This is a genomic window from Pantoea sp. CTOTU46764 (genome assembly GCF_031974595.1).
Taxonomy (GTDB): domain Bacteria; phylum Pseudomonadota; class Gammaproteobacteria; order Enterobacterales; family Enterobacteriaceae; genus Pantoea; species Pantoea trifolii.
The window spans coordinates 9,236-66,906 of sequence record NZ_DALYOQ010000013.1 but is presented as its reverse complement, the minus strand read 5'-3'; the positions used below and the strand labels follow the sequence as shown (position 1 = coordinate 66,906).

Annotated in this window: 45 protein-coding genes, 1 pseudogene and 1 riboswitch (1 of these 47 cut by a window edge); of the genes and pseudogenes, 26 read left to right on the top strand and 20 right to left on the bottom strand. The window is 54.1% G+C overall.

Going from position 1 to position 57,671, the window contains the following annotated elements; translation table 11 throughout:
* The 3 genes from RTM06_RS07165 to RTM06_RS07155 all read left to right on the top strand — a co-directional run.
* On the top strand, positions 1 to 2,238 hold the 3' portion of the coding sequence (locus tag RTM06_RS07165) for an efflux RND transporter permease subunit (RefSeq protein WP_312180978.1). 813 nt of this gene lie to the left of the window's left edge; 2,238 of the gene's 3,051 nt are visible here — the last part of the coding sequence; the start codon falls outside the window, past its left edge; it ends in the stop codon at positions 2,236 to 2,238.
* Between the two features lie 758 nt (positions 2,239 to 2,996).
* On the top strand, positions 2,997 to 3,281 hold the full coding sequence (locus RTM06_RS07160; RefSeq protein WP_312180976.1) for a hypothetical protein: 285 nt from the start codon (positions 2,997 to 2,999) through the stop codon (positions 3,279 to 3,281).
* Positions 3,282 to 3,346: 65 nt separating this feature from the next.
* The gene (locus RTM06_RS07155; protein ID WP_256698970.1) at positions 3,347 to 3,598 is read left to right on the top strand and encodes a biofilm development regulator YmgB/AriR family protein; all 252 of its coding nucleotides are present in this window, start codon (positions 3,347 to 3,349) and stop codon (positions 3,596 to 3,598) included.
* Between the two features lie 115 nt (positions 3,599 to 3,713).
* Here the strand turns inward: RTM06_RS07155 and RTM06_RS07150 are convergent, their stop codons facing one another.
* From RTM06_RS07150 to RTM06_RS07120, 7 genes are all read right to left on the bottom strand, one after another.
* Positions 3,714 to 3,998 (bottom strand): biofilm development regulator YmgB/AriR family protein, encoded by a 285-nt coding sequence (locus RTM06_RS07150; protein ID WP_256698968.1) that lies wholly within the window; start codon positions 3,996 to 3,998, stop codon positions 3,714 to 3,716.
* Between the two features lie 249 nt (positions 3,999 to 4,247).
* Complete coding sequence (ycgZ, locus tag RTM06_RS07145) at positions 4,248 to 4,490, bottom strand: regulatory protein YcgZ (protein WP_179452499.1); 243 nt, start codon at positions 4,488 to 4,490, stop codon at positions 4,248 to 4,250.
* 335 nt (positions 4,491 to 4,825) lie between these two features.
* On the bottom strand, positions 4,826 to 5,095 hold the full coding sequence (locus RTM06_RS07140) for a hypothetical protein (protein ID WP_312180974.1): 270 nt from the start codon (positions 5,093 to 5,095) through the stop codon (positions 4,826 to 4,828).
* A gap of 425 nt (positions 5,096 to 5,520) precedes the next feature.
* Positions 5,521 to 5,781, bottom strand: a complete 261-nt coding sequence (locus tag RTM06_RS07135) for a hypothetical protein (RefSeq protein ID WP_265301777.1) — start codon at positions 5,779 to 5,781, stop codon at positions 5,521 to 5,523.
* Between the two features lie 391 nt (positions 5,782 to 6,172).
* Positions 6,173 to 6,796 carry a dTMP kinase gene (locus RTM06_RS07130; RefSeq protein ID WP_312180972.1) on the bottom strand — a complete coding sequence of 208 codons (624 nt, stop codon included), beginning with the start codon at positions 6,794 to 6,796 and terminating at the stop codon, positions 6,173 to 6,175.
* A gap of 191 nt (positions 6,797 to 6,987) precedes the next feature.
* Entirely contained in the window at positions 6,988 to 7,200 is a 213-nt protein-coding gene (cspA, locus tag RTM06_RS07125; RefSeq protein ID WP_007885867.1) for an RNA chaperone/antiterminator CspA, read from the bottom strand.
* A gap of 261 nt (positions 7,201 to 7,461) precedes the next feature.
* On the bottom strand, positions 7,462 to 9,363 hold the full coding sequence (locus RTM06_RS07120; RefSeq protein WP_312180968.1) for an acyltransferase family protein: 1,902 nt from the start codon (positions 9,361 to 9,363) through the stop codon (positions 7,462 to 7,464).
* Between the two features lie 759 nt (positions 9,364 to 10,122).
* On the opposite strand from RTM06_RS07120, the gene pagP reads away from it, so the two are divergent.
* A complete protein-coding gene (gene pagP / locus RTM06_RS07115; protein ID WP_409455791.1) occupies positions 10,123 to 10,680 on the top strand; it encodes a lipid IV(A) palmitoyltransferase PagP in 558 nt (185 codons plus the stop codon).
* The gene (locus tag RTM06_RS07110) at positions 10,670 to 12,187 is read left to right on the top strand and encodes an alpha/beta hydrolase (RefSeq protein ID WP_312180964.1); all 1,518 of its coding nucleotides are present in this window, start codon (positions 10,670 to 10,672) and stop codon (positions 12,185 to 12,187) included. Before pagP ends, RTM06_RS07110 begins: the two co-directional genes overlap by 11 nt.
* Here RTM06_RS07110 and RTM06_RS07105 read toward each other — a convergent pair.
* The 3 genes and pseudogenes from RTM06_RS07105 to RTM06_RS07095 all read right to left on the bottom strand — a co-directional run bounded on the left by RTM06_RS07105 (position 12,174) and on the right by RTM06_RS07095 (position 17,266).
* Complete coding sequence (locus RTM06_RS07105) at positions 12,174 to 13,139, bottom strand: acyltransferase family protein (RefSeq protein WP_312180962.1); 966 nt, start codon at positions 13,137 to 13,139, stop codon at positions 12,174 to 12,176. The genes RTM06_RS07110 and RTM06_RS07105 overlap by 14 nt on opposite strands.
* Entirely contained in the window at positions 13,136 to 16,198 is a 3,063-nt protein-coding gene (locus tag RTM06_RS07100; RefSeq protein ID WP_312180960.1) for an efflux RND transporter permease subunit, read from the bottom strand. The genes RTM06_RS07105 and RTM06_RS07100 overlap by 4 nt, the downstream gene beginning before the upstream one ends.
* Positions 16,198 to 17,266, bottom strand: a pseudogene (locus RTM06_RS07095) (efflux RND transporter periplasmic adaptor subunit). The gene RTM06_RS07100 and the pseudogene RTM06_RS07095 overlap by 1 nt, the downstream one beginning before the upstream one ends.
* A 760-nt stretch (positions 17,267 to 18,026) precedes the next feature.
* Here RTM06_RS07095 and RTM06_RS07090 point away from each other — a divergent pair.
* The gene (locus RTM06_RS07090) at positions 18,027 to 20,714 is read left to right on the top strand and encodes a cation-transporting P-type ATPase (RefSeq protein WP_256698956.1); all 2,688 of its coding nucleotides are present in this window, start codon (positions 18,027 to 18,029) and stop codon (positions 20,712 to 20,714) included.
* 125 nt (positions 20,715 to 20,839) lie between these two features.
* Positions 20,840 to 21,880 (top strand): AI-2E family transporter, encoded by a 1,041-nt coding sequence (locus tag RTM06_RS07085; protein WP_312180958.1) that lies wholly within the window; start codon positions 20,840 to 20,842, stop codon positions 21,878 to 21,880.
* A gap of 73 nt (positions 21,881 to 21,953) precedes the next feature.
* On the opposite strand, the gene RTM06_RS07080 is transcribed toward RTM06_RS07085, so the two are convergent.
* Positions 21,954 to 24,998, bottom strand: coding sequence for an efflux RND transporter permease subunit (locus RTM06_RS07080; protein ID WP_312181011.1), 3,045 nt, complete (start codon positions 24,996 to 24,998; stop codon positions 21,954 to 21,956).
* Positions 24,998 to 26,086: an efflux RND transporter periplasmic adaptor subunit gene (locus tag RTM06_RS07075; protein ID WP_312180956.1), complete on the bottom strand. Its 1,089-nt coding sequence runs from the start codon at positions 26,084 to 26,086 to the stop codon at positions 24,998 to 25,000. Before RTM06_RS07075 ends, RTM06_RS07080 begins: the two co-directional genes overlap by 1 nt.
* 507 nt (positions 26,087 to 26,593) lie before the next feature.
* Here RTM06_RS07075 and RTM06_RS07070 point away from each other — a divergent pair.
* Positions 26,594 to 29,293, top strand: coding sequence for a cation-transporting P-type ATPase (locus RTM06_RS07070; RefSeq protein ID WP_312180954.1), 2,700 nt, complete (start codon positions 26,594 to 26,596; stop codon positions 29,291 to 29,293).
* A 36-nt stretch (positions 29,294 to 29,329) separates the two neighbouring features.
* Here RTM06_RS07070 and RTM06_RS07065 read toward each other — a convergent pair whose 3' ends face one another.
* The 4 genes from RTM06_RS07065 to RTM06_RS07050 all read right to left on the bottom strand — a co-directional run bounded on the left by RTM06_RS07065 (position 29,330) and on the right by RTM06_RS07050 (position 35,502).
* Positions 29,330 to 32,395 carry an efflux RND transporter permease subunit gene (locus tag RTM06_RS07065; RefSeq protein ID WP_312180952.1) on the bottom strand — a complete coding sequence of 1,022 codons (3,066 nt, stop codon included), beginning with the start codon at positions 32,393 to 32,395 and terminating at the stop codon, positions 29,330 to 29,332.
* Complete coding sequence (locus RTM06_RS07060) at positions 32,392 to 33,537, bottom strand: efflux RND transporter periplasmic adaptor subunit (protein WP_312180950.1); 1,146 nt, start codon at positions 33,535 to 33,537, stop codon at positions 32,392 to 32,394. The genes RTM06_RS07065 and RTM06_RS07060 overlap by 4 nt, the downstream gene beginning before the upstream one ends.
* A 79-nt stretch (positions 33,538 to 33,616) precedes the next feature.
* Positions 33,617 to 34,810, bottom strand: coding sequence for a sensor histidine kinase (locus RTM06_RS07055; protein WP_312180948.1), 1,194 nt, complete (start codon positions 34,808 to 34,810; stop codon positions 33,617 to 33,619).
* Positions 34,807 to 35,502 (bottom strand): response regulator transcription factor, encoded by a 696-nt coding sequence (locus RTM06_RS07050; protein WP_265303448.1) that lies wholly within the window; start codon positions 35,500 to 35,502, stop codon positions 34,807 to 34,809. Before RTM06_RS07050 ends, RTM06_RS07055 begins: the two co-directional genes overlap by 4 nt.
* A gap of 124 nt (positions 35,503 to 35,626) precedes the next feature.
* Between RTM06_RS07050 and RTM06_RS07045 the strand changes: the two genes are divergently transcribed.
* The 4 genes from RTM06_RS07045 to RTM06_RS07030 all read left to right on the top strand — a co-directional run bounded on the left by RTM06_RS07045 (position 35,627) and on the right by RTM06_RS07030 (position 40,151).
* A complete protein-coding gene (locus RTM06_RS07045) occupies positions 35,627 to 36,412 on the top strand; it encodes a MipA/OmpV family protein (protein WP_312180944.1) in 786 nt (261 codons plus the stop codon).
* Between the two features lie 540 nt (positions 36,413 to 36,952).
* Complete coding sequence (locus RTM06_RS07040; protein ID WP_312180942.1) at positions 36,953 to 38,248, top strand: MFS transporter; 1,296 nt, start codon at positions 36,953 to 36,955, stop codon at positions 38,246 to 38,248.
* Between the two features lie 10 nt (positions 38,249 to 38,258).
* A complete protein-coding gene (locus RTM06_RS07035) occupies positions 38,259 to 39,257 on the top strand; it encodes a 4-hydroxythreonine-4-phosphate dehydrogenase PdxA (RefSeq protein WP_312180940.1) in 999 nt (332 codons plus the stop codon).
* 99 nt (positions 39,258 to 39,356) lie between these two features.
* Positions 39,357 to 40,151, top strand: a complete 795-nt coding sequence (locus tag RTM06_RS07030; RefSeq protein WP_312180938.1) for a sugar phosphate isomerase/epimerase family protein — start codon at positions 39,357 to 39,359, stop codon at positions 40,149 to 40,151.
* Between the two features lie 75 nt (positions 40,152 to 40,226).
* Here the strand turns inward: RTM06_RS07030 and RTM06_RS07025 are convergent, their stop codons facing one another.
* The 3 genes from RTM06_RS07025 to RTM06_RS07015 all read right to left on the bottom strand — a co-directional run bounded on the left by RTM06_RS07025 (position 40,227) and on the right by RTM06_RS07015 (position 41,618).
* A complete protein-coding gene (locus tag RTM06_RS07025) occupies positions 40,227 to 40,457 on the bottom strand; it encodes a YgdI/YgdR family lipoprotein (protein ID WP_179452518.1) in 231 nt (76 codons plus the stop codon).
* 27 nt (positions 40,458 to 40,484) lie between these two features.
* Entirely contained in the window at positions 40,485 to 40,718 is a 234-nt protein-coding gene (locus tag RTM06_RS07020; protein WP_155727019.1) for a YgdI/YgdR family lipoprotein, read from the bottom strand.
* Positions 40,719 to 40,847: 129 nt separating this feature from the next.
* Entirely contained in the window at positions 40,848 to 41,618 is a 771-nt protein-coding gene (locus RTM06_RS07015; RefSeq protein ID WP_312180935.1) for a GntR family transcriptional regulator, read from the bottom strand.
* Positions 41,619 to 41,697: 79 nt separating this feature from the next.
* On the opposite strand from RTM06_RS07015, the gene RTM06_RS07010 reads away from it, so the two are divergent.
* The 8 genes from RTM06_RS07010 to ddpX are packed head-to-tail and all read left to right on the top strand — an operon-like array spanning position 41,698 to position 50,937.
* Positions 41,698 to 42,978 (top strand): M20/M25/M40 family metallo-hydrolase, encoded by a 1,281-nt coding sequence (locus RTM06_RS07010; protein WP_312180933.1) that lies wholly within the window; start codon positions 41,698 to 41,700, stop codon positions 42,976 to 42,978.
* A 21-nt stretch (positions 42,979 to 42,999) separates the two neighbouring features.
* On the top strand, positions 43,000 to 44,598 hold the full coding sequence (locus tag RTM06_RS07005) for an ABC transporter substrate-binding protein (protein WP_312180931.1): 1,599 nt from the start codon (positions 43,000 to 43,002) through the stop codon (positions 44,596 to 44,598).
* Between the two features lie 9 nt (positions 44,599 to 44,607).
* Positions 44,608 to 45,555, top strand: coding sequence for an ABC transporter permease (locus tag RTM06_RS07000; RefSeq protein ID WP_312180929.1), 948 nt, complete (start codon positions 44,608 to 44,610; stop codon positions 45,553 to 45,555).
* Complete coding sequence (locus tag RTM06_RS06995; RefSeq protein ID WP_008110632.1) at positions 45,548 to 46,375, top strand: ABC transporter permease; 828 nt, start codon at positions 45,548 to 45,550, stop codon at positions 46,373 to 46,375. The genes RTM06_RS07000 and RTM06_RS06995 overlap by 8 nt, the downstream gene beginning before the upstream one ends.
* Positions 46,375 to 48,012: an ABC transporter ATP-binding protein gene (locus RTM06_RS06990; protein ID WP_312180925.1), complete on the top strand. Its 1,638-nt coding sequence runs from the start codon at positions 46,375 to 46,377 to the stop codon at positions 48,010 to 48,012. The genes RTM06_RS06995 and RTM06_RS06990 overlap by 1 nt, the downstream gene beginning before the upstream one ends.
* Positions 48,013 to 48,022: 10 nt before the next feature.
* Positions 48,023 to 49,249: a M20/M25/M40 family metallo-hydrolase gene (locus tag RTM06_RS06985; protein ID WP_312180923.1), complete on the top strand. Its 1,227-nt coding sequence runs from the start codon at positions 48,023 to 48,025 to the stop codon at positions 49,247 to 49,249.
* Positions 49,249 to 50,361: a Xaa-Pro peptidase family protein gene (locus RTM06_RS06980; protein WP_312180921.1), complete on the top strand. Its 1,113-nt coding sequence runs from the start codon at positions 49,249 to 49,251 to the stop codon at positions 50,359 to 50,361. The genes RTM06_RS06985 and RTM06_RS06980 overlap by 1 nt, the downstream gene beginning before the upstream one ends.
* A 15-nt stretch (positions 50,362 to 50,376) precedes the next feature.
* Positions 50,377 to 50,937 carry a D-alanyl-D-alanine dipeptidase gene (ddpX, locus tag RTM06_RS06975; RefSeq protein ID WP_312180919.1) on the top strand — a complete coding sequence of 187 codons (561 nt, stop codon included), beginning with the start codon at positions 50,377 to 50,379 and terminating at the stop codon, positions 50,935 to 50,937.
* A gap of 196 nt (positions 50,938 to 51,133) precedes the next feature.
* On the opposite strand, the gene RTM06_RS06970 is transcribed toward ddpX, so the two are convergent.
* The gene (locus RTM06_RS06970) at positions 51,134 to 51,400 is read right to left on the bottom strand and encodes a DksA/TraR family C4-type zinc finger protein (protein ID WP_154190633.1); all 267 of its coding nucleotides are present in this window, start codon (positions 51,398 to 51,400) and stop codon (positions 51,134 to 51,136) included.
* Between the two features lie 112 nt (positions 51,401 to 51,512).
* Positions 51,513 to 51,640: riboswitch (TPP riboswitch) on the top strand.
* A 101-nt stretch (positions 51,641 to 51,741) separates the two neighbouring features.
* On the opposite strand from RTM06_RS06970, the gene RTM06_RS06965 reads away from it, so the two are divergent.
* The 6 genes from RTM06_RS06965 to RTM06_RS06940 form a co-directional block, all read left to right on the top strand.
* Positions 51,742 to 52,824, top strand: a complete 1,083-nt coding sequence (locus tag RTM06_RS06965; RefSeq protein WP_312180916.1) for a long-chain fatty acid--CoA ligase — start codon at positions 51,742 to 51,744, stop codon at positions 52,822 to 52,824.
* Positions 52,821 to 54,269, top strand: a complete 1,449-nt coding sequence (locus RTM06_RS06960; RefSeq protein ID WP_312180914.1) for an acyl-CoA reductase — start codon at positions 52,821 to 52,823, stop codon at positions 54,267 to 54,269. Before RTM06_RS06965 ends, RTM06_RS06960 begins: the two co-directional genes overlap by 4 nt.
* A gap of 99 nt (positions 54,270 to 54,368) precedes the next feature.
* Positions 54,369 to 55,136, top strand: a complete 768-nt coding sequence (locus tag RTM06_RS06955) for a 3-oxoacyl-ACP reductase (RefSeq protein WP_312180913.1) — start codon at positions 54,369 to 54,371, stop codon at positions 55,134 to 55,136.
* Positions 55,137 to 55,413: 277 nt separating this feature from the next.
* A complete protein-coding gene (locus RTM06_RS06950; RefSeq protein ID WP_312180911.1) occupies positions 55,414 to 56,109 on the top strand; it encodes a hypothetical protein in 696 nt (231 codons plus the stop codon).
* Between the two features lie 469 nt (positions 56,110 to 56,578).
* Complete coding sequence (locus tag RTM06_RS06945) at positions 56,579 to 57,058, top strand: type VI secretion system tube protein TssD (protein ID WP_312180909.1); 480 nt, start codon at positions 56,579 to 56,581, stop codon at positions 57,056 to 57,058.
* A 312-nt stretch (positions 57,059 to 57,370) separates the two neighbouring features.
* Positions 57,371 to 57,671 (top strand): type VI secretion system tube protein TssD (locus tag RTM06_RS06940; protein ID WP_312180907.1); only part of this gene is annotated, 301 nt, incomplete at its 3' end.

Genomic DNA, 57,671 nt, shown 5'->3' with positions numbered 1-57,671 from the left:
GATCCGCCCGATTTCCTCATCCGTAATGAGGGTGAACCCGCGCTGATGCTAAGTGTGGTGATGAGAGAAGGCTGGAACGGACTTGAGCTGGGTAAGGCGCTGGAAAAAGAGGTCCGTGACATAAATAGCGACATGCCGCTGGGCATGACGCTTACCAACGTTTCCGATCAGGCGGTTAACATCCGTTCGGCTGTCGATGAGTTCATGGTGAAGTTCTTCGTGGCTCTGCTGGTGGTGATGGTGGTGTGTTTTGTGAGCATGGGCTGGCGCGTGGGTATCGTGGTTGCTGCCGCGGTTCCGCTGACGCTTGCCGTGGTGTTTGTGGTGATGGCCGCCACGGGAAAAAACTTTGACCGCATCACGCTGGGTTCACTCATCCTCGCACTGGGCTTACTGGTTGATGACGCCATCATTGCGATAGAGATGATGGTGGTGAAGATGGAAGAGGGCTATGACCGCATCAAAGCATCGGCTTACGCTTGGAGCCATACGGCCGCGCCGATGCTCGCCGGCACGCTGGTTACCGCGATTGGCTTCATGCCCAACGGCTTCGCACAATCCACCGCAGGTGAATACACCAGCAATATGTTCTGGATCGTGGGAATTGCCCTGATTGCCTCGTGGGTGGTGGCCGTGCTGTTTACGCCTTATCTGGGCGTGAAAATGCTGCCGGATATAAAGCCGGTGGCGGGTGGTCACGCGGCAATCTACAACACTCGCCACTACAATCGCTTCAGACGGCTGCTGACCAAAGTCATCGCGCAGAAGTGGTGGGTGGCAGGCGCGGTGATTGGCTGCTTTGTGCTGGCGATCATGGGCATGGGGCTGGTGAAAAAACAGTTCTTCCCAACATCCGATCGTCCTGAGGTGCTGGTTGAAGTGCAAATGCCTTACGGCACCTCCATAGGGCAGACTAGCCTGACCACGGCGCGGATTGAGCAATGGCTAAAAAAGCAAAAAGAAACCCGCACGGTAACCGCCTATATCGGGCAGGGCGCACCGCGTTTCTATCTGGCGATGGCGCCGGAGCTGCCGGATCCCTCATTTGCCAAAATCGTGGTGCTGACCAATGGCGAGCGCGACCGCGATGCACTAAAACAGCGTCTGCGAGAAGCGGCGGCTGATGGTCTCGCGCCAGAAGCGCAGGTGCGCGTCACGCAGCTGGTTTTTGGTCCCTATTCGCCTTTTCCGGTCGCTTACCGGGTGATGGGGCCCGATCCAGACGTGCTGCGTCAGCTGGCCGCGAAGGTGAAAGTGCTGATGCAGACCAGCCCGATGATGCGCACCGTCAACACCGACTGGGGTTCACGTGTGCCGGTAATGCATTTCAGGCTGGATCAAGATCGACTGCAGGCCATGGGGCTGACGCCTGCTGGTGCGGCTCGTCAGCTGCAGTTCCTGCTGAGCGGTGCACCTATTACGGCGATTCGTGAAGATATCCGCTCAGTGGAAGTGACCGGCCGGGCAGCAGGAGAGGTGCGCCTCGATCCCGCGCGCCTTGACGCTTTGACGCTGGCCGGATCTGATGGCCAGCGCATTCCGCTATCCCAATTGGGTGAGACTGAAATCCGCATGGAAGATCCTTTGCTACGTCGCCGCGATAGGACGCCAACGATAACCGTGCGCGGCGATATTGCCGACGGATTGCAGCCACCGGATGTCTCTACCGCGTTGAGCCGGGAACTCCAGCCATTCATCGCATCATTGCCGCCGGGATACCGCATTGAACAGGCGGGCTCGATTGAGGAGTCGGGTAAAGCAACCCAAGCGATGCTCCCGTTGTTCCCGATCATTATTGCCCTGACGCTGCTAATCATCATCCTGCAGGTGCGTTCCATGGCAGCGATGGTGATGGTGTTATTGACCGCACCGCTGGGGCTGGTTGGCGTTGTGCCCATGCTGCTGCTGTTCCAGCAGCCCTTCGGCATCAATGCGCTGGTCGGGCTGATCGCGCTGTCAGGAATTCTTATGCGCAACACGCTGATTCTGATCGGACAAATACATCAGAATCAGCGGGAAGGCCACGATCCCTTCACGGCTATCGTCGAGGCAACGGTGCAGCGTGCCCGGCCAGTTCTCCTGACAGCGCTAGCAGCGATTCTGGCATTTATTCCCCTCACGCACTCTGTGTTCTGGGGCACGTTGGCTTACACGCTCATTGGTGGGACGTTGGGTGGCACCATCATGACGCTGGTGTTTTTACCGGCGATGTATGCCATCTGGTTCCGTATCAGGTAGGGTAGGACTGTAAAAAAAGCCCCGCCCGGAGCGGGGTAGAAAAAATGAACAAGGGGAAAGGCTCTCGCACGTTGAGCGTGCTGTGTGTGCCGTCGTACAAAGTACGAAGCGAAAAAAGAGTAGTCACTGTATTTTACTGTTGCAAGTCAGGTCCACGCATAAAATGAAAGCGTCGGTAAAACCGTATCAATTAACCTTTTATCTTCGCGAGAAAAGCCGTAATGGTATCCACCAACTGAACAGCTGATTTCACTAAGACATCAATCATTGAATGGTACTTCCCGCAACGACAATTAAAATGGTTTTTTTCAGTACTCAATTCCATAAATAACCGAAGCGGTTTCATTTTATAAAGATGTAATTTAAATGACTGTAATGGGTGAAAAATAAAAAAATATAACCCGTGCATTTTTTTAATTCTTCTATAAATTGACCCAGCGGTACTCTCCGCACGTAACGAATGATGCTTTGCATCGCCTCTGAAAGCGTTAGGGATTTCCACTTTCAGAGGTCATTTTTTCCTGCCATTAAAAAACGTTTTATTTACTTAACCTATCTCTTGAAAATTATTCATAAATTAATGCTAATAAAACTGTACAACTTACCGATCCTTGTATAACTTTATCTCATGGCGAGCTGGTTAAATTATGAACACGTGAGGTTTCTTTGCAACAAAACCTGGGTACATCCTATTCAGTGATCGTTAATGCTGAGTATTTCAGTCACGCCTCGCACTCCTATCAGCAGTAAAGGTTGATATGAACAATAACGGTGAGGAAAAGCTGTGTGACCTGCTCATTGGGGAGGCAGTGTTAGCTTTGCTGCAGGAAAAAGCGGGAATTTCGCGACGAGCGCTCCTTGCGAAGCTTCAGTTCATGCTTGAAGCTGAACAGGATGAAGAACGGGCGCATGCGACAAAACTTGCTATACAGGACGTTATGAGTGAAATCGCAGAAAGTGACTCTCCTAAGGTTGGAGACAGAGAACAAATGGCGAATTTCGATATAGACAAATACGGTAATGACGACTCGACCCGACATTAACGCTGGTATAAGGCTTAAGGGCGTGGAAGAGAAACAAAAAATGCGTACCTCAGTAAGGACATTTTATGCAGCAGAATACAATCGAGTCAGACCTTCAAACCTATTTACAAAGCACTGGTGACCAGTATTCACAGGAAAAAGAAGTTATTGGTATCATTGTGAAGTCTTTGATCGCAGAGAGTGGAAGAGTGACGAATAAGGCTATTATTTTGAGCCTGATAGCGGAGCTGGAAAGCGCCACCGACATCGAGCAACTTGATGTGCTACGCAACTGCCTTGAAATTGTTGTGGGCCATACGCCTAATGAAGACGACTAATAAAGACTCTCTATCCTATCCGCCTTTCAGCGGGGAGTGCTGTATTTATTCCCCGCTTCCCTGACCACTTCGTCCATGATGACAATATTGAAACCTCAATTCCCTGAGGCTTCACTCACCAATAGAAAAATGCCCAACGTTCTTCTTCATCAGGTGTAAAGCCCACCACAACTTTTAACGCGTTGAGTAACGCGTCAAGTTGCAGAAGATCAGTGGTACTTTCAATTTCCGAGATGAGGTGCAAAATGAGCGCGCTATTGGTGACACTCTTACCCTGGCTCACTAACTTTTGTACCGCAGAATCAATCAGGGCCGTCTCCGCAGAATGTTTATCACCTGCTTTCTGGAGATGGTAGTTAATGTCTATTTCGCGGGACGTTTGCTGTGTGCTTTGTTGCATTTTCTCTCCTTGTTATCAGATATCTCTGCGGCTACGTTTAAAGGATTTTTTACGCTATTAAGCTTTAGATCCTGGCAAGGCCGGGCTCAACATTTCTGTGCCAATCACCTAGGCAAAACACATCCAGAACTAAATTTAGCGCATATTTCTGTTATGGCACGTCTTAAATCGATGTAATCAACTAATGATCGGCTTTAATCCAAAATACGTTGACATGTTCATGTCAAGATCACTCCATAACACATACAATTAGCGATCAAAAAGCATGCCGATCAAGGTCTGATAGTGGCGCTCTTCCTCCAATGTGGCAGCGACTTCGAGACGTCTTAACAGCTTAGTGCAGATAGCCTTACGATTGAGATTCTTACCAGCACGCAGAATTTCGACAACAATTTGCCCCAGCGTTTCTTGCTGAGTTGGAGCGGTCGCCTTGCTGAAATAATGTGCAATATCGCTGGCCGTATCGGGAAATTTTGAGACACTCTGACGCATGCGAACCTCATAGTTGATTGCTTTGTAGCTGATTCAGTCTGAACCTAAAGTTAGACAATATTTTCAAAATTGTACAGGTTTTACTAACTTGTACAGCTTTAATTTTTTAGTGAAAGAACTCTATTGATTGTATTCAAATGGTTATGTTTGATTTTGGGACAAACGATTGAACTTTGATAGTTCAGAACAAAGGAGAAGGGATATAGCAAATAGGAGAGTGATTGATTGGTGGGTAACAACACTAAAAAAGGGGAGCCGCTAAATTCAGTCAGTTATCAACAAACTACGGAGCGCCCTTAGGCGCATCCTTCAACAGAATCAGAGTTGGACACTGATTAGCTTTCTCTCCGTGTAATGCCCAAGTTCCTGGATGCCGAAAGCCAGCGTAGCTCTTCGCGATTTCGAGGAGACGTTTCTGCATATGCTTTTAGCCAACGTCTGGCGTCGGCTATCTGTGCCAGCCTGCTATCGCTGGCATCGCCTTCGGCCATGGTGCCCAGTTCAATAATGAGAGAATTAATGTTGATTTCTTTGTGACTCACAGCAAGATTAATCACTGCCTCGCCAATAATGATGTGGCCTTGTTCTTCATCATGAAATAACACTGCGTTTCCTCCAATATTTTCGGTTACCGATGATATTAGTGTAGTTAAAAAATGGATTAAGGTCCTCGAGATCGGCCAAAGACTTCTAATTATCAAGTAGAAAATGTGAGAGTAGCTACCCAACTGGCTGATAATTATCTTAAATAAAGATAAATGTAAACACATTGCTTAGTTATAAAGAAAAGTCTCAAATTGTAGATGATCTAAATGAAATCGTTTTCAAGAAAGCGCATGCTTTAATTAATGAAGATTTTGGTATGTGAACCAGAAATGGGAAATGAATATTGCCAAATAAAAGAGCGTTGATTAATAGTGTGGAGAGTGTCGTCCCTGACATTTTCTCCGGCCGGTACACGTTTAAACGCGACCGTTGAGGTCATCCTCGTCTTCGTCTTCCGGCCAGAGCCGGACTACGTCCTTAAGCGTCAGTTCGTTTCGTCGTTCAAGCCTGCAAGCGTCTGCAGGTAAGGCACGTTGCGGACAGCGCGATCGGGCTCTTCAAAACTCTTCAGCCAGCTTACGGCTTCAGAAATATCAGACAATCTTGCATTGCTGCCGCCTGCATTTGCCATATGGTCCAGTTCGTCAATCAACGATTGCACGCTGACAACTCTCTGGCCTAAGGCGATGCTCAGTGCCGCTTCGCCAATAATGACGTAGCCTTTCCCGTCGTGTTGAAAAGACATATAACATCCTCCATTTCACGTTTCTGATAACCTCAATACAAACTGTAGGCGCTATATAGGATTTAGCTAAAGGTTAATTCCTAAAAGGCATGGGATTTTAAATTTTTTATATTTCTAAGGTGACTATTCATTGCCGTTATTAGCCGCTTAAGCGGGTGTCATTATTTATCACGTCTGGATCAAGAGGGGGACGGTTCTCAGTAGATTCTAATTATTGTGATTGACATAGTGAAATAATGATTAGGCATCATAAGATGAATCACATCCTTAAATGAAACGTAATTTATGAACGGCAGTTCTCTGATGAAAAGCTCAATGAATTATTAGATTAGCTTGCAGATAATCATTGAACGGTTTAACGGGATGTGGCAGAAAATTTGTCTAAAAGCACTCAAGCCAATGGGCATCCGAGCACGCTGTAAATCTCGGTAATAACCTGCTTCGTTGCGTGTTCAATTGTTCCTTCATTACGGCATAAAACCCAGCCGTGTTCTGCAACGGTCTGCTCGAACGCCTGGGTGCAAGTGACATGATCGTCCAGCTTATGAATCACGGTACTGCTTAACCCACGCGATCTCGCTGCGGCCCTTGCCCACGAAATATCGGGGGCAGTAACAACCCCAACATGCAGGTCCGGCGCTCGCACGTTTCGGTCAATGTTTAGTTGTAAAATCTCTGCAAAGGGAACCATCCGGCGAAACGCGGCTTCCGACGGGTACCATCGATCCATTAAAATTAGGCTGTCCGGTGGCTGTTTAGTCAGCACATGCTGGGAAATCCATGCACGGCTATCAGCAAAGCGCGCGCAAACTTCCAACTCTAAATCCAGCGAAGGATTTCTGGCGAGCCGGTTCACAAGGGCCATTGTTTCTTTTCTGTAGGGATCGCTGTTTTTCTCGCTAAGTCGGATCACTTTGATGTTATCGGCCCTGAGTTCTTTCGTAATGGCTTCCAGAAGCGTGGTTTTACCGACGCCCTTAGGCCCATCCAGTGAAACAAACAACGGACGACTCATAATTGAAATGACGGTTGATATACCGTACGTGTAAAAATCAAATCTGGTATGAGCATGTTATTTCCTTCTTGTTTAAACTTTAGACAACAAAAAACCCGCACTAAGCGGGTTTCTTTTATTATCAGCGGTTCTTATCTGCTCAGACTATTGTCTTCATCGCTATTGTAAGCGTCGCGGATAATGAGCGCGGCTTACAGCGGAGTTACGTTGCCCGCTGCTGGGCCTTTGGCGCCATTTTCAATGGTGAAGGAAACTTGCTGACCTTCATCAAGAGTTTTGTAGTTGTCGCTCTGGATAGCAGAGAAGTGGACGAATACATCCTTGCTGCCATCGTTAGGAGTGATAAAGCCAAAACCTTTATCAGAGTTAAACCATTTTACTAAACCAGTCATTTTGTTAGACATAGATAATTCCTTATTTGATGAGCCACTAAATTGCGGCGAATTTGGCCTGAAGTGAAAGATTTACTTATTGGGCACTTAGGAGGAGGCTCTCGAAGAAGGATATCTGTGGATAACACTTGAACTGAGGACTGCTTTACTAAAACTGCTTTCATAAGGTCTGTGTTCCAAACCGGTGATGCATTAAGACATAGCGATAATAATTTAGCAACGAATAAGTATAATTATTTTAACCGTTTAAAGACCTGGATGGCTGAACGGCTGCTAAATCCTGTCGATAATTTTCCACATGCCACCAAACACGCCATTCAGATTTTTATTCCCCACTTCGGAAAGATGATTATCGTCGCGATACAGCGGCACATCATCTTTGGAACCGTAGCAGAAGCTGTTGTCGCAGAATCCCTGGGTCGCATCGAGCAGGGCGACATTTGGCGATTGAGCCGCAATGTTGTTGAGCATCGCCAACGTCTCCTGATTGTGAGATTGATACTCGGCGCGCGTCTGCTGAACAGCCAATGCTTTGCCGCGCATGGCATCGCGCGACATGCGATAGATCACGTCGTAACCAAACTCAGGAACCGGCGTCATGATAAACACCCGACGATGCGTGGCGAGCTGTTTCACCGCCGCACCGAAATGCTGCTGATAGGCGGCGATGGAGCTGCCGTCGTTGATAAATGAGTATTTAGGCGTATTGCTGCCGCTGCCATAATCGCCATGTAGATAGAAGGATAGGCGGTTAATAATCAGCACCGACGCATGGGGATATTTCCGTTCGATATCCGCGATGGCATTCTTCACAAAACCACCGCAATCGGGGCTAGCACTGCGATGGATATCCGGAACAGATGGGCATCCGGATTGCGCGATAAACACCACTGAATCCTCCGGTCTGGCGCTGCCGACAATCGAAGAGAGCATCGCGGCGGCGTGGCTGTCGCCTAATACCACCAGATTAACCTGGCTGGCATTGCCGAAGACGCATTGCGGAGACGTGGTGCCACTGAACACAAAACAGTTTTCGCCACGTACAAATCGCTCCAGTGAATACTGTTTGATGCTGGCGACCACTTGCGGCGCGCGCGAGGGAAATCCTGCCTTTGCCACGATCAGCACACCCAGCAGCAGCACCAACGCGGTTTGTCCCAGCGTCACGTAGGTTTTGCCACTCAGCCAGCCGTGTTTGTTTTCTACCAGCACATATGACGCCCAACCGGTGGCGAGTGACAGCAGAATCAGCATCGCCTGGCTAACTAGCGTGATCGGCCAATCGGCCAGATGCCAAAACACCCACAGCGGCCAGTGCCACAGATAGATCGAATACGAGGTTTTACCGATGTGCTGCACAATTCGGTTGTTGAACCAGATGCTGTTTTGCACGTTGGCATGGATGATCATCGCGGTCAGTAACACTGGAATCAGCGTCATGATGCCCGGCCAGGCCGTGCTTTCATCAAACCACAGCGCACAGACAATCAGCCCAATAATGCCCAGCAGCGGAACCGCGCGTTGACCGCTGAGCGCGGATTTTGGCGCCAGATAAACTAATCCGCCTGCCAGCATCTCCCACGCACGGGTTGGCAACAGATAATAAGTCGCAGTGAGATGGAAGTTGGTCGCTACCATCACGAGCACCAGTCCGAATGAAAGCAGCGCGGCGATGCCCATCGTCCAGGCAAACTGCTGGCGCAGAAAACGTGCCGTGAACATCAGCGCCAGCGGTAATAGCAAATAGAACTGCCACTCAACGCTTAATGACCAGGTATGCAGCAACCATTTATAGACCGAGCCGGTTTCGAAATAGCCGCCTTGCTTGAAATAGACCACGTTGGAAATAAAGCTCAGGCTGGATACGGCATGCTCCGCCATTTTCTTATATTCATCCGGCGGCATCAGGAAATAGCCCATCAGCATTAATATCAGGCACAGCACCATCAACGGCGGGATAATGCGGCGGCAGCGCGCAGCATAAAATCCCAATAAAGAGAAGTTCTGCTTATTTAAACGCGTCAGAATAATCCCCGTCATTAAATATCCGGAGATGACAAAGAACACATCCACACCGAGGAAACCCCCGCTGACGCTGGAAAACCCAAAGTGATAGAGGATAACCAGCATCACAGCATAGGCGCGTAGACCATTAATGTCGGTGCGAAAATTCATGAGGCGTTATCCACGCAGAAGAATATAAGAAACAATGTAAGGATTGTGAAAATTTGAATCAACAGATGTGAAAGCCATCACTTTCGGTTGGTTTCATAAGAATGGAACTGTCTGCTAGCTCATTAATCTTATTTTTGAATTAGCCGAATAACTATTTCAGCGGCTTATCAACACACTCTTTTTTAAACAGCTGATTTTTAAAATAAGAAACCACACTTAATATTCAGAATAGGCCGCACGCTTCTGTTTCTAAAGACGCAGAAATATACTGGCTCAGCCGTTGCCAATGGTAATGCCGCTCAGTTAAGCATTAATTTGCATACGTATGCAGGTGCGCATGAATGCGCACCCTACGAAAAGCGCGCCAGTCCTTTGTAGGGTCGCCATTTATGGTGACCGATAGGCGCTTAACTGATGAGCTTAGGCGATTAAGTGGATACCGTTCTGATAAAAAACGAAGAACTCCATACCGGGCTTCTTAGTCTCATCCGAAATGTTTAAAAAACGCATTTTATCGACATATGCGTTTAACGTGTCGATGGCGTAAACATGTTGAGGCCATATGTCGATAAAAGTCGATTTTATCGACATATCCCTTTCACGTGCTTTTGGTTGAAAACGCGATCACAGCTAATCCAGGTCATTTCCTATAGCAATAACAAGCAACTATAATCTAACCGGTTAAGTGGCTTGATCTGCTTTAGAGCACATCAGCTTTTCCACTCCTTTTCGTGGCGGTGAATTTCAGAGGCATACATGATGCGAACTCTTCAGGCGGCCTGGTTGCTCTCTCTGGCCCTGTTTGTCTGCCCCGCCTCGGCGGCCAACTCGCTCAGCGATGGCTGGGAATGGCTCAAGCAGGACGTTTCACAAACCTGGCAGGAACCGCAGTATTACGATCTCTATCTGCCTTTCATCAGCTGGCATGCCCGCTTCGCCTACGATAAAGAGAAAACCGATAACTACAATGAAACGCCGTGGGGCGGCGGGTTTGGCGTCTCTCGCATTAACGAAGACGGCAACTGGAGCGCACTCTATGCCATGGCGTTTAAAGATTCCCATAACAAATGGCAGCCGATCGTGGGTTATGGCTGGGAGAAAGGCTGGTATCTGGATCAAGCGCAAGATTTTCGTCTTGGACTGGGATTAACCGCCGGGATTACCGCGCGCGATGACTTCGCCAATTACGTGCCGCTGCCGATTGTTTTGCCGCTGTTCTCCGCCGGTTATAAACGTTTCAACGTGCAGTTCACCTACATTCCTGGCACGTACAACAATGGTAACGTGCTGTTCGCTTGGGTACGCTATGCCTTCTGATTCCGCCAACGCGTTGCACAAAGACCGCATCAGCAAAGTCCTCAAGCGCATTGCTTTAGGTTTGCTGGTCTTGCTGGTGATGTTCCTGGTGATCCGCGGTTATCAATCCGAGCAGGGCCCGCCACTGCATCGCTGGCATACGTGGTCGGCGGATGAAATGTCGGTGGATGAGATCGATCGTGCCAGCTTCGCGGATTATCTGACGCGTGAAGCGGCGATTTTCCACGACATGAAAATCAACGTGACCGATCAACTCGGTGACGATGAGAAAACGGCACTCAATCGCTTCAACACACAAAGCCCGGTTTATCCGGCGCGATTCGACACCGACTGGAACCGTTCTTACATCCTTGAACCAGAGGGCGAAGTGAAAGGCGCGGTGGTGCTGCTGCATGGATTAACCGATTCGCCCTACAGCATGCGCTATCTGGCGCAGGCGTATCAGCTGAAGGGTTTTGTGGCTGTGGTGCCGCGCCTGCCTGGACACGGCACGGCGCCCGGTTCGCTCACCAAAGTTGACTGGCAAATGTGGATGGCGGCAACCCGCTTAGCGGTGCGGGAAGCGACGCGCTTGGCGGGCAGCAACGTGCCTTTGCATCTGGTTGGTTACTCGAACGGCGGTGCGCTGGCGGTGAAGTACAGCCTTGATACGCTGCAGAATAACACGCTGCGTAAACCGCAACAGTTGGTGTTGCTGTCGCCGATGATTGGCGTCACCGCTTATGCACGCTTTGCCGGATTAGCCGGCTGGCCCGCCATCATTCCTGGCTTCGCCAAGGCGGCATGGCTGAGCATCATCCCGGAGTACAATCCCTTTAAGTACAACTCATTTCCGGTGCGCGCGGCGCGTCAATCGTGGCTGCTGACTCAGGCGATGCAGGATCAGCTGCTGCATGTGATTCGCGGCGGCAATATGACGGCGTTTCCGCCAGTGCTGACTTTCCAGTCGGTGCTGGATTCCACCGTCAGCACCCGCGCGGTGATCAATGCGTTCTATCGCTATTTACCGGACAACGGCAGTGAACTGGTGATGTTCGATGTAAACCAGGCCGCAAACTTACGCGCGCTGTTCAGGCCCGCGCTCTATTCGGCGGTCAATGATTTGTTGCCGCCTGCGCCGCGCCGCTATGCCTCAACGGTGATCACTAACGCGTCACCGACCACCTATCAAACCGTGGCGCGCATGACGCCAGCGGATCAGACACAAGAGATCGTGCGTTCAATGCATGAAGCCTGGCCGCAGGATACCTATTCGTTATCGCACATTGCCGTGCCGTTCCCGCTCAGCGACTCGCTGTATGGTCGCGAGCCAACGGAAAAGAATCGCTATGGCATCAGCTTCGGTACCATCTCGCTGCGCGGTGAAACCGCCAGCCTGATCGTTAGGCTGGATACGCTGATGCGCAACACCTCCAATCCGTTTTTTGATTACATGATGCTGAAAATAAAAGGGCGCATTGATTGCAGCAGCCAGCCCAATCTGCCGGCGTGCTTTAAAGCGTTATGACTTTTTTCAGCCAGCCGCTGGCGAGGATCAGTTTGGAGAGCAGCACCGAAGCGGCGAAGGTCACGGCAATCAGCGTCAGTTTCGTGGCCAGCGAGGTGATCGGAATCAGCGCGGTGAGCAGATGGAAAACCGAGTAGTGCAGAATGTAAACGCCGGTCATGGTTTTGCTGATGGTCGCCAGAATGGTCTCTTTGACCAGCGTATTGCGGCGAAAGCGCACCTGGCTGGCGGCGATCACCAGCACCACCACCAGCAGATAGATCTGCGAGCCGGTGAGAATAAAGGCATTGCGATCGGCTTTGAATAGCGCAAAAAAGAAGTGCTGCTCATAAAACCAGGTAAACAGGTAGATAAAGGGCAGGGCGATCACCGCGCCGCGCGCCACCTTTTTACGCTCCATCCAGTCATTAATCAGCGGATCGCACAGCAACTGACCGGTTAAATAAAACAGCAGCCAGGTCCAAAGCCGATACTGCGGCTCGAGCCGGAACAGCGGATCCTCCGGATGCAGTACCGCCAGCAAATCGTAGCCATACGAAAAGGCTAACAGCGCAAACACCAGCCCAATAAACGCGAGCCGATGCTGGCTGAGCCACAGCATCAGCGGGTGAAAACTGTAGATGATAATGAACGAGAAGACGAACCACGGCTGAATCAGGTAGCCGCGCTGATAAGGCTCCCACAGATAATAGACCGTCATCCAGAACAGAAACACGATCACCAGATTACGAATCTTGCCCATCTGCCAGTTTACGTCCTGCTCGGAACGGGCATCCATAATCCCGGCGACGACAAAAAACAGCGGCGTGGCGATGGTGGAGATAAAGGTCAGAAACGCCAGAATCCAGTGATAATCGTAATCGTAGCGATCCCAGGTGTTATACACGGTAAAAAACGTCACCGCCGTCATACATCCCAGCGTTTTAATCACGTTGAGGCCGGTCACATTCATGATGCGTTCGCCGCCTGTTGACGATGGAAGCAGGCGTAAATTACCGGCAGCACCAGCAGCGTTAGCACCGTGGCAAATCCCAGACCAAACATGATCACCACCGCCATGCTCTGGAAGAACACATCGCGCAGCAGCGGCGCCAGCCCAAGCACAGTGGTAAAGGCGGTGAGCAGAATAGGGCGCAGACGCGAAGTGGCGGCGTAGATGATCGCTTCAGCCTGCGGCTTCAACAGCTTCTGCTGTTCAATCTCTTCGACCAGCACGATGCCGTTACGAATCAGCATGCCGCTCAGACTCAGCAGGCCGATTAACGCCATAAAGCCGAACGGAATCCCGGTGATCAAAAAGCCTGGCGTCACGCCAATCAGCGCCAGCGGCACCGTCAGCCAGATGGCGACAGCGTTTTTCAGCGAGCTAAACATCAGCACGGTGATCACGAACATCACTAAATAGCCCAGCGGCAGCGAGGTAAACACGCCTTGCTGCGCTTCACTGGAGCTCTCCGCATCGCCGCCCCACTCAATGCTGTAGCCGTGCGGCAGTGGGATTTGCTCAATCTGCGGCTTCACGCGCGCCACAATATCCCCCGAAGTATCGTTGCTGAGCGGATTCAGGTCGGTTTGCACGGTGAGCACCCGGCTGCGATCGCGGCGCAGAATCAGCGGATCTTCCCATTGCAGCGTAAAGCCGCTTACCACGTTGCTGAGCGGGATGTACTGCTGCTGGCTCTGGCTCCACACCAACACGTTATTGAGATGATTAGCGTCCTGCCGTTCACTGGCCGGTGGCCGCACGATCACCGGCAGCAGGTCAGCGCCTTCACGGTACAGCCCGACGCGGCTGCCGGTAAAATTCATCTCCAGCGCGTTATCCACGTCTTGTTTATCGACGCCCAGCTCGCGGCCCAACGCCAGATTGAACTGCGGACGAATCACCTTGCTGCGGTTTTGCCAGTCATTGCGCACGGTCTCAGTGGCGGGATCGGCGGTGAGGATGTCGCCAACCTGGCTGGCGATCAAACGCATTCTGTCGGGATCGGGACCTTTAATACGCACCTCAATCGCGCTGCCGCCCGAAGGGCCAAACATCACGCGTTTGGTGCTGGCGTTGACCTGCGGATACTGGCGCGCAATGTAGGCATCAATACGGTGTGACAGCGCGGCGATATTGCGCTGATCGTCCATGCGCACCATGATCTGCGCATAGTTACTGTACTGGCGCTGCCCGTTGTAGGTGAGAATAAAGCGCATGCTGCCCTGGCCGATGGTGGTGACGGTGGACACCACGCCTTTTTGACCGGTGATCGATTTTTCAATGTCGCTGGCCATCTGCTCGGTGGCGTTGATGTCGGTGCCGTACGGCAGCCAGAGATCGACGAAGAAGATCGGCGTATTGGCCGAAGGGAAGAAGTTTTGCCGTACCGATCCGAAGCCCCAAATCGCCAGCGCCAGCAGCACCGCCATCAGCGCAAGCGTGACAGTTTTTTGCCTGAGCAGCACCTTGAGCATGCGCTGATAGAGACGATAAAAACCGCCGTTGTAAGGCGAAACCTCGGCTGCCGCTTTGGTCGGTGCCTGCGCTTTGAACAGCCACCATTTGATCAGCACCGGCGTGATGGTCAGCGCCGAGAACCAGCTCAGCAGCAGGGAAATCAGCAGCACCTGGAACAGGGATTTACAGTACTCGCCGGTGGAATCCTGCGATAGACCAATCGGCGCAAACGCCAGGATGGCGATAATGGTCGCGCCCAGCAGCGGGAAGGCGGTGCGGCGAATGACAAAGTTGATGGTGGTCATTAGCGGTGAATTTTGCTGACGCGCGATCAGTACGCCTTCGACAATCACAATCGCATTATCCACTAGCATGCTCAGCGCAATAATCAGCGCGCCCAGCGAGATACGCTGCAACTCAATGCCGCACAGATACATGATCAGTAGCGTGCCCAGCACATTGAGCGCCAGCGACAGCGCGATGATAATGCCGCTGCGCACGCCCATAAAAATCAGCAATACGCCAACCACAATCGCCAGTGCCATCAGGAAGTTAGCAATAAAGCCGTTAACCGAATGCGCCACTTCCGCTGCCTGATCGTAAAACACATTGATCTGGATGCCCGCCGGTTTTTCTGCCGACATCTGCTGCAGTTTGGCCTCCAGCGCGCGCCCGACATCAATCACATTCACGCCGGGAATAAACGAAATGCCCATGGTAACCGCCGGACGTCCGCTGGCGTGGTAAATGCTGGAAGGCGATTCACTCAACCCGCGCGACAGCGTGGCGATATCGCGCAAGCGAGTGGTGGCGTGATCGCCCGGCGCACTGACCAGCAAGTCGCCTAACTCTTCGATGTTTTGAAACTCGCCGGTCGGATGCAGACGGATCGATTCCGTGCCAGCTTTGATATCGCCCGCATTGGAGACTACGTTGAGGCGGCTCAACACGCTGGCGAGTTGCGGCAGCGAAATGCCGCGCGCGGCCATCATCGTCAGGGAAACATCGATATTGATTTGCTGTGGGATCACGCCGCCCAGCGCCACTTTACCGACGCCCGGCACCAGCACCAGTTCACGACGCAGCTGTTCGGCGTATTGCACCAGTTCCGGGTTGCTGAAGTTGTCGCCAGAGATAGCGAAGAAGAAACCAAACACATCGCCAAAATCATCGTTAACGAACGGCGCGGCCACGCCGGGAGGAAAGAAACGCGCCGCATCGCCGACTCTGCGCCGCAGTTCATCCCAGATTTGCGGCAACTGGTTTGAGTGGTAACGCGAGTCAATGTTCACTGTAATCTGCGACAGTCCGTTGGACGAGATGGAGCTGACATTGTCGAGATAGGGCAACTGCTGCAGCGCATTTTCCAGCGGCAAAGTGACTTCCTCTTCCACCTGCTGGGCAGACGCGCCGGGATAGTGGGTGACAACCACCGCCGTTTTAATGGTAAACGCCGGATCTTCGAGACGACCAATATTGAGCAGAGCAAAAATACCGCCGACGCCCAATAACAGAATCGCCAGCCAGACGCGGACCGGATTATCGATAAACTGCCGGGAGATATCCATCACAGCCCCCGCTCACGCGTCCAGATGCGAACCGGTTGTTGAGCATGCAGCTCATTGACGCCAGCGGCGACCACGCGCTCACCGGCATGCAGCCCGGCGGTGATCACCACGCCGCGATCGGTCACTTCACCCACGCTGACTTTACGATCCTCTAACGTCAGCTGATCGCCACTGCCTTGCACTACCCAGACATGCGGCTCATTGCGCTGGCTGTTATCGGGATTGAACACCGCTTCCACCGGCACCACCAGCGATTCGCGGTTCACGTTGGCGGGCAGATTGGCGAGGTTAATCGTCACCGTGCCACTGACGCCGCCCACTGCGGGAAAATCGTCCGGACGCGGCATGGTTAAAATGATCTGCCAGGTCAGCGAGTTGGTGTTACTGCTGTTGGTGTGCTCTTTGTAATCGGCCTGGAATTCGCGGTCCGGCAGCGAGTTGATGCGCACCACCGGGCGATAGCTCAGATTGCGCATATCCAGCGTGGTAAACAGGTTTTCCGGCACGCTGAACACCACGTCGAGCAGATCGTTGCGGGTCAATGTGGCGATGGTCTGTCCGGCGGCGACCACCTGATGATTGCGAACGTTGACGACGGCGGCCACGCCAGTGAACGGCGCAGTCAGCGTCATTTGGCTGAGCTCTTCACGGGCAATCTGTAGTGCAGCATTCGCCGCATCGCGGTTGGCACGCTGCACATCCATCTCTGCCTTTGAAATCGCCTGACGACCGGATAGCGTTTGGAAGCGGTCAAATTGCCGTTGGGCGAGAGTGGCGGCGGTTTGTCGTTCATTGACGCGCTGCTAACCTGGCGATGAGCTGGCCCTGCTCAATGCGATTGCCCTGACGAATATCCAGCGATTCAATTAGTCCAGCACGTTTAAACGACAAATCGGTGGAGTCGCCGGACTCAATGCGTGCCGGGAAGATGCGTTGTTGAGATTCGCCGGAAGCCATAACCTCAACGACTTTAACCATGCGCGGCGGTGGCGTGACTTCCTGTGTTTTTTGATCGCAACCAGTTGTTATCAATATAACAATGGCAATCAGCGTAATATAACGAGTCACTGTTTTATCCTCAGCAACAACGAATCCATTGTTGGCATTATTTGAGTGGATAATTTAATTACCAAGCATAGAAACAACCGCATAAGTGAATAGTCCTACGGCGGAGCAGGTAACGATTGCAATGACAACATAAAGACTCAGACGGAGCAGGCTATAACCATACATCGTTGCCTCCATTAACCATGACCACAGAAAAACTGCGCCATCGCCCTAAAAGGTGAGAAGTATTAACGGGATGTTTTTGTTATCGATGAGCATAGACGTAGATGTCAAAAAAAGTAAAGGCAGATAGCTTGTAATATTTTTGACGAAATAAACAGTATTTAAATTCGTTCAATATCCAATAAAGAGATTTAAAAACCATGAAAGCAGGATAAAACACTTACTTAAAATAACCTCATTATTTGCTTAAAAACAGCCAGCCTTATGAATTATCACACTATATTTTTATTATTATCTGTGATCGGATTAGTCTGATGAGATAAATGGGTTCCGTCTCGCGACTTTTATTGAGAAATAAATGTGTTGAATATCCCTGTGCTACGTTTATAGCGTTCATTTTCCAAAAGACTTTCAATTTCGTATAGAAAATACGGCTGCTCCACTGCCGCTGAGCAGCGATTAATTACATATATTTCAATCTGAAACGGACCGCTTCACTCGACGGGTAAGTCAGGTCTGATCTTTTCGTTCAATGGCGACTTGTTAATCACGGGATATCACCGCCTTGATTTCCGAAACAGGATTTGAGGAGAAAGCGATGAATACTGCTAAACCGGAAAGTACCTATTATCAACTTTCTGTCGATGAAACGCTGGCCAGTACGCAAAGTTCCAGCGAGGGAATCAGTAGTGCTGAAGCGGCGGCGCGCTTAACACAGTACGGGGAAAATGCTCTGCCACAGAAACCCGGCAAGCCGGTTTGGCTGCGTTTTCTCGCCCACTTTAACGATGTTCTCATCTATGTTCTGCTCGCCGCCGCGCTGCTGACTGCCGTAATGGGACACTGGGTCGATACGCTGGTGATCCTTGGTGTCGCGGTGGTGAATGCCCTGATTGGACATATTCAGGAGAGCAACGCGGAGAAATCCCTGCAAAGTATTCGCAATATGCTCTCCAGCGAAACGGTGGTGATCCGCGCCGGCAATCACGAAACGCTGCCCACCACCGCGCTGGTGCCGGGTGATGTGGTGGTGATCCGCGCCGGCGACCGCATTCCGGCGGATCTGCGCGTGATTGAGGCGCATAACCTGCGCGTTGAAGAAGCGATTCTGACCGGCGAATCCACCGTGGTGGAGAAAGGCACGGACGCGCTGACCGGCGAGCTGCCGCTCGGCGACCGCACCAATCTGCTGTTCTCCGGTACCACCGTCAGTTCGGGCGGCGGAAAAGGGCTGGTGATCGCCACCGGCGGCGCCACGGAACTTGGCCACATCAACCAGATGATGTCCGACATCGAAAAGCACCGCACACCGCTATTGGTGCAAATGGATAAACTCGGCAAAGCGATTTTCCTGATCATCCTGGCGATGATGGCCGCGCTCTTTGTCTTCAGCTTGCTGTTCCGCGATATGCCGGTTTCCGAGCTGATGCTGTCACTGATTAGCCTCGCGGTGGCATCTGTTCCTGAAGGATTACCGGCGATTATCTCGATCATTCTGTCGCTTGGCGTACAAACCATGGCGAAGCAGCAGGCGATCATCCGCAAGCTGCCGACCGTTGAAACGCTGGGCGCGATGACGGTGATCTGCTCGGATAAAACCGGCACGCTGACCATGAATGAAATGACGGTGAAAGCGATTATCACCGCCGATCAGATCTACCGCGTTGATGGCGTCAGCTATGAACCGGTGGGCGCCATCCATAAAGCCGATGACACCGTGCCGGTGAAAGTGGCGCAGGGTTCGATACTGGAGCGCTATCTGCGCACCATCGATCTGTGTAACGACAGCCAGCTGATCAAAGATGAAAGCGGCCTGTGGAAAATCACCGGCGGCCCGACCGAAGGCGCGCTCAAAGTGCTGGCCGCCAAAGGACATCTGCCTTCAGTTACCACCGAACTGCGCAATAAAATCCCCTTCGATTCGCAATACAAATACATGTCGACGCACTATCTGATCGGCGATGAAGAGTGCGTATTGCTGACCGGCGCGCCGGACGTGCTGTTCAGGCATTGTCAGCAGCAGCAAACCGAAGCCGGGCTGCAACCGATCGATCTGGCGTGGTGGGAAGCCAAAATTGAAGAGTATGCGCGCGAGGGATTACGCATGGTGGCGGCGGCCTGGAAACCGGCCACGCCAGGGCAAAGTGAACTGACGCATCAGGATCTGCAGCAGGGTATGATTCTGCTCGGCATCGCTGGGATGATGGATCCGCCACGACCCGAAGCCATCACCGCGATTGGCGACTGCCTGCAAGCAGGAATTCGCGTCAAGATGATCACCGGCGACCATCCACAAACGGCGATGAGTATTGGGCAGATGCTGGGAATCGGTAACGCCAGTACTGCCATTACCGGACGCGAATTGGAAGTAATGGACGATCATCAACTCGGCGAGGCGGCGCAGGCTTACGACATTTTTGCCCGCACCAGCCCGGAAGATAAATTCCGTCTGGTGCAGGCACTGCAGAGTAAGAAAGAGGTGGTCGGGATGACCGGCGATGGCGTTAACGATGCGCCTGCGCTGAAGCAGGCCGATGTCGGTATCGCCATGGGGATTAAAGGCACCGAAGTGACCAAAGAAGCCGCCGATATGGTGTTAACCGACGACAACTTTGCCACCATTGCCAGCGCGGTGCGTGAAGGGCGGCGTGTCTATGACAACCTGAAAAAGACCATTTTGTTCATCATGCCAACCAACCTCGCGCAGGGCTTGCTGATCATCATTGCCCTGCTGGCCGGTAACTTAATTCCGCTGACGCCGGTATTGATTCTGTGGATGAACATGGCGACCTCCGCCACGCTCTCTTTTGGCCTGGCATTTGAAGCGGGTGAACCCAACATCATGCGTCGTCCGCCACGCGATCCCAAATTGCATGTGATGGATGGTTTCGCCATCTGGCGCGTGATTTTTGTTGGTTCGATGATTGCCATCAGCGCCTTCGTGCTGGAAGCCTGGCTGCAACCGCGCGGCTATTCGCCGGAATTTATCCGTACCGTGTTATTACAAACGCTGGTGACAGCGCAGTGGTTTTATATGCTGAACTGTCGTGTGTCTGACGGCTTCTCATTAAGCAAAGGTTTGCTGATGAATAAAGGCATCTGGATTGTGAGCGGCGTGCTGCTGGTCCTGCAATTGCTGATTATTTACGCGCCCTTTATGCAGCTGCTATTTGGTACCACCGCGCTACCGTTACGCTACTGGATTATTACTCTGATCATTGGCTTCGTGATGTTTTTAATTGTCGAAATCGAAAAACCATTAACGCGGAGATTCAGAATCAATTAATAGCGCGTGACATTCAGGCCGTTGCAATCACGGCCTGAATGTTTTTCGTCACTTGACCTCAAACAAGGCCCAGCGCACAGGTTTTTCTCTATAATACATTTTGTATAGGATGAAGGATCTTAACGATGGGATTGAACGAGTTTCCTTTATGGTCAAGACTTTTGCGCGTACTGTTAATTCTCGCCACGCTGACCATAATTCTGAGCGGTATTTATCTGGCATCAGCATTAATTAATCAGGTGATGCTGTCGCTGTTTCTGGCGATAATGCTCGACCCATTAATCAGTCGGCTCGAAAGAAAACGCGTGCCGCGTTTACTCTCATCCTTGCTGGTGATTGTGCTGCTGTTACTGGTGATTGTGTTTACCATCATCAAACTCACAGTATTAACCCCCGATTTAATTCAGCTGAGCCGCCAGGCACCGCAGCTACTGGCCGAACGCTTCGAGCCGGTGACGCAGACGTTTAGTCATCTGGGCATTGTGTTGACGCCCAACGACATGCTGGCGTTTGTCGATGCGGGTGCGGTGGTGCGTTTTGTCACCGGTTTTCTCACGCAAATACCGAGCATTCTTTCCTGGTGGCTGATGGTATTTCTGATGCTGTTTTTCATGCTGTATGAAATGAAAAATTTGAAAACTCTGTTACGTAAACAGGCCGAAGGGAAATATCAGCGCTATTACGTGGCGCTTGAAGAGGGCGTGCAAAGCGTTATCGTTTATGCCCAGGTAAAAACCCTGACCAGTATTGTCGGCGGCATTATTGTTTGGGCTGGCGCGCATCTTCTTGGTCTGAAGTTCGCCTTTTTCTGGGGCGTGTTGATGTTTGTTTTCAACTATATTCCGGTGCTGGGTTCATTTATGGCGGCGATCCCGCCCGTGCTGCAAAGTTATATGCTGTACGATATCCAAACTGCATTGGTGGTCGCGCTGTTCTTTGTGGCACTGAATTTAATCCTGAGTTCAGTGATTGAACCGTTATTATTGGGCAAACGATTAAATATGGCGCTCACCACACAGCTGTTGGCATTTCTTGTCTGGCAATCGCTGTTGGGCATCATCGGCGCAATTCTGGCGATTCCGCTGACGTTTATGTTGAAAAAGATATTGCTGGCGAGTGCAGGAAACGAAAAGCAGGGAGAGCATATTTCAAAAAGGTCGCCATAAATGGCGACCCTACGAACACCGTTCTCGCTTTTGTAGGGTCGCCATTTATGGCGACCTCAACACACCCCAAGCATCAAACCTTCTTACCCGGATAAAAACTCTGATACAGCACCGGCAACACCAGCAGCGTCAGCACCGTGGCGAATCCTAAACCGAAAATGATCACCACCGCCATGCTCTGGAAAAACACATCGCGCAGCAGCGGTAGCAGGCCGAGCACGGTGGTGAAGGCGGTGAGCAGAATCGGGCGCAGACGCGAGGTTGCGGCATCGAGAATCGCTTGCTGCAACGGCTGATGCCGCGCCAGCTGGCGCGTCTCCTCAACCAGCACGATGCCGTTACGAATCAGCATGCCCGACAAACTCAGCAAACCGATCAACGCCATAAAACCAAAAGGGATGCCGGTAAGCAGGAAGCCGCAGGTGACGCCAATCAACGCCAGCGGCACGGTAATCCAGATCGCCAGCGCATCGCGCAGCGAATTAAACATCAGCACGGTAATCACAAACATCGCGAGGAAACCTAACGGCAGCGATCCGAGCAGGCCGCTCTGGGCATCACGGGAACTCTCCAGCTCGCCGCCCCATTCCAGATGATATCCGGCGGGCAAGCTCAGCTGATCGATTGCCGGCTGCACGCGCGCCACAATCTCTGCAGCGGTGCGACCGCTGGCCGGATCGGGATCGGTCTGTACAGTTAATACGCGCATGCGATCGCGACGCATAATCAGCGGGTCTTCCCATTCCAACTGGAAATCACTCACCAGATTGGCCAGCGGCACATAGCGCTGTTGCGCCTGACTCCACACCTGAATATTGCCAAGATGATCGATATTCTGCCGCTCATGTTCTGAGGTTTGCAGCATGATCGGCATCATGCGTGAGCCTTCGCGCAGCAAGCCAACGCTATCGCCACTGAAGTTGATACGCAGCGCCCGGTCGATATCGCGCTTGTCCACGCCCAGCTCCTGACCGCGCAGTGGCGAATACTGCGGACGGATCACTTTACTGCGCGCCTGCCAGTCATTACGCGGCGGAAATGCGCTGCCTTCGGCGAGGAAAATGTCGTCTATCTGGCTGGCAATCTGCCGCAGCGTGATGGGATCGGGGCCAGTGACGCGTAACGCAATAGCGCTGTCGCTGGCACTGCCGAAATTGATGCGTTTGATGCGCTCTGTCACCTGCGGGAAATGATCGCGGATGTGCTGCTCGGTCTGCTGCGCCAGCGTTTCCAGCTGCTTCGCGTCCTGCACGCGCACCATAATCTGCCCGTAATTGCTGTACTGACGCGTCGCGTCGTAGGTCAGCGTAAAGCGCATCGCGCCCTGACCAATGGTGGTCACGGTGCTGGTGACGCCTGGCTGCTGGTTGATCCAGCCTTCAATTTCGCGCGCGGTTTGCGCGGTGTAATGGATATCGGTGCCATACGGCAGCCACAGATCGGTAAAGAAAATCGGCGTATTGGAGGCCGGGAAGAAGTTCTGCTTAACGTAACCGAAGCCATAGATCGAGGTTGCCAGACACGCGACCATCAGCACCAACGTGGTAATGCGGAAGCGCATCAGCGTGGTGAGCACACGGCGATACAGGCGGAACAGCACGCCCTGATACGGCTGTGTGGTGTCCTTGCTGATCGCCTTACGGCCATCCATCCACTGCACGAATACCGGCGTCAGCGTCAGCGCGGTGATCCAGCTGAGCAGCAGAGAAATCAGCAGCACCTGGAACAGCGATTGACAGTATTCGCCGGTGGAATCCTGCGATAGCCCTATCGGCGCGAAGGCAATGATGGCGATCACCGTGGCGCCTAGCAGCGGCAGCGCGCTGCGTTTCACCATCTGCATCATCGCCTGTTTCAGCGGCTTACCGCGCTGACGATCGACCTTGATGCCTTCCACCACCACGATGGCGTTATCCACTAGCATGCTGAGTGAGATAATCAGCGCACCCAGCGATACGCGCTGCAGCTCGAGCTTGAACAGATACATGATCAACAGCGTGCCCAGCACATTGAGCGCCAGCGAGGCGGCGATCACCATGCCGCTGCGGACACCCATAAACAGCAGCAGCGTGCCCACCACAATCGCCAATGCCATCAGGAAGTTATTGATGAAGCCATCCACCGACTGCTTCACTTCCTGCGCCTGGTTATAAAACACATTCAGATCGATGCCGAGCGGTTTGGCCTGCTGATGCTGCTGGATTTTGGCGCTTAACGCCTCGCCGACGTCGATGACGTTGACGCCAGGCGCAAAGGAAACGCCCATCGCCAGCGCGGCGTTGCCGTTCGCGTGATAGAGATTGCCCGGCTGGTGGGTCACGCCATAGCTGAGCGTGGCGATATCGCGCAGCAACACTTGCTGGCTGCTGCCGGGCGCAGAGATGGGTAACGCGCCGATTTCGTCCAGCGACTGAAATTCGCCGGTGGGATGGAAACGGATGGCTTCATTATCGAGACGAATCTGGCCCGCATCGGAAACGGCATTAACGCTATTGAGCAACGCGGCCACGCGCTGCGGCGTCACACCCAGTGCCGCCATCTTCTGGCTGGAGAGCGTGATATTCACCTGCTCCTGCTCGATACCGGCAACCGCCACTTTCGCCACGCCGGGCACCAGATTCAGTTCACGCCGCAGCTGATCGGCGTAGGTACGCAGCTCGCTATTGGTGAAGTGCTCGTCCGACAGGGTAAAGAAGTAACCGTACACATCGCCGAAGTCGTCATTCACCAGCGGTGCGCTGACGCCGGGCGGAAACTGGCGTGTGGCATCGTCAACGCGGCGACGCAGTTCATCCCACACCTGAGGCAAGTCATCGGCGCGATAGTGGCTTTGAATCGTAACGGTGATCTGCGACAAGCCGTTGCTGGAGATCGAACTGACGTTGTCGAGCGATGGCAAACGCTGCAAGGCGTTCTCCAGCGGCAGCGTGACTTCCTCTTCCACCTGCTGCGCCGACGCGCCGGGATAGTGCGTCACGATCACCGCCGATTTGATGGTGAAAAGCGGATCTTCCAGGCGGCCAATATTGAGTAGCGCAAAAATACCGCCCACGCCGAGCAGCAGGATCACCAGCCAGCTGCGAATCGGGTATTTGAGAAACTGTTCCAGCAGGTGCATCACAGACCTCGCTCGCGTGTCCACAGGCGCACCGCCTGACCATCACGCAGATCGCTGACGCCCGCGACCACAATGCGATCGCCCACTTTCAAACCGGAGAGAATTTCGATGCCCTGCGCATTGAGTTTTCCCACCACCACCGGCTGCTGCTGAACGTTAACCACATCGCCTTCACCGCTCACCAGCCACACGTAAGGCTGATTCGGCAGGCTATGATCCGGGTTAAACACCGCGTTGGCGGGCACGCGCAGCAGTGGCGTGCCACCGGAAGTGGGCAGATTATGCATTTGCACTTTCACCGTGCCGCTTAAGCCGCTGACCTGCGGTAAATCCGTCGGGCGCGGCATGGTCAGCACCACTTGCCAGGTTAGCGTGGCGGCATCAGCTTCTGCGCGATGCTCTTTATATGCTGCGCGAAACGTCCGGCCCGGCAGCGCATTCAGGCTGATCTCTGGCAGATAACTTACGTTCTGCACGTCGAGGCTGGTGAACAGGTTTTCCGGCACGCTGAAAATCACATCCAGCACATCGTTGCGGCTGATCACCGCCACCGTTTGTCCAGCGGCGACCACCTGATGATTTTGCGATGCTACGCTGGTAACGATGCCGTCAAAGGGGGCGCGCAAGGTGTGATAATCCAGCTCCTCTTTGGCGATGTTGAGCGCCACTGCAGCGGAGTCGCGATTCGCCTTTTGCACATCCATATCCGCCTGCGAAACCGCACTGCGCGTTGCCAGCGCACTGAAGCGTTGATACTGGCGATCTGCCAGCAGGAATCTGTTCTGCTGATCGTTGACCCGCAGCTGCGCATCGGTATCGATCAGCCGACCAATCACCTCGCCAGCCTTAACATGGCTGCCTTCACGTACCTGCAACTGTGCCAGTCGGCCGGTACGCTTAAAGGCCAGTTCGGTGTAATCGCCCGCTGAAATACGCGCCGGGAATATCCTGACTTTTTCTGTGGTATTTTCCGTCAGCGTTAGCGCTTTAATTACGCGCGGTGCGCTGATTTCATCACCGCTTTTATTGTCACAACCGATCAAAACCAAACAAATTAGAAGTGCGCCCAGCACTGGCCAATTATTCATGCCCCAGCCTCAATAAGAGAGAAAGGGCGGGAATATGCCATTGTCTGAAGGAGGGAATAATGACCCTCAGCAAAATAAGGGCCATTATAGGAAATGAATTTTGTGTGTTTAACCTTGGTTTAATTTAGCTGTGCATGGCGAAATCAATTATGCCACCATGCGCGAAACCACATGGTAAGAGAGTAAGCCGATGGCGGTAGCTGAGGATACCGCAATGATAATAAAGGAGATAATCATCGGTATTGTCAGGTTATGTATTTTATTCATAATAATTCTCCCTATGAATAATAGATTCCGTGATGAAACTAAAATTAATATGCGTTACGCACCCTTTCTATTTTCGTTTAAATAATAACGCTGCGAAATCAGTGCTATCACTATTAGCATCACATTTCTGAATCGATAAAAACATGACCACGGTCAGTATGCTTCGGGAAAATATAATTAAAATGTGTTTTTTATTTTCGCACGCTTTTTTATTTTCAATTCATTAGCACGGGGTTAATTATGACTGTTATTCCTATTCAGCCAAAACGTCCGGAGGCATCCGCGCGGCCCTATTATCAGCAGGATAACGCTGCGGTATTTAACGCAATAAACAGTTCACCAGCGGGGTTGAGCACTATCGACGCCCAGCAACGGCTCAACGCCAACGGGCCGAACGTGCTGCCGCAGAAAGCGGAAAAGTCACTGCTGATGCGTTTTCTGGCGCATTTCAAAGATGTGCTGATCTATATCCTGCTGGCTGCGGCGGTGATCACGGCGGTAATGGGCCACTGGGTGGATACCTTTGTGATTCTCGGCGTGGCGGTGATCAACGCGATGATCGGCTTCATTCAGGAGAGCAACGCCGAAAAGTCGCTAAAAAGCATCCAGAACATGATGTCGAGCGATGCCATGGTGCTGCGCGACGGCCAGCAGATCACCGTCGCCACGCAGGATCTGGTGGTGGGCGATGTGGTGATGCTGCGTCCTGGCGATAAGATCCCGGCGGATTTGCGTCTGTTCGAGGTGCATAACCTGCGCGTCGAAGAGGCAATCCTGACCGGCGAATCAACGGTGGTGTCAAAAAACACCGTGGCGCTTGAGGGCGAAAAAGCGCTCGGCGATCGCCTGAATCTGGCCTATTCCGGCACCACCGTCAGTTCAGGTACCGCGCTGGGCGTGGTGATCGCCACCGGCGGCGACACCGAGCTGGGTCACATCAATGCGATGATCTCCTCGATTGAGGAGGCGAAAACCCCGCTGCTGGTGCAGATCGACAAGCTCGGTAAAGCCATCTTTGCCATCATTATGCTGATGATGATTGCGCTGTTCGTGTTTGGTTATCTGCTGCGCGACATCGCGGTGACGGAGCTGCTGCTGTCGGTGATCAGCCTGGCGGTGGCGGCGGTGCCGGAAGGTTTACCGGCGATTATCTCGATCATTCTGTCACTCGGCGTGCAGTCAATGGCGCGTAATCACGCCATCATTCGTAAGCTGCCGACGGTCGAAACGCTTGGTGCCATGACGGTGATCTGCTCGGATAAAACCGGCACGCTGACCATGAACGAGATGACGGTGAAAGCGGTGGTGCTGGCGAACAGCCAGTGGCGCATCAGCGGCAACAGTTATGAACCCAAAGGTGAGTTCACCCTTGAAGCGGGTCAGCAAAGCGATGCGCTGATGCAGGGCTTTTTGCAGGTGGTGGATATCTGTAACGAAAGCCAGCTGCGTCAGGATGCCAACGGCAACTGGGGCATCGTGGGTGGCCCAACCGAAGGGGCGCTGAAAGTGCTGGCCGCCAAGGCGGGGATCCAGAGTGAAAAGGTGCAGATTCTCAGCAAGTTGCCGTTTGATTCTGCCTACAAATACATGGCGGTGAGCTGCCTGATTGATGGCAAACCGTGCCTGCTGATGACCGGCGCGCCCGATGTGTTGCTGTCGCTGTGTCAGCAGCAGCAGGGCGCAACCGAAGCGGAAGTGATTGATCGCGGCTACTGGGAAGCGGCGATCACCACTTACGCCAGCGAAGGGTTGCGCACCGTTGCCGCCGCGTGGCGCTGGCTGCCGGAAGCGCAGCATCATATCGATCACGATGATTTACGCAACGGCATGAAGATGCTGGGCCTGGCCTGCATGATGGATCCGCCGCGTCCGGAAGCCATCACCGCGATTCGCGACTGCCAGCAGGCAGGAATTCGCGTGAAGATGATCACCGGCGACCACCCGGAAACCGCGATGGCGATTGGCCAGATGCTGGGCATTGGTAACAGCGATTCTGCGATTACCGGCTATCAGCTGGAGCACATGGATGATGCCGAGTTGGGCGTGGCGGCGCGTGAGTACGACATCTTTGCCCGTACCAGCCCCGAGCATAAGCTGCGTCTGGTGAAAGCGCTGGAGAGCAGCGGTGAAATCGTCGGTATGACCGGTGATGGCGTCAATGATGCGCCTGCGCTGAAGCAGGCTAACGTCGGTATCGCGATGGGCATCAAAGGCACCGAAGTGACTAAAGAGGCGGCGGATATGATCCTCGCCGATGACAACTTCGCCACCATCGCAGCGGCGGTGAAAGAGGGCCGTCGCGTTTACGATAACCTGAAGAAAACCATTCTGTTTATCATGCCGACTAACCTTGCGCAGGGATTGCTGATCATCATTGCGATTCTGATGGGCAACCTGCTGCCGCTCACGCCGGTGCAGATTCTGTGGATGAACATGGCGACCTCGGCAACGCTGTCGTTTGGTCTGGCATTCGAACCTGCAGAGCGCAACATCATGCGCCGCCCGCCACGTAACGCGCGCAGCCCGGTGATGGATGGTTACGCCATCTGGCGTGTGATCTTCGTTGGCCTGCTGATTTCGATTAGCGCCTTTGTGCTGGAAGCCTGGCTTCAGCCGCGCGGCTACACGCCGGAGTTCATCCGTACCGTGCTGTTGCAGATGCTGGTCACCGCGCAGTGGGTTTACATGCTGAACTGCCGTAACAGCAACGGATTCTCGCTGGATACCGGCTTGCTGAAAAATCGTGGCATCTGGCTGGTCACCGTGGTGCTTATCGCGCTGCAGGCGATGATTATCTATGTACCATTGATGAACACGCTGTTTGGCACCGCGCCGCTGCCGTTTAAATACTGGCTGATTTCGCTGGCGGTGAGTGTGGGGATCTTTGTGCTGGTGGAGATAGAGAAGCGCCTGACACGCGGCTGGCGTCTGGCACGTTAAGTCATGTTGGCTGGCGCAATGCCAGCCAACACTTTGTCATTTAGATGAAGACGCTGATTCACGCTGCATCACCAGACTGAGCGCTGCGGGCAACACCGTCAGCGTCATCAGCGTTCCCACCAGCAACCCACCAATGATGGCGTAGGCCATCGGCCCCCAAAACACCTGATGCGAGATGGGAATCATGCCTAAAATCGCGGCGCAGGCGGTAAGAAGAATCGGGCGGGCACGATGCTCTGCCGCTTTGCTTACCGCATCGTTGCGTGACATGCCAACGCGCAGATTGCTATCGGCTTCCATGATCAGGATTACCGCGTTGCGGATGATCATGCCGGCTAACGCAATCATCCCGAGCAGGGCAACAAATCCCATTGGCGTGCCGCTGGGTAGCATCGCCAAAACAATGCCGGGAAGCCCAAAGGGCGCCATCGCCAATGCCAGCAACATGCGCGATATTCGTTGCAGCTGCACCATCAGCAGAATTAGCATGACAAACAACGTCACCGGCAATACGGCAAACACCGAACCGTTACCTTTATCGGATTCGGCAACCGTGCCCTCTTCATCAAGCGTGTAACCCGGCGCTAATCCGGCGCGCAGCTGCTGAACAGCCGTACTGAGCTGCGCGGATGTGGCTTCCGCCTGCATGCCTGCCGCTACATCCGTTTGTACCACCACATAGGGAAAACCCTGTCGACGCCACATCACCGGATCCTGCAATCCCCACTGCAGCGTCGCCACCTGGCCGATGGCGATCTTCGTGCCTGCTGCGGTGGTCAGTTTGAGCGCAGCGAGGCTACTCAAATCCAGCCGGTCAGCATCGTCGGCGCGCAACACCACATCAACCAGCCGATTATGATCTCTCACGGTCGTCACGCTTTGACCGGACCACACGCGGTTCAGCAGCTGCGCGATATCCTGTGAAGAGACGCCAGCCGCGCGGGCTGCAGTCTGGTTCACCACAAAAGTGATGACGCGTTCCGGCTCGCCCGCCGTCATGTTTACACTGCGCGTCGCGCGTGATTGCCCGAGGATGCCTGCCAGCTTTTCTGCATACTGTTTCACCACATCGTAATGCGGCCCGCTGATGCGATAGCGTATCGGCCAACCGACCGGTGGCCCCAGTTCCAGCGGCGATACGCGCGTCACCACATCGCTGAATTCACGTGCCAGCAGACGGTCGAGTTCGGCTTTCAGCCGATCTCTCGCCGCCAGATTTTTGGCCACCACCACCAACTGTGCAATGTTTTCATCATCGTTGAGCACGTCCATCGGCAGATAAAAACGCACGGCGCCGCTGCCGCTGTAGGAGGAGAAGTGGTCAATATTCGCGTTGCCGCTGAGTTTCGCTTCGAGCTGTTCCACCACACTTAGCGTGCGCGCCTGCGATGCGTTCGCGGGCAGCGTGAGGCTGACCAGCAGCTCCGGGCGATCGGAGGCGGGGAAAAACTCGCCCTGCATATGGCTCATGCCCCAGATGGCGACCATCAGCGAAGCACCCGCCAGACCGAGCGTGAAACTTCGATGGCGCAGGACCTGTGAAATCAGATGGCGATAGAGACGCGACAACAAACCGGGCCCAGCGTGAGAATTACCTTGCCTTGATGACAAGATCCAACTGCCGGTCAACGGAGAGAACAGCACCGCGACAACCCAGGAACTGAGCAGCGAGATCAGCACCACGACAAACAGCGAGTAGCAATATTCTCCCGCGCCGGATGCGGCGAAGCCGACGGGAATGAAACCGGCAATCATCACCAGCGTGCCGGTGAGCATCGGAAATGCGGTAGTTTCAAAGGCCACCGTGGCGGCGCGCCAGCGGGAATCACCGGCTTCAAGTCTAGCGACCATGGTTTCCACCGCGATCATCGCGTCATCAACCAACAAGCCCAGCGCAATGATCAGCGCGCCAAGGGAAATACGTTGCAGCCCAATGCCCGCCAGCATCATGCCGGTAAACGTCATCGCCAGCACTAATGGAATTGCCGCTGCCACCACTAAACCGGCGCGCAGTCCAAGCGACACGAAAGAGACGGCTAGCACGATAACGATAGCTTCGCCGAGCACCCGCACAAATCCACTGACCGCATTGCTGACCACCCGCGACTGATCGGCTACCTTCGTTACCTCAATGCCGTGCGGCAGTTGGCTGGCAATTTGCGACATCTTAGCCGTTAACGCGTTACCAAAATCCAGCATATTGCCGGTCGGTGCCATTGAGATCGCCAGCCCAATCGCGGGCTTACCGTTGACGCGATAAAGCGGCATTGGCGGTTCGGCAGGCACACGCGACAGCGTGACGATATCGGTCAGGGGAATGTAGCGATCGTTGAGATGCAGCGTAACGGCACGCAGACTTTGTTCCGAGTTGAAGGCACCGCTGACGCGCAGCGAGATGTTATCGCTGCCGGTGCGAATGACGCCTGCGGATGATAAGGCATTCTGCGCCTGCAAGGCATCGGTGACCTGCTGCAGGCTCAGGCCCATACCCGCTAGTTTGCGCGGAGAAAAGCTGGCAACAATCTGCTCCTCCTGCACACCGAGCAACGCAATTTTGCCGATGTCTGGCACGCTCATCAGCCGATCGCGAATTGATTCGACGCGATCGCGCAATTCACGTGCACTGAATCCTTCAGCGGTAAAACCGTAAATCGTGCCAAAGGTATCGTCAAAATCGTCATTGACCGCCGGGCCCGCAACGCCCGCAGGCAGCGTGCTGCTGACATCCTGCATTTTCTTGCGCACCTGATACCAGATGTCCTGCACTTTGGCGGGCGGCGTGCTATCGCGTAGATTAACAAAGATAACGGTTTTGCCGGGATGCGTTTCGCTCTGCACGTAATCCAGATAGGGCACTTCCTGCAGCTTTTTCTCCAGCGGCTCAGTCAGCAGTTGCACCGTATCGTTGAGATCGGCGCCGGGCCACTGCGCGGAGACTACTGCGGTTTTAATGGTAAAGGCGGGATCTTCATTGCGCGGCAGCGCCTGATAGCTGAGCATGCCAGCGCCAAGGATCATCAGCATCAGAAAAGCCATCAGCTGTTGATGAGTTAGCGCCCAAGCGGAAAGGTTGAATTTAGCGCGAGCTGAATGTTCACTCATGGCTGCTCATCTCCCAGCGCAACCGCTTCGCCATCGCGCAATGTGCTCACGCCGGCCGTGACCACGCTTTCGCCTGCCGTGAGACCACTCGCGATATAGACTTCGCTGGCGGTGTAGCGGGAAATCACCACCGTACTGCGCGTTACCTTGCCGCGCTGCGCATCCAGCACAAACACCGCCGGCTTGCCCGCCAGGCGAGTCAGCACGGATGCAGGAAGGATGAAGGTGCGTGGATCGCTTTCTGGCAGCGCAACGCTGACGCTGGCACCCAGCAGCATTGCTGGCGGCGGGTCGTCCAACGTTAATCGAACCCGCCAGGTGCGCGTCTGTGAATCAGCCTGCGGGCTGATATCGCGCAGATGCGCCTGTGCGATAATCGCCGGTGAAGCGAGCAGGGATACATGAAAGGCGTCGCCAGGAAGCGAGGAAAATGCCGCCGGGAAAGGTACATCCATCACCACATCTCGCTGTGTACCGCTTGCCAGCGACATCACCGTTTGACCGGCGCTCACTACCTGTCCGGCAGATGCGCTGACGGCGGTGATCACGCCGCTAAAAGGGGCCGTTAGCTGGGTCCAGCGCAGATTTTCTTTCGCGTTGTTAAGTGCGGCTTCGCTGCTCTGCAGACGCGCAGCGGCGGATTGCCAATCGGATTGCGCGCTGTCGAGTTGCGCGCGCGCAATCGCACCGGAAGGCATCAACTGTTTCATACGGTGCAGATTCAGCGCCGCGACGCGTTCCGTTGCCCGTGCGCTGTCGGTGTCAGCCATCGCACTCTGTAACGCGTTTTGGGTCGTGCTGCTTTCTAACGTGGCCAGCACCTGGCCCGCGTTGACGCGGTCGCCCACTTCGGCAGATCGCGCCAGAATCCGCCCATCCAACCTGAAACCCAGCGATGTTTCGTCATGGGCGTGAATATCACCGGTCATCTGCACTTGTCGCCCTTGCGTGGCAGGCTTCACGATGATGAATTTTACCGGCCGGGGAGGCGCCGGGGGTAAGGGATCGCGTGGCCCGCAGGCGGTGAGCGATAAGGCGATGACCACCATGCAGGGCAACAACGGCAGCAACGCTATTAAGCGTTGTGCATCGATAAGATGATTGGCGGCCTGTTTGACCAGGCCGGTGAAAGAGTCTGTCATGGCGCCTCTCCGTACAAGGATTTGGCGCCATTAAAACGGCTTACTGTCGAGATTCTTTGTACGGCGAGTCAAGATCCTGTCAAGAGCGCGACAACGGCTCCGTACTGACGTTAGGCAAAAAAATTGCCAGGCTGAGACCACCCTCTTTGGGGAGTTTGGCGCTAATCCTGCCGCCGTGCGCCACGCAGATGGCGCGGGCGATCGACAGGCCAAGTCCACTGCCGCCGGAGTGTCGCGCGCGTGAGGATTCGCCGCGCGTGAAGCGTTCGAACATCTCTGGCAGAAACGCCGGTGTGACGCCGGGGCCATCATCCCTGAATTCAATACTGCAGCCTCCCGGTACCGCCCGGGCGATAATCTGCAACTGGCCCGCAGGTTTGCCATAGCGCAAGGCGTTTTCAATCAACACGCTAAAAACCTGACCCAACCGGAAGGGATCGGCGCGGCAGGTGAGCGTGCTGTCTGCTACCACGCTGATGATCATGCCGCTGGCTTCGGCTTGCGGTCGCACCCAGGCCACGCGCTCGCGTGCCAGTTCTCCCGGATTGATCACATGCAGATCCAGCTTGAGTTGTCCGGCGTCGGCCAGTGACAGCAGGTGGAGCTCATCAATGAGTCGGCTCATGTGACGCAACTGTTTCATGACCATTTCCAGCTGCTGCGGTTCAGGCTGAAACACACCATCCAGCAGACCTTGCATTCGACCCATGGCGGCCGTCAGCGGCGAGCGTAGTTCGTGTGCCAGCGCCACGTGCGAGGCGCGCAGCTCACGATCGTAGAGCGCCAGTTGCTGGCTCATGCGATTAAAGTCGTGCGCGAAGTGCAGCAGCTCCGCCGGGGCGCTTTTTACCATGGTGGCGGATGAGCCAAACTGCCCTTCGGATACCCGATCAGCGGTTTTTTTCAGGTGGCTGAATTGCAGCGCCAGCGGGCGGGCGTTGCGCAGAACGGTGAAGGCAACAAACGGCGTAATGATGAAAATCAGGATGATCACCATCAACCAGTCAGCGGCACCGACCGAAGGATCGGAGTAGCGCACACCCCAGCGTTCATCAACGATCTCGTGGAAGCGCGGCAGATTAGATTGCGGATGCGCGCGCAGCGTCAGAAATTCCTGGCGCATGTCCGGCGGCATATGGTGGATAATCCACAGGTTTTGCAGCGCAAAGCGCAGAAACATAATCCCGGCGACGGCAATAACCGTGACGATGGCCAGTGTCAAAATACGCACGCAGATCCAGCGCCACAGCGTTTGAGGAGGTGACTGTTTCATGGCTGTCTGAACCTGTAACCCACGCCGCGCACGTTGAGTAATATCTCTGACAACCCGGCGTTTTCGAGCTTCTTACGCAGGTTGTAGACGTGGGTATCGATCACCCTTTCCAGCGCCTCGCTTTCAGGCATACAGGTTTCGATTAGATATTGACGGCTAAGCGCGCGCACTGGCGCTCGCATCAGCGTCACCAACAGAGAAAATTCGGTTGGCGTGAGGTCAATGCGGGTTGGATGCTGCTCTGGCTGCGCGACGACGGCGGTCATCGCCGCAGTATTAACCTCCAGCGCTTGCCAGCGCAGCACTTCATCCTCGGCAACTGCCGCACGGCTGCGGCGCAGCACGGCCTGCACGCGCGCAACCACTTCACCCGGATGATAGGGTTTCACCACGTAGTCATCCGCGCCCAAGCGCAGCGCGCCGATTCTGTCGGGCGTGTCCGTCATCGCGGTAATCATAATCACTGGCGTGTCAGCGCGGCGTCGCACGGCAGCCAGCACCTCGGTGCCGTTCATGCCGGGTAACATGATGTCGAGCAGAATGAGATCGGGTTTCCACTTCTCTACGCGCTCAAGTCCGTTAAGCCCATTACCGGCAATCTCCACGGCATATCCTTCGCGTAGCAGATAGGCTTCCAGCACGTCTGCCGCGTCTGCATCATCCTCAATAACCAATACTCGTCTGTTGTTCATGGCTCACCTTGACAGTTTCTTCATAAATCCCTGGCACTTAATTGACATTGCTTCGGGATACTCCGACCTGTGACGCAACGCCCGGGCAAGGGGCTAAAAACAGATGGGTAACTGAGGTGACACGATGATAACCAGAAAAAAGGCGCTGTACAGTGGCTGTTTGTTACTGGTCAGTTTCAGTGCCAGCACGCGCGCTGATGACAGCGCAGCGCAGGATGGCGTGATGATGGGCGTGGGCGCGCAAACCACACCGAAATACAGCGGCGCAGATAAGCAACGCTGGCAGGTGGTGCCGATGGTGCAGGCCCGAAAGGGCGCATTTTTCATCGATTCGCAAAAGGGTGTCGGTTACGATTTGCAAAGTGACAGCGGCCTGTATCTGGAGCAGACATTGGGATATGGCCTGGGCAGGGCGGACAAGGATTCCGACTGGCGCGATGGTTCTGACAAGCTGCGTGGCATGGGCACAATCAATGCCACGCTCAACACCGGAATAGCTGCCGGTTGGGCGATCTCGCCATGGCTGATTCTGGAAGCGAAAGCCGTTCTGCCCCTAACAACCAGCCAGGGCGTAAATTATCGTACTTCGTTAACGTTGATTCCGCTGCAAACCCAGGAAGATAACCTTTCCTTGCAGACCTCCGCGCTGTTTGGAGATGCGCGCTACATGCAAACCTGGTACGGCGTCAACGCGCGTCAAAGCGACAAAAGTGGCTATACGATTTACTCACCTGCAGCCGGATTTTATGGGGTAGAAACCGACCTGACATGGAGTCATCAGTTTACTCAGCACTGGGGCGGCGCACTGAGCACGGGTTACACGTGGCTGGACGATCACGCGGCAGACAGTCCCATTGTATTCAGGCAGAACCAGCTGACCGCAACAGCGGCGGTGACGTATACGTTTTAGGGACTTTAAGCGTTGAATCCTGGCAAAGGCGTACTGACATTGCTGATGGTTATTAGCGTTTGCGCTATGGTGCATCTGGCGGTCTATCTTATCTACATCGCTTAAAGAGCGTTGAGACGAAAAGCGACACGCACTGTAGCGGCACATTAATTTGTCTATTTATCCAGGTGCGCCTGGATGCGCACCTTACAAAAACCTCGCCAAACAACGGTAGGGTCGCCATTTATGGCGACCGATAAACCAGCTTCACTCCGCAACATTCACTGCGCATATGTACGCATCAGGAACAGACCGTAACGTTTATCCAATGAGCTTTTGTTTATGGCTTAGTGGTTGATTGTGCATATGTTCATCGTCAGCGGGCAATGCTGAGATGACGATCACACCTTGAACGCTGAAAACTACTTAGCAGGCTTATTGTGATGGTGCTCACAATGAGCAGGCGAAAAATAAGCGATAAAATATAACAAATGAACAACAAACGTTCATTTGAGCAAGGTGCAGCCTACAACCTCTGACCTAAACCCAAAAGGTTCATCCATGAAAAACCGATACAGTACGAAAGTACTGGCGCTTTTCTGCGCCCTGTCATTTCTGATGTACGTCGATCGCGTCAACCTTTCAACTGCGGCGGGGCTGATAAAGCAGGATCTTGGCCTCAATAACACCGATCTGGGCCTGATATTTTCTGCCTTCGCTTACACCTACTTAGTGTTTCAGATTATCGGTGGCTGGTTTGTTGACCGTTTCGGCGCACGCAAAACCATTATCATCTGCGGCAGCATCTGGGTGGTCGCGACCATTTGTACCGGTTTCGCGGGTGGTTTCGCTTCGCTGTTTCTGTCACGCATGCTGCTTGGCGTAGGCGAAGGGGCGGCATTGCCGTCACAAGCGCGCGCCATGACATTCTGGTTCTCCAGCGAGAAGCGTGGCTTTGTACAAGGTATCACCCACTCATTTTCACGCTTTGGTAATGCTGTTACGCCATCGCTGGTGGCGCTGTTAGTACTGATGCACTCCTGGCGCTTCTCATTTATCGCATTGGGCGTTATCACCGCCGTATGGCTCGGTTTCTGGGTGGTAGGTTTCCGGGATAATCCACATCACATTGCCGATATGAGCGAAGAAGAACGCAAGATTTTGCCAAAACTTGATGCCTACATAACGGACAAAGTGAAAGCCCCCACGCCATGGAAAGCGCTGCTCAAACGTATTGGACCAACCATGGGCGTCTATTTTTGCTACGGCTGGACCGGCTGGCTGTTCTTCACCTGGCTTCCGACTTTCTTTATGAACGGTCGCGGCATGGACCTGAAATCATCCGCACTCTTCACCTCAGCAGTATTTCTCTCGGGTGTGGTGGGGAATACCGTCGGCGGCATCGTGAGTGACAAAATCCTGAAACGCACCGGCAATGTAGTGGCGGCGCGACGTAACGTCATTATCTTTAGCTTTCTGAGCGCCGGTTTGCTGCTCATTCCGGTGATTAGCTCCACCAACATGACGGTGATTACCGCCTGTCTTGGTCTGGCCTTCTTCTGCCTCGAATTGACCATAGGCCCTATCTGGGCAGTGCCAATGGAGATCACGCCTAAGTTCGTTGGCGTCGCCAGTGGCCTGGTTAATGCCGGCTCAGCGGTGGCGGGCATCATTTCGCCGATTCTGTTTGGCATCATCATTGATAGAACCGGCAACTGGAGCTTGCCATTTTATGGCTCGGTTGTGCTGCTGATGGTCGGCATCGTGCTTACCTTCTTTATGCGCCCGGACATTCCGTTGTCTGAAGATTCCCCTTCTCGCGGTGAAGTACAGCCCGCAAATAATGCTTATCACTGAGGAAATCCTGATGAAAAAACCTTCTGTTGCACTGGTGCTGGGCGATCCAGCAGGAATTGGTCCCGAATTAGTTGCCAAAGTGCTGTCGCAGCCGGGGCTACGTGAACTGGCTAACGTGATTATCATTGCCGACCAGCAGGAGTTGGAAAAAGGCATGACTATTGCCGGTCAGCGTTTCGACTATGACGAAATCGCTGATACCGCAAATATCAGGTTCACGTCAGGTAAACCGTTGCTGCTCAATCATGACTGGTCTTCACGCACGCCTTTTGATTATGGCAATGCAAGCGAGCAGAGCGGCGTGTATATCCTGGAAACGCTGGCGCGTGCGGTCGAATTGACCCAGCAGGGCATTACGCAAGGCGTCTGTTTTGCGCCGCTGAATAAGCAAGCGATGCATATGGGAGGGCTGCAGCATCGCGATGAATTGCACTGGTTCGCCGAACTGCTGAAGTGGGATAGTTTCTGCTGTGAGGTGAATGTGGTGGATGACCTCTGGGCTGGACGCGCCACTTCGCATATTCCCTTCCGCGATATCGTGAAGAACCTCAGCGTTGGAGGCGTAGTCGATACCATTGCGCTGATGGATCGCACGCTGCGTCAGGCGGGCATTGCGCAGCCGAAAATTGCCGTGCAGGCCCTGAATCCACATGGTGGTGAGAATGGTCTGTTTGGTGATGAGGAACAAATCATCATTAAACCGGCGATGGCAAAAGCCAAAGATCAAGGTATTGATGTCTATGGCCCTTATCCAGCCGATACCACCTACAAAGCCGTAGAGACACAGCATCTGGATGCTGTGGTTTCGATGTACCACGATCAGTTCGCCACCGCGTTAAAAATGCTTGGCTTCGAACGCGGTATTACCGTACAGGGCGGGCTGCCGATTCCGATTGCGACCGCCAATCACGGCACCGCATACAACTTATATGGGCAAAATCTTGCAACGCCATCGGCGTTTGAGAACGCTTTCCGCTTGCTGGTGCGTATGGCAGCCGGCGCGATTTGATTCACAGTAATCGTTCGATGTCCGATTATCAGGAGAATCTTCGCTATGCCAAATTCGCTTAAACTCGGTGTTAACACCTCGATTTTCGATGGGCACGACATGGATGTCGCCTTCGGAATCATTAGCCGGTTAGGCTATGAGTACGTTGAGGTCGCTTATAACCAAGGTTATGTCGGTGACCTGGATGACAGCCTGTTTAGCCTGGCCAATGCGCAACGCATTCGGACACTGCTGGACAAGCATCAGTTGAAAACATTGGCGCTCGGTTGCACCTTTAATCTGGCGCGACCCGAAGCGGTTGCGTATCTGCAAACACGCATCGGTTTTGCTCAGGCGATAGGCGTCAAGCTACTCAACGCCTGCACGGCAAAGCGTGAGGATTATGCGGCGCTGGTGAGTAATTTACGTCAGATCGCGCCGCATCTTGAGCATGCTGGTTGTTGTTTACTGATCGAGAATGGCGGCGACCATAATTATGATGCGTTTGCGCTGGCAGCCGAGGGCGAAGAGTTGCTGCGAGAGGTGGGCAGTGCAGCTGTAGCGTTTAATGGCGATGCCGGCAATATGGTGTCGTTGCGACCTCAGGCGGATGCGATACAACAAATAATGCAACTGTTGCCGCAGATGCGTCATTGCCACATTAAAGATGTGTATAAACAGGGCGCAGAGTTTCACTTTCCGCCCATTGGACAGGGCATCTTAGATTATCAGCCGCTCATCAAGTCACTGGCTGCGCAAGATATTCCTTGTACGCTGGAAATTCCACTGCGTATGCACCGACTGGCTGACAGTATGCCGGTACGCACTGATACGCCAGTGGAACTGGAACGGATTATTGAAGTGCTGAGGGAGAGTAAAAAGTATATCGATGGATTGCAGAGCGACTTTGGTTGAAGCAAGTACATCAGGTCATTACTAACGCCCGCTATGGCAAAAATTCACTATAGCGGGCGGCTTCAGGCAGAAAAGTTATTTCTTAGGAACTTCAGAGATCTCTTTTACGTCACTTTTATTGATTTGCTGCTTAACACCATTGGCATCGACGTAACCCAGCAGGCCGGTTTCGGCATCCTGTGGTTTGCCATCGGTCACGATGGTGCGTCCATCATTGGTGTGGATGGCGTACGAGGTCCGTGTACAACCGGTCAGAGCGGACAGGGCAATAAGCGCAGTAACAGAAAGCAAAATTGATTTTTTCATTAGTCTCTCCAGGCTAGTTAAAGGATATTAATTATCCAGTTCGCTCATGTTGGTAATCTTGTCGCGATTGATCTGCTCAGTTTTACCGCTTTGCGCATCCTTGTAAGAAACAAGGCCTGTGTCGCTGTCGATTTGCGGCTTACCCGACGTCACGATAGTGCGTCCGTCGGTGGTTTTAATCGCCTGATTAGAAGAGCAAGCGGTTAATGTCATTGCCATAAAAGTGCCAAGAAATGCCGTTGCCAGTACTGTTTTATTCATCATGATGAGTTCCTTTCAGTGGAATACGTTTAACTACCTTCAAAGCGTAGAACATTTTCCCGAAACTTCCAGAAACCCGGCGCATCTGCGCTGTTTAACCTGACTCAAACGGCGGTTCATGCCGCGCGATCAGCGAATCTCATTCACGTACATAAAGTTTTCGGTGCTAAAACGGTGGTGCGCCAGAATCACCGGAAGGGCGCTCTGATCAAACGACACTTCATCAATCACCATCACGGCGTGCGGCAAACTCAGCTCCAGCAGTGCGGCATCCTCTTCATTCGCCAGCGTGGCGGTGATTTGCTCGCGCACCGCAGCGACGCGCAAATCGTAGCGTTCAAACAGATAGCGATAGAGCAGTGGCGGCAACTGATCGGCGGAAGGAAAATCGACCAATCGCGCCGACGGCAACACCAGCGTTTCATGCATCGCGGCGATGCCCTTCACACGACGCACACGCTTCAGGCGGATCACCTCATCGCCCTGTGCAATTTGCAGTTTCTCCGCCTCGTCGGCGCTGGCATGACTGAGCTGATAATCGAGTAAACGGGTATCGGATTGCAGCAATCCGCCGGTTTTATCGTGCAGCCGGAAATACTGGAAAAAATGGCTGAGGTTGTGCAGCGGCGCCCAGCCGGTGACCACGGTGCCGGTTTTGCGACGGCGCATCAGCATGCCTTCCGTGGTCAGCGCTGCCAGTGCTTTTCGCACCGTGCCAACCGACACACCAAACTTCGCCGCCAGGCTATTTTCACTCGGCAAAATTGTGCCTGCGGGCAGTTCGCCTTGCAGGATCGATTCGCTGATATGGCGCTTGACCACTTCATAGAGCGGCGCACCTTCACCTTCGCTGAGCCTGGCGAAAGGTTGAGCATCGTTCGCGTCATAGTTTTTTTGCATGTTTCCTATTACCGATTGACCGCCGTGGTTGAATTGCATTATCTATAAACTATATAGAAATACAACAGACGATAATCCTATGATGAAAAATTCACGCTTTAACAGTGCATTAGCGATGATTGCTAACGACGGCGCGCAAATGTCGCATGACCTTAAACAGATGCTCGAGGTCGATACCTGCTTCCCGCCGGGCAACGGTTATGGCGCTTTTGCTGACGTGATGACGCACTTGTTGCAGCCGCTGGATTTCCGCTTTGCGCGTGTCTCGGTGCCGGAACATTTATGGCAGGCACCGGACGGCAGCGCGTACGGTGAACGCGTCAATCTGCTGGCGTCACTCGATGCCGGTGCGGCTGAAAACTGCAATCTCTATTTCCATACCGATACCGTGCCCGCCGGTGATGGCTGGCGTTTTCCGGCGCTGACGCTGACTGCAGCGGAAGGCAAGCTGTTTGGGCGCGGCGCCGCAGACATGAAAGGCACCATTGTTGCGGCGATGGCGGCGGTACGCGCGGCGCAGGCGGCGGCGATTCCGCTGCGTTTTAATCCGGTATTTCTGCTGTGCACTGATGAAGAGGGCGGCTTGTATCCGGGTATCCGTTACCTGGCGGAACAACAGCTTTTCTCCGGTCATCTGCTCAGCTTCAACGGCGGCGCGGTACCGCGCATCTGGGCCGGCTGCTTTGGCAGCATCGATCTCAAAGTGATTATCACCGGACGTTCGGCGCACTCTGGCGATCCGGTTAACGGCATCAATGCTATCGAAGCGGCGCTGCCGCTGATGAACGCGCTTTACCAGCTGAAGCTCGAGGTGGAACAACGCACCTCGGCGATGCCTTCTCCGCCGCATTATCAGGGCAAACCGCTGACGTCACTGTTAACGCTGGCTGCCGCACAGGGCGGCAGCAAAGGCTCGACCATCCCGGAACGTTTTGAGCTGCTGATTAATCGCCGTTACGCGCCGGAGGAGCGCTTTGACGCGGTGTGGCAAGAGCTGACGCACTGCGTGGAAAACGCGATGCGCGATAGCCGCGCGCTCGACGTCACGCTGCAAATGATTGGTCATCTGGCGCCGGTCGCAAATCCTGACGGACCGCATTGGCCGCGCTGGCAGGCGGCACTGAGTCAGGGATTTGGCTTCCAACCCAGCGAGTTCAAACCCTGGGGATCGTCCACCAGTTCCGATATGGGCTGGGTCCAGCAAGCCGGGATTCAGGAGATTTTACTCGGCGGCCTCGCCCGTCCCGACAATCGCATTCATGCCGCCGATGAGTACACCACGCTGGCAGATTTGATCGCACTTTCGCAGTCCATTCTGGCGTATCTCGCCGATGATTTTCAGCCAACCCAGGGTAATTAACTATTTAACGAGGAAGAGAAGATGTGCGCAATGAAAGGGTTAAACCGCAGACAGTTTATCGCCAGTTCTACCGCTCTGACGGGCGCAGCGATGCTGCCCTGGTCGTTCTCGGCCCATGCCGCGCAGGTGACGAGCGCTACGCCGGGCGGCACCGCGCGTAAAGGCGGCGTGCTGCGCATCAGCGTTGACCAGGCCGTCAGCGTGCTCAATCCGCATCAGGTTCGCGTCAACCCGGAATATCTGGTGGCGGAACTGCTGTACAGCGGCTTAACGCGTCTGACGCAGGAGATGAAAGCCGAAGCCGATTTGGCGCAATCCTGGCAGGCCAGCGCCGATCTCAAGCAGTGGACATTTACCCTGCGCCCGAACCTGAAGTTCAGCGACGGTTCCGCGTTAACCTCAGCGGATGTGGTCGCCAGCCTGCAGGCGCTGCTCGATCCAAAAAATGCCTCACCGGCGCTGCATAACATTGGGCCGATTAAAGCCGTCAGCGCGCCAGACACCAATACGGTATTGATTGAAACCGATGCGCCTTACGCCGATTTGCCGGTGATGCTGGCTTATCCGGATGCGAAAATCATCCCCGCCAGTATCGCGCAAGGCCAGTATGACAAGCTGAGCAAAGCCTCGTTCGGCGCCGGTCCTTTCCAACTGGTGTCCTATGATCCAGAACGCAAAATTGTGGTGAAGCGCAATCCGCATTACTACGATCCGGCGCGCCCCTATCTGGATGGCGTGGAAGTGGTGGTTTATCCCGATGGCATCGCGGAGAGTTCCGCGCTGATCGCCGGTGACACCGATCTGATGCTGAGCGCGCAGTCGAGCGAGTTCGCGCGCCTGTCCAAATCTTCCGGTGTGCTGCCGCTGCGCGTGGCCTCCGGCCAGTTCCTTAATGTGAACATGGGCTGCGACCAAAAACCGTTCAACGATGTGCGGGTGCGTCAGGCGCTGGCGCTGTGTGTTGATCGTCAGGCGTCAGTGGATTTCGTGGCGGATGGCCTGGGTTCACCGGGCAACGACACGCCAATTAACGGCGCGTATCCATTCTTCGCCAACCTGGCGAAAAAAGCGGTGGATTACAGCAAAGCCAAGGCGCTGCTGGCGGATGCCGGTTATCCCAACGGTCTGGATTTAACGCTTATCGCCTCCGACAAACCGGCCACTCGCACCCAGCTAGGCATCGCGCTGCGCGAGATGGCGAAACAGGGCGGTTTCCGCATCAACGTGCAGACCATGGCGCACAGCACCTATCTCGATCAGGTGTGGAAGAAAGGCAATTTCTACGTCGGCTTCTACAACATGCAGCCGACGCCAGACGCAGTGTTTTCTCTGCTCTACACCTCAACCGCATCCTGGAATGAAACGCGCTGGAACAACGCGGAGTTTGATAAAGCGGTCGGTGCAGCGCGTGAAACCCGCGATGAAGCCCAGCGCGCCACGCTGTATGGCAAAGCGCAGCAGCTCATGCATGACGAAGTGCCGTCGGTGATCCCAACCTTCTTCGATCTGCTCGCTGCCAGCCGCGATTATGTCGGCGGATATCACCTGCATCCGCGCGGTGCGGTGTTCCGTCTTGACCATATCTGGTTGACCGACAAAGCGCCGAAGCGCGCAGTGTAAGGAGCGAACGTGACAGCAAGTTATCTGCTCAAACGCCTTCTGCTGATGATTTACACCTTGTTAGTGGTGTCGCTGCTGGTCTTTGGCATCACTCAACTGTTACCGGCCGATGCGGCTGTCACCTTGCTGGGACAAAACGCCACGCCGGAAGCATTGGCGGCGGTGCGTGAACGTCTGGGGCTGGATGCCCCAGCGTGGTTGCAATACTGGCATTGGCTGACGCAGGCACTGCAAGGCAACTTTGGCTTATCAATGCGCAATGGCCTCGAAGTGGCACCGACATTGCTAACGGCGTTATCGCGTTCGCTGCTATTGGCGGTGTGCGCCTTAATTCTGATGCTGATTATCGCCATTCCCCTCGGTATCTGGGCGGCGGTGCGTCGCGGCAAAACCGCCGATTTGCTGGTGAGCGTTATCTCCTATATCGGCATCTCGTTCCCGGAATTCGTCACCGCCACGCTGGTCTTGCTGCTGTTTGCCGATGTCTGGCAGATTTTGCCCGCCACCGGCTATGTGCCGCTCAGTGAGAACTTCGTCAGTGGCATTCAGCACCTGATTCTGCCGTCGGTCACCGTGGCGCTGATTCTGGTGGCGCACGTTTCGCGCATGGTGCGCTCAGAAATGGTCGATGTGCTGCATACCGATTACATCCGCGCCGCGTGGCTGAAAGGCTTATCGCGTCGTCGCATTCTCTGGCGACATGCGCTGCGTAACGGCTTGTTGCCGACCATCACCATTGTGGCGCTGGATGTTGGTTATCTGCTGGGCGGCATTGTAGTGGTGGAGGAGATCTTCGCCATTCCCGGCATTGGCCGCGAACTGATTGTCGCCGTGCAGGCGCGCGATCTGCCCACCATTCAGGCTGGCGTGATGATCCTCGCCGCGACCTATTCAGTGGTGAACTTCCTGGCTGATTTGGCCTACGTCACTCTCGATAAGCGGATCTCCTATGCCTGATATTTTGAAACGTTTGCTGCGTTCACCGCAGGGCGCCGCTGGCGTGCTGATCATCTTGCTGGCGCTGCTGATGGTGGTAGGCGGCGCGCACGTTGCGCCTTTTGATCCTGAATCGATTTCCATCCTGACGCGCTATAAGCCGCCCAGCGCGGAACACTGGTTTGGTACCGATCAAATGGGCCGCGACATCTTCAGCCGCGTGATGGTGGGCGCGCGCTCAACCATTTTACTGTCGCTGCTGGCTACCGCGCTGGCGATGGTGATCGGTTCGGTGCTCGGCACTGCCAGCGCCTATCTGGGCGGCAAATTTGATGAGTTCATGATGCGCACCATGGATGCGGTGATGGCGATTCCCAGCCTGCTGTTTGCGTTGCTGATTGTCAGCACGCTCGGGCAGAGCAGCATGAACGCGGTGCTGGCGATCACCATCGCCTTTGTGCCGGGCATGGTGCGCATCTCGCGCAGCGTGGCGTTAGCCGCCCGTCAGCAGGATTACATCAACGCTGCCATCGCGCGCGGCGAAGCCGGGCACTACATCATCCTGCGCGAAATGCTGCCGAATATTCTGGCGCCGATCATCGTTGAAGCCACCATTCGCGTTGCCTTCGCCATCATGCTGTTTGCCACCCTGAGTTTTCTGGGTTTAGGCGCACAGCCGCCAGAGCCGGAATGGGGATTGATGGTCTCAGAAGCGCGCGCTTACTTCTTCAATGCGCCGTGGATGATGATGATTCCGGGCCTCGCCATCGCGCTGGTCGCCATTGGTTTTAATTTACTGGGTGACGGGCTGCGTGATGTGCTCAACCCAAGGAGCCACTGATGAGTGACAAGCTTGCACCGGTGCTGTCGGTGGAAAATTACAGCCTCGATTACGCGTTAGCCAAAGGAAATGCGCTGCCGGTATTACGCGACATCAACCTGCAAGTGATGCCCGGCGAAGTACTCGGGCTGGTGGGCGAATCAGGCTCCGGTAAAACCACGCTCGGCTGGGCGATTATGCGCTGGCTGGCGGGTAACGCGCGTGAGCTGCAAGGCGATATCCGCCTGAACGGCGACAGCCTGCTGACCTTGCCAGCGGCCAAACTGACGGCACTGCGCGGGGCCAAACTCGGGATGATTTTTCAGGATCCCAGCGCCTCGCTCAATCCCACGCTGACATTGGGTGAGCAGGTCACCGAAGTGTTACGCCGCCATCGCGGGTTATCGGCGCGTGAAGCGCAGGAGCTGGGCGAATCGCTGCTGCACGACGTTGAGCTCAAAAATCCGGCGCGCATGATGCGCCGCTATCCGCATCAGGTTTCGGGAGGCGAGAAGCAGCGCATCCTGATCGCCACCGCGTTTGCCTGCCAGCCGGACTGCATGATTTTTGATGAGCCAACCACCGCGCTGGATGTAATCAGCTCGGCGCAAATCCTCGATCTCTACGAGCGGTTGCGCGAAGAGACCGGCGTCGCGTCGTTGTATATCTCGCACGATCTGGCGTTAGTCGCCAAAGTCGCCAATCGCGTCTGTGTGCTGGAACAAGGGCGCATAGTCGAACAGGCCGACACGCGTAGCCTGTTTAACGCGCCGCAAAATGCCTACACGCGCAAGCTGATTGAAGCGGTGCCTAATCCGCAACACCGGCTGGTGCAGGACGCGCCGGGCAATCAACCGTTACTCGGTCTGAAGCAGCTAACTATCGATTACGGCAAACAAGGTTTACTCGATCGCCTGCTGAAGCGCGAAGCCAATACCACGCGCGCCGCCAATGCGGTTTCGCTCACTATGCATCAGGGAGAAATTCTCGGCGTGGTCGGCGAATCGGGTTCCGGTAAATCCTCGCTGGGTAAAGCTATCACTGGACTGGTGCCGTTCAGTGGCGAGCTGGATTTTTGCGGCTACGCGCTGCATGGCCGTGCGCAGATGGATAAAGAGTATCGCCGCCGCGTGCAGATGATTTTTCAGCATCCCGATGCTTCGTTGAATCCGCGTATGACCATCGGCGAGATCATCGCGCGACCGCTGCGCTTGTACGGTTTGCCGCCGGGCGAAACCGAAGCGCAGGCGGTGGCGCGCCTGCTGCAGGAAGTGCGTTTGCCGGCGGAGTTTGCGCAGCGTTATCCGCATGCGCTGTCGGGCGGTCAGAAGCAGCGCGTCGCCATTGCCCGCGCCTTTGCTAATCCACCGGATCTGGTGATTTGCGACGAGATCACCGCCGCGCTCGACGTCTCGGTGCAGGCCACCATCATCGAGCTGCTGCTGGAGCTGCGCCGCCGCTACGGCACCGCGTATCTGTTTATTACCCACGATCTGAACCTGATTCGCCAGATCGCCCATCGCGTGGCGGTGATGTATCGCGGTGACGTGGTGGAAGTGCTGCCCGGCGACAACATGACGGCGCTGGCGCAGCATCCTTATACCCGTGCACTGCTTAATGCGGTGCATATTCCCGACTTATCCAAGTCCGTTGCATGACGAGAAACACATGAATCCTGAACAGTTAATTCATCATATCGATCGCGACTTTTGCCTCTCTTTCCTGGCAAAAATGGTGCAACACAAAAGCTACAGCGCCACCGATGGCGAACGTGAACTGGCGAAATACATGGCCGCGCAGATGGCGCAGCTGGGCCTGGAAACCGAACTGCAGAAGGTGCCTGGCGATCGACTGAACGCCATTGGACGACTAGCAGGCTGCGGCGGCGGCAAAAGCCTGCTGTTCAACGGACATCTGGATACCAATCCGGTCACCGAAGGCTGGACCGTCGATCCCTGGGCAGGAAAAATTGACGAGCAGTTTATCTACGGTATCGGCGTGTCGAACATGAAAGCGGGTGATGCCGCCTACTTTTGCGCGTTAAAAACCCTGATTGATGCCGGTGTGAAGCTGAAAGGTGATGTGATTCTGACCTACGTGGTGGGCGAGTTGCAGGGCGGCATTGGCACGCTGGCGGCGATTGAGCAAGGTGTGCGCGCCGACTACTTCATCAATGCGGAACCCACCGATCTGCAAGCGCTCACCATGCACGCCGGTTCGCTGATGTTTACCATTGAGCTCACCGGCGATACGCGCCATTTATCGAAACGTGAAGAAGCGGTGGATGCGATCAGCGCCGCTGTCGAGCTGATTCCGCAGATCAACGGCATGACCTTCAGCGGTGCCAAAACTGCTGAGCATCTGAAGATTAACCGTGGACATATCGGTACCGTGCATGGCGCGTTGGGCCGCGATCTGGAAGAGTGGCGACCGCCGCAGGTGGCTGACTTTGTGCGCTTAAAAGGCTCGGCACGCTTCGCGCCGGGGCAAACCGTGGAAGGCGTGCTCGCCGATCTGCAGGCATTGCTGAATACCTTGTGCCAGCGTTATCCGGGCCTGAAAGCTGAACTTTACGATGATGGCATCCGCGATAAGCCCACCATGTTGCCGTTCGAAGTGTCACCGGAATCGGCCATCGTTAAAGCGGTGAATCGCGGCTGGAAAACCGTGCGTGGCACCGAGCAACCGACCGGCGTGATCACGCCTCCGGCATTCTTTGGCACTGACGCGGCGCATCTCTATCAGCATGCGGGCATGGAAGGGATCGTCTGTGGGCCGGGCGGCAAATACAACACCATGCCGGATGAGCGAGTTGAAATCAGTGAATTCCTCGATATGGTGCGCATCTATCTGCTCGCCATTCTGGAGATTTGCCAGCCGGTTGAGGCCGCGTAGTGCACGCCGAAGCGCTGATGCGTCTGCGCGCCGCCATGCAGCAGAACGCGGTCGATATCATGCTGGTGGATCACGGTGAGCTGCTGGCCTGGCTCACCGGCTTTACTGTCTCCGAAACCTTGTACCGTGCCTGCCTGGTGCCGCTCAACGGCGAACCCTGGATGGTGCTGCGTCAGCTGGATGAAGCGCCATGCCGCGCGCAATCGCCAACGCTTGACGTGGAAAGCTATCGCGATGAGCAGGATGCCTGGCACGCGGTGGCGCAAAGCCTGATCAGTCGCGGATATCAACAGGCGCGCATCGGCGCGGACTTCTATTCATACGGCATGACGGTACACAGCTGGCAGCAGCTTTCGCGCTATCTGACAGAAGTGAAGTGGTGTGATTTAACCGGCTTGAGCGACCGGCTGCGCAGCGTCAAATTCCCGGCGGAAATCGCCGCGTTGCGTCAGGCTGCTGCCATCGCCGATGCCACAATGATGGCGATTGGCGCGGAAGTTGAAGGCGGCTGGCGCGTGCGCGATGTCGCCGCGCTGGCCGCCGGAGAGTTTTTGCGGCTTGGCGCGGATACCGGCGAAACCGGACCGATAGTGATCGCCAGCGGTGATAATGGTTTTCTGCATGCCAGCGGCCACGAGCAGCGGCTGGAAAATGGCGATGTGCTGCATGTCGAGCTGATACCAAAAGTGAAACATTACAGCGCGCGCCTGATGCGGCCTTATATCGTCGGAGAGATTTCGGCGCAGCGTGCCGAAGTGGCAGCACAGCTGATCGCGATTCAGGATCAGCAATTTACCGCCATGAAACCGGGCATGACGGCGCACGACGTGGATGCCATCGTGCGCGATGCGGTTTTGAGTAGAGGATTGCGCGCGGATTATCCCAATATCACCGGCTATGCGTTGGGGCTTTATACACGCACGCCACGACCCAGTGATTTTTCATGCAGTTTCCACGCTAACGCGCAGTGGCTGCTGGAAGAGAATATGGTGTTCCACATGTATATTTCCGCGCAAGGCCTGGCGTTCAGCGAAACGGTGCGTGTCACGCCCGCTGGCGCAGAACGGCTGACAAATCTACCGCGTCAGTTATTATCATTGCCTGACCAGTAATGAGCAGGATGTTCTATGACGCAGGGCGTTGAACTGATTGATTTAGCTGTAACCTTTCCCGCTTTACGTTTCGATCTGAAATATGCCACGGCGGATAACATCGCGGGCTATGCCATTTACCAGGAGGCCAAAGCGCTGCTGCATCCGGCCGCCACCGACGCACTGGCAAAAAGCATTGAGATCGCCCGGCTGGCGGGATTCAGTTTGTTGGTACTCGATGCTTATCGGCCGCAGCAAGCGCAGTGGCACTTGTGGGATGCCTGTCCGGATAAAGATTATGTGGTGCCGCCCGCGCAGGGATCGAATCACAGTCGCGGCGTCGCAATTGACCTGACGTTACTTGATGCACAAGGCCAGCCGCTGGATATGGGCACCGCCTTTGATGCGATGGAAGCAGAATCACATCCGTATCATCCGAATGTCCCCGCCGAAGCACAACGTAATCGCCTGCTGCTGAACGCAATTATGTTTGGCGGCGGTTTTGTCGCCATGCCAACGGAATGGTGGCACTTTGAGCTGCCTGACGCGAAAAATTATCCGTTGCTTGATGAGCGATTTGGCTGCGTTGCGCGTTGAATTATTTCGTTTAGCCGATGGTACAAAACCCAGATTAATATTCAGCTGTAATCACGCCAAAGCACCGTAGGGTCGCCATTTATGGCGACCGATTTAAGCATATCCAGACATATATGCGAATTTCGGTCACCATAAATGGCGACCCTACAAAGGATTGGCGCGTTTTTGGTGGTGTTACTGCATCATCAATAAAAAACTACCGCAACTGACTATCCTTGCTTCCGCGGCGGTTATAACCGCTGGTCGCCGCCTGTTTTTTATCGATCTTACTCTGACAATTCACGCAGTAACGCACGCCAGCTAATGCCGCGCGACGCGCTTCCGGGATCGGTTCGCCGCACTCGTCGCAAAACTCGGCGCTTTCACCGTGGCCGAGATTCTCGCGCGCGCGGGCCACCGCGTCATCAACCGTGGCATCAATTTGTTTGTGCACTGCACCGTCTTCTGACCAACCGCCAGCCATACTTCACCTCCACAAATACTGATGCCCAAAGTATAAGACATGGCGTGATGAATGCCGGACAGGCCAGAATTTAACATGGTTGACACATCATCGCGCGCCATCCTAGACTGCGGCTTGTTCCAAGGGGTGCTCTGTTAAGGGGCTGAGATTCTACCGGCTGGCGTGTATGCGTTGGCAACGTAGTGACCCTCCGAACCTGATCCGGCTAATACCGGCGTAGGGATGCGGAACCGCAGGGCGATATTGCGCCCTGATTCCCTCTTTGTGCTTTGTAGCGGACAGTTCGCGCTCTTCAGGCGGTGCCTGAGAGTCTCTGCGCAATCGCAAAGGTGGCGACGCACATGAACGAAACACACATCATCCAGACTCTGCTGACATTCCTGCAGCGCGAAGAGTCCTCAGACGACGATTTCAACCAGCTGGCCCTCGAAATCTTCGCTTATCAATTCGAACACAACCCACCTTATCGCCGCTTCGCCATCCAGCGCGGACGCACGCCGCTGACGGTGAAAAGCTGGCGCAACATTCCCGCTATCCCAATTAACGCCTTCAAAGATCTGACGCTCAGCTGCCGTCCCATCGACCAGATTGCCGAAATCTTCATGACCAGCGGCACCACCGGCGCGGTAAAAGGACGCAGCTACCATCCGACGCTGGACGTGTGGAAGAAATCGATGCTGCTCAACTTCCGCCGTCGCTTTATGGCGGGCAGCGAACGCATGCGCATGGGCATTTTGTTCCCGGATAAAGTGGCGATGCCCAATTCCTCGCTGGCGACCTATCTCGATTTGGCGCTGCAGGAGTGCGGCACGCCAGACAGCGAAGGAATGGTGGGCGAGCATGGCCTCGATCTCGATCGCCTGTTTAGTGCGCTCGAGCAGGCCGAAGCCAGCGGTGAACCTTATGCGCTGCTGGGTGCCAGCTACAGCTTTGTCCATCTGCTGGATGAAATGCGGCGCCAGCAACGCCGCTTCGCGCTGCCTGCCGGCAGTCGCATTCTCGATACCGGCGGTTTCAAAGGCCAGTCGCGCGAGATTGGCGCAGAGGATTTCTACGCTTCGCTCTCTCACGCCTTCGGCATTCCGCGTTCCCACTGCATCAACATGTACGGTATGACGGAAATCAGCACGCAGTTTTACGATGCGGGCAATGAACGCTGCCCGCCGGTGAAATCCGGGCCACACTGGATCCGCACGCGCGTGGTTAATCCGCTTACCGGCGATGATGTGCCGGACGGCGAGATTGGCGTGCTGGTGCATCACGATCTGGCACATTTCAACTCGGTTTCTGCCTTGTTAACCGAAGATGCGGGCGTGATCGTGCCCGGCGGATTCCATCTGCTGGGACGCGCGACCGGCGCTGGTGCCAAAGGCTGTTCGCTGACCATGGAAGCGTTTCTCTCCAGCGCGCAGGCACCGCTGTGAAGGAAGTTGCCGGACATCTGCCGGGCTTTTCCGCTGACGAAGTGCAGTGGCACACGCTGAGCTTCAATCATCACGGCGAAAGCCTTGAGGTTAGCGTGCCGCAACTTAATGACGCGCAGATCACGGCGCTCGCGGCGCGCATTCGCAGCAACGCCCGCGCTTATCTCCAGCAGCTGAGCGTCGCGCAGATCCTCGCCATCATTGATGAAGCGGTGGCGCGACTGCTCGATCGTCATCATCCACTGCGCATCAAAGCCGAAAAGCTGCTGCCCATCGTCACTGGTTATGATGCCGACATGGTGCGGCTTGGCCTCACCGGCTACCTGAAAACTTTCCGTCAGCCGCAGCTGAAGCGCTTTCTGGCGGAGGATTTCGCCGATCCGCAGATGCTCGACGATTTCCAGCCACGCCCCAAAGGCAGCTTTGCACGCGCGTTTGGCCCGCAACTGTTGATGCATATCTGGGCGGGCAACGTGCCGGGTTTGCCGCTGTGGAGTTTGATTTGCGGCCTGCTGGTCAAGGCGGGCACCATCGGCAAACTGCCGGGCAATGAGCCGCTGATGGCAAGCTGGTTCACGCAGTTGCTGGCGGAAATCGATCCAAAACTCGGCGAGTGCATCGCGGTGGTGTGGTGGAAAGGCGGCGATGCGCAAACCGAGCCAACCTGGCTGCGCCAGCCCGATACACTGGTGGCTTATGGCAGCAACCCAACGCTGGCGGCGATCCAACAACGTTTGCCGGTTACCACGCGCTTTCTGCCGCACGGACACAAAATCAGTTTCGGAATGGTGGCGCGTTCGGCGTTAAATACTCGGCAGGGCGCGGAGCTGGCGCGCCGTGTGGCCTATGACGTGATGCGTTACGACCAGGCCGGTTGCTACTCGCCACAAATGCTATTTGTCGAGCGCGGCGGCAAGGTATCGCCGGATGAGTTCGCCAGCTATATCGCGCATGAACTCGCCGCGCTGGCGCACAAACATCCGCGCCGTCCGCTGGCTAATGATGAGACGAACAGCATTGCTGCGTGGCGAAATGGCGAGGAGATCCGTGCGCTGGGTGGAGATCGTACGCTTTATGGCGAGGCGTCAGACGATTGGGCAGTGGTGAGCGTTGATCATGCAGAGCCTTTATCGCCTGCTGCGCTGCGCCGTACGTTTAAAGTGGTGTGCGTGGATGCGCTGGAGGAAGTGGTCGATTTGGTGGCGCAGCAGCGGCATTTTCTGCAAACCGCAGGCGTGGCGGCCGCGCCGCAGGAATTGTTCCGCATCTCTGCTTTGCTTGGGCAAGTTGGCGTCACTCGCATCGCAGCGTTCGGCAACATGACCTCGCCGGAAGCGGGCTGGCATCACGACGGGCGTTTTAGTTTGCTGGATTTGGTGACCATCACGGAGATCGATCAGGGCGCAGAAGCTGCGGCAGAAAGTTACGCACCGTATGCGGAGTGACGCGGTCGCCATGAATGGTGACCCTACGACGCACCGGTTTTGTAGGGTGCGCATTAATGCGCACCTGGCTGAAACGTACCTTAATCCAAAGGATTAACAATGAAATTCTCCAACCAAATCATTCTGATAACCGGCGCAAGTCGCGGCATTGGTGCAGCAATCTCTAAAGCCTTCGCCGCTGAAGGCGCATTTGTGGTGGTGAACTATCTGCGCAACGAAGTTGCTGCAGCGGGTGTAGTTGCAGAGTGCCGCGCATTGGGCGGCGACGCGCTGGCGATTGCCGCAGATGTCACCTCTGAACAACAGGTCAACGCGATGATGGAGCAGATCGTCAACGCCACCGGCCGCCTCGATGCGGTGATCAACAATGCTTTCGCACCATACGTTTTCGACACCGAAAATCGTTCACGCTTTTGGGAAACGCCATGGTCGGGCTATCAGTCGCAGTTCGATGGCGCGGTGAAAGCCGCCTATAACGTCTGCCAGGCGGCGCTGCCTTTAATGCGTGCGCGCGTGCGCGGCAGCATCGTCAATCTCACCAGCGATTTGGTGGCGCGTCCTTCGGTGCCGTATCACGATTACATCACCGCGAAAGCGGCGCTGACCGGCTTTAGCCGCACGCTGGCAACCGAACTCGGCCCGCTAGGAATTCGCGTTAACTGCGTCGCGCCCGGTTTGGTGTATCCAACCGATGCCAGCCAGGCAACGCGCGAAGAAGTGCGCGATTTTCTCACCGCGCAAACCCCGCTGCGCCGTATCGCGCGACCGGAAGATGTCACCGGCCCGGTGCTGTTCCTCGCTTCCGACTGGAGCGAGTTTGTAACCGGGCAAACCTTATACGTCGATGGCGGATTAGTAATGAATTAACCCGTAGGGTCGCCATTCATGGCGACCGTTTCTCATTAATAAGCTCAAGACACTTGAAATATATCTGTACGCAATCACGTATTAAATAATTGATATTTCAAACACCAACACATCTCAGTGTTTTCTTTACTGAAACGAATAAAACACACCATTAAGTGCGGATTTACACATCCTTATTTTATGAATAAGGATCACATCTGGTTAAAATTTATCTTCACGGAGTTATATCATTACCCTATAGTTTTTATGGTTAACGGAATTAACTATAAGGATATGTATGTACCACAGTGATGCGGTCATAAAGCAGCTTCAGGCGCAAAGGGTTTTGGCAGAAAAGCTCGATAACGCCGTTTCCGGCGTTATTGATGCAGTTTCCGAACAAGTCAGTAAGATCAATAAAGGGGCGACGCGGCTTTCATTTTATGCATCGTGCTTTACTGATGAATACATAGACGTCTGTAAAAATCAGATGCTGGAAGATAATCGTTTTAGAAAAGCGGTCATACGGTTAATCAAAGATAGAGATATTATTTATTCACTGGTACAAACTTACATTGACTATCAGCTTGAGCGCAGATCATACAGGCAGCTTGAAGTAATTAAAATTCATCTGATGCGAGCCAACATTCACATTGCAGCCAGCACACTAACTACTCGCGCATTTGGTGCTGGTGCGACTATGGCTGTCGTTCTGGGGATGAATATAACGCTTCCTGTTGGGCGTAATGTTGGTACTACAGTTGGCGCGGCAGCGTCATTATTGGGAATTTATGCCATAGTTCAAAATGCAGCAGACAGCGCAAAGCGCTTGCAAATAATGCACCCTCCTTTTTATCACGCATTGTATATGCGAGAACTCGAAATGATGTATTTCCTTATTGAACCTTCATTCATGCGGGCTGGTGCGCTAAGAAATCAATGGCTTTCAGATTACGAAGTCGCTGAAGTATTGATGAAGTTAGTGGGGAAGTGATGAAGAAATTTTTAAAGCAATGGTTAATATCAGAATCGAAATTTCTGATCTGCACTTACGTGCCGATAGTCTCAACAATAATTTTTGCGCTGCTACAAATCTACTTTTTTCCAGATAGCAGTATGCTAGGTGTAGGGATATTTTATTTGTGCTCTCTATCATTTGTTATCTACAAATGTCGTTAAATTTAAGGATGCAATAGAGCATATTTAGCGTGCTGAAACATAATGCTCTTCAAGTTTGCATACGAGTAGGTTGAAGTGAAATATGATGAGGTATTTGAAGAGATGGTTAGTAGAACAATTAAAATTTCTGTTATGCACCTATGTTCCGGTTTTATGTGCTCTCGTGTTTGGTGTGCTTAAAGTTTATTTCTATCCCGAGAGTGGAATGATGAGCGTGGGCCTTGTATATCTTCTCACGCTAATAATCTCTGTTTATAAATTTCGTTAAATTCAAAGGAATTAATATGTCAACTCCAGCACATCTCTGGTTAGACGATGAAAGTGGTTCGCCAATTGTGGGTTCGTGCATGATGCCAACCCGCCTCGGTTCGATAGAGCTCAATTCGGTCATGCACAATATTACCATCCCGGTAGATCAGCACACGGGAAGGCTTACAGCCACGAGGATTCATGCCCCTATATCCGTTCAAAAAGAGTTTGATAGAACAACACCGGTATTGTTTCGTGCATTGTGCCAGGCCCGTACGCTGAAATCAGCGACCATCAAGATGTACCGAATTAACGAAGCAGGCATTGAGGTTGAGTATTTCAATATTCTTTTGGAAAACGTCAAAATCTCCAGCATCTCTCCGGCTTTGCTGCCAAACGCCCAGACCAGCACACATCTGGAAAATATTGAGCTACGATATGAAACGATTGCATGGAAATACGTGGACGGAAATATTATGTTTAAGGATGGATGGAATGAGAGGATGATTGCTTAGCTTTTGGCGTTATTGATGAAGCTTCCAATTAAGTCAGTAAGTTCGCTTAATAATTCATGGATTTCAGAGCATAAACTTGCTCAGGTGCTCGCTAAACTGATGGTAAGGGCATGAAACGTTTCTTAAGGCAGTGGCTGAGGTCACAATCAAAAATGCTGCTGCGTATTTACGTGCCGGTTATTGTTACTGTGCTGTATGGCATGTTGCAATTTTACCTATTCCCTGACAGCGGCATGTTGAGCGTGGGGATCGTTTACTTGTGTGCGTATATTTTTGTTGTTTATAAATGTCGAAAACTTTAAAGGATTAAATATGTCTGTTCCAGCGCATTTATGGTTAGAAGATGAAAATGGTTCTCCGATTGTGGGTTCCTGTACGATGCCAACTCGCCTCGGTTCGATTGAACTGAACACGGTGATGCACAACATTACAATCCCGGTAGATCAGCACACAGGCAGGTTGACTGGAACACGGGTGCATACCCCAATCTCGATTCAGAAGGAATTTGATCGTACAACGCCAACGCTGCTTCGTGCGCTGTGCCAATCCAGAACGCTTAAATCAGCGACCATCAAGATGTACCGAATTAACGAAGCAGGCATTGAGGTTGAGT

Bases quoted from the DNA above. Each gene is read 5' to 3' on its own strand.
- RTM06_RS07160 (WP_312180976.1), top strand. From the start codon at position 2,997: ATGAACAATAACGGTGAGGAAAAGCTGTGTGACCTGCTCATTGGGGAG.
- RTM06_RS07155 (WP_256698970.1), top strand. From the start codon at position 3,347: ATGCAGCAGAATACAATCGAGTCAGACCTTCAAACCTATTTACAAAGC.
- RTM06_RS07150 (WP_256698968.1), bottom strand. From the start codon at position 3,998: ATGCAACAAAGCACACAGCAAACGTCCCGCGAAATAGACATTAACTAC.
- ycgZ (WP_179452499.1), bottom strand. From the start codon at position 4,490: ATGCGTCAGAGTGTCTCAAAATTTCCCGATACGGCCAGCGATATTGCA.
- RTM06_RS07135 (WP_265301777.1), bottom strand. From the start codon at position 5,781: ATGTCTTTTCAACACGACGGGAAAGGCTACGTCATTATTGGCGAAGCG.
- RTM06_RS07130 (WP_312180972.1), bottom strand. From the start codon at position 6,796: ATGAGTCGTCCGTTGTTTGTTTCACTGGATGGGCCTAAGGGCGTCGGT.
- cspA (WP_007885867.1), bottom strand. From the start codon at position 7,200: ATGTCTAACAAAATGACTGGTTTAGTAAAATGGTTTAACTCTGATAAA.
- RTM06_RS07120 (WP_312180968.1), bottom strand. From the start codon at position 9,363: ATGAATTTTCGCACCGACATTAATGGTCTACGCGCCTATGCTGTGATG.
- pagP (WP_409455791.1), top strand. From the start codon at position 10,123: ATGCGAACTCTTCAGGCGGCCTGGTTGCTCTCTCTGGCCCTGTTTGTC.
- RTM06_RS07110 (WP_312180964.1), top strand. From the start codon at position 10,670: ATGCCTTCTGATTCCGCCAACGCGTTGCACAAAGACCGCATCAGCAAA.
- RTM06_RS07105 (WP_312180962.1), bottom strand. From the start codon at position 13,139: ATGAATGTGACCGGCCTCAACGTGATTAAAACGCTGGGATGTATGACG.
- RTM06_RS07100 (WP_312180960.1), bottom strand. From the start codon at position 16,198: ATGGATATCTCCCGGCAGTTTATCGATAATCCGGTCCGCGTCTGGCTG.
- RTM06_RS07090 (WP_256698956.1), top strand. From the start codon at position 18,027: ATGAATACTGCTAAACCGGAAAGTACCTATTATCAACTTTCTGTCGAT.
- RTM06_RS07085 (WP_312180958.1), top strand. From the start codon at position 20,840: ATGGGATTGAACGAGTTTCCTTTATGGTCAAGACTTTTGCGCGTACTG.
- RTM06_RS07080 (WP_312181011.1), bottom strand. From the start codon at position 24,998: ATGCACCTGCTGGAACAGTTTCTCAAATACCCGATTCGCAGCTGGCTG.
- RTM06_RS07075 (WP_312180956.1), bottom strand. From the start codon at position 26,086: ATGAATAATTGGCCAGTGCTGGGCGCACTTCTAATTTGTTTGGTTTTG.
- RTM06_RS07070 (WP_312180954.1), top strand. From the start codon at position 26,594: ATGACTGTTATTCCTATTCAGCCAAAACGTCCGGAGGCATCCGCGCGG.
- RTM06_RS07065 (WP_312180952.1), bottom strand. From the start codon at position 32,395: ATGAGTGAACATTCAGCTCGCGCTAAATTCAACCTTTCCGCTTGGGCG.
- RTM06_RS07060 (WP_312180950.1), bottom strand. From the start codon at position 33,537: ATGACAGACTCTTTCACCGGCCTGGTCAAACAGGCCGCCAATCATCTT.
- RTM06_RS07055 (WP_312180948.1), bottom strand. From the start codon at position 34,810: ATGAAACAGTCACCTCCTCAAACGCTGTGGCGCTGGATCTGCGTGCGT.
- RTM06_RS07050 (WP_265303448.1), bottom strand. From the start codon at position 35,502: ATGAACAACAGACGAGTATTGGTTATTGAGGATGATGCAGACGCGGCA.
- RTM06_RS07045 (WP_312180944.1), top strand. From the start codon at position 35,627: ATGATAACCAGAAAAAAGGCGCTGTACAGTGGCTGTTTGTTACTGGTC.
- RTM06_RS07040 (WP_312180942.1), top strand. From the start codon at position 36,953: ATGAAAAACCGATACAGTACGAAAGTACTGGCGCTTTTCTGCGCCCTG.
- RTM06_RS07035 (WP_312180940.1), top strand. From the start codon at position 38,259: ATGAAAAAACCTTCTGTTGCACTGGTGCTGGGCGATCCAGCAGGAATT.
- RTM06_RS07030 (WP_312180938.1), top strand. From the start codon at position 39,357: ATGGATGTCGCCTTCGGAATCATTAGCCGGTTAGGCTATGAGTACGTT.
- RTM06_RS07025 (WP_179452518.1), bottom strand. From the start codon at position 40,457: ATGAAAAAATCAATTTTGCTTTCTGTTACTGCGCTTATTGCCCTGTCC.
- RTM06_RS07020 (WP_155727019.1), bottom strand. From the start codon at position 40,718: ATGAATAAAACAGTACTGGCAACGGCATTTCTTGGCACTTTTATGGCA.
- RTM06_RS07015 (WP_312180935.1), bottom strand. From the start codon at position 41,618: ATGCAAAAAAACTATGACGCGAACGATGCTCAACCTTTCGCCAGGCTC.
- RTM06_RS07010 (WP_312180933.1), top strand. From the start codon at position 41,698: ATGATGAAAAATTCACGCTTTAACAGTGCATTAGCGATGATTGCTAAC.
- RTM06_RS07005 (WP_312180931.1), top strand. From the start codon at position 43,000: ATGTGCGCAATGAAAGGGTTAAACCGCAGACAGTTTATCGCCAGTTCT.
- RTM06_RS06995 (WP_008110632.1), top strand. From the start codon at position 45,548: ATGCCTGATATTTTGAAACGTTTGCTGCGTTCACCGCAGGGCGCCGCT.
- RTM06_RS06990 (WP_312180925.1), top strand. From the start codon at position 46,375: ATGAGTGACAAGCTTGCACCGGTGCTGTCGGTGGAAAATTACAGCCTC.
- RTM06_RS06985 (WP_312180923.1), top strand. From the start codon at position 48,023: ATGAATCCTGAACAGTTAATTCATCATATCGATCGCGACTTTTGCCTC.
- ddpX (WP_312180919.1), top strand. From the start codon at position 50,377: ATGACGCAGGGCGTTGAACTGATTGATTTAGCTGTAACCTTTCCCGCT.
- RTM06_RS06970 (WP_154190633.1), bottom strand. From the start codon at position 51,400: ATGGCTGGCGGTTGGTCAGAAGACGGTGCAGTGCACAAACAAATTGAT.
- RTM06_RS06965 (WP_312180916.1), top strand. From the start codon at position 51,742: ATGAACGAAACACACATCATCCAGACTCTGCTGACATTCCTGCAGCGC.
- RTM06_RS06955 (WP_312180913.1), top strand. From the start codon at position 54,369: ATGAAATTCTCCAACCAAATCATTCTGATAACCGGCGCAAGTCGCGGC.
- RTM06_RS06950 (WP_312180911.1), top strand. From the start codon at position 55,414: ATGTACCACAGTGATGCGGTCATAAAGCAGCTTCAGGCGCAAAGGGTT.
- RTM06_RS06945 (WP_312180909.1), top strand. From the start codon at position 56,579: ATGTCAACTCCAGCACATCTCTGGTTAGACGATGAAAGTGGTTCGCCA.